At 72.8% G+C, this 56647-nt stretch carries 49 protein-coding genes (1 of these 49 cut by a window edge); 29 read left to right on the plus strand and 20 right to left on the minus strand.

Features of this window, described 5'->3' with window-relative positions; translation table 11 throughout:
- Nucleotides 1-42 precede the first annotated feature (42 nt).
- From ACZ60B_RS29330 to ACZ60B_RS29400, 15 genes are all read left to right on the plus strand, one after another.
- Nucleotides 43-1677 carry an acyl-CoA dehydrogenase family protein gene (locus ACZ60B_RS29330; protein ID WP_469392122.1) on the plus strand — a complete coding sequence of 545 codons (1635 nt, stop codon included), beginning with the start codon at nt 43-45 and terminating at the stop codon, nt 1675-1677.
- Between the two features lie 331 nt (nt 1678-2008).
- A complete protein-coding gene (locus tag ACZ60B_RS29335) occupies nt 2009-3277 on the plus strand; it encodes a GAF domain-containing protein (RefSeq protein WP_469392270.1) in 1269 nt (422 codons plus the stop codon).
- Nucleotides 3278-3485: 208 nt separating this feature from the next.
- Nucleotides 3486-4778: a hypothetical protein gene (locus tag ACZ60B_RS29340; protein ID WP_469392124.1), complete on the plus strand. Its 1293-nt coding sequence runs from the start codon at nt 3486-3488 to the stop codon at nt 4776-4778.
- 17 nt (nt 4779-4795) lie between these two features.
- The gene (locus ACZ60B_RS29345) at nt 4796-5368 is read left to right on the plus strand and encodes a GNAT family N-acetyltransferase (protein ID WP_469392126.1); all 573 of its coding nucleotides are present in this window, start codon (nt 4796-4798) and stop codon (nt 5366-5368) included.
- Nucleotides 5369-5495: 127 nt separating this feature from the next.
- Complete coding sequence (locus tag ACZ60B_RS29350; RefSeq protein WP_309500612.1) at nt 5496-5579, plus strand: putative leader peptide; 84 nt, start codon at nt 5496-5498, stop codon at nt 5577-5579.
- A 125-nt stretch (nt 5580-5704) separates the two neighbouring features.
- The gene (locus ACZ60B_RS29355; RefSeq protein ID WP_469392128.1) at nt 5705-7405 is read left to right on the plus strand and encodes a nitrite/sulfite reductase; all 1701 of its coding nucleotides are present in this window, start codon (nt 5705-5707) and stop codon (nt 7403-7405) included.
- On the plus strand, nt 7402-7584 hold the full coding sequence (locus ACZ60B_RS29360) for a hypothetical protein (RefSeq protein ID WP_469392130.1): 183 nt from the start codon (nt 7402-7404) through the stop codon (nt 7582-7584). The genes ACZ60B_RS29355 and ACZ60B_RS29360 overlap by 4 nt, the downstream gene beginning before the upstream one ends.
- The gene (locus tag ACZ60B_RS29365; protein ID WP_469392132.1) at nt 7581-8291 is read left to right on the plus strand and encodes a phosphoadenylyl-sulfate reductase; all 711 of its coding nucleotides are present in this window, start codon (nt 7581-7583) and stop codon (nt 8289-8291) included. The genes ACZ60B_RS29360 and ACZ60B_RS29365 overlap by 4 nt, the downstream gene beginning before the upstream one ends.
- Nucleotides 8292-8317: 26 nt before the next feature.
- Complete coding sequence (cysC, locus tag ACZ60B_RS29370; protein WP_338017710.1) at nt 8318-8854, plus strand: adenylyl-sulfate kinase; 537 nt, start codon at nt 8318-8320, stop codon at nt 8852-8854.
- Nucleotides 8851-9795, plus strand: coding sequence for a sulfate adenylyltransferase subunit CysD (gene cysD / locus ACZ60B_RS29375; RefSeq protein WP_469392135.1), 945 nt, complete (start codon nt 8851-8853; stop codon nt 9793-9795). Before cysC ends, cysD begins: the two co-directional genes overlap by 4 nt.
- Before the next feature lie 2 nt (nt 9796-9797).
- Complete coding sequence (locus ACZ60B_RS29380) at nt 9798-11132, plus strand: sulfate adenylyltransferase subunit 1 (RefSeq protein ID WP_469392137.1); 1335 nt, start codon at nt 9798-9800, stop codon at nt 11130-11132.
- 234 nt (nt 11133-11366) lie between these two features.
- Nucleotides 11367-12515 carry an aliphatic sulfonate ABC transporter substrate-binding protein gene (locus ACZ60B_RS29385; RefSeq protein WP_469392139.1) on the plus strand — a complete coding sequence of 383 codons (1149 nt, stop codon included), beginning with the start codon at nt 11367-11369 and terminating at the stop codon, nt 12513-12515.
- Nucleotides 12516-12527: 12 nt separating this feature from the next.
- A complete protein-coding gene (locus ACZ60B_RS29390) occupies nt 12528-13331 on the plus strand; it encodes an ABC transporter ATP-binding protein (protein ID WP_469392141.1) in 804 nt (267 codons plus the stop codon).
- A complete protein-coding gene (locus ACZ60B_RS29395) occupies nt 13318-14205 on the plus strand; it encodes an ABC transporter permease (RefSeq protein WP_469392143.1) in 888 nt (295 codons plus the stop codon). Before ACZ60B_RS29390 ends, ACZ60B_RS29395 begins: the two co-directional genes overlap by 14 nt.
- 5 nt (nt 14206-14210) lie before the next feature.
- A complete protein-coding gene (locus ACZ60B_RS29400) occupies nt 14211-14951 on the plus strand; it encodes a sirohydrochlorin chelatase (protein ID WP_469392145.1) in 741 nt (246 codons plus the stop codon).
- A 102-nt stretch (nt 14952-15053) separates the two neighbouring features.
- Here ACZ60B_RS29400 and ACZ60B_RS29405 read toward each other — a convergent pair whose 3' ends face one another.
- Nucleotides 15054-16082, minus strand: a complete 1029-nt coding sequence (locus ACZ60B_RS29405) for an ArsR/SmtB family transcription factor (protein WP_469392147.1) — start codon at nt 16080-16082, stop codon at nt 15054-15056.
- A gap of 56 nt (nt 16083-16138) precedes the next feature.
- On the opposite strand from ACZ60B_RS29405, the gene ACZ60B_RS29410 reads away from it, so the two are divergent.
- Entirely contained in the window at nt 16139-17479 is a 1341-nt protein-coding gene (locus ACZ60B_RS29410; RefSeq protein ID WP_469392149.1) for an MFS transporter, read from the plus strand.
- Nucleotides 17480-17522: 43 nt separating this feature from the next.
- Here ACZ60B_RS29410 and ACZ60B_RS29415 read toward each other — a convergent pair whose 3' ends face one another.
- On the minus strand, nt 17523-18065 hold the full coding sequence (locus ACZ60B_RS29415) for a DUF1697 domain-containing protein (protein ID WP_469392151.1): 543 nt from the start codon (nt 18063-18065) through the stop codon (nt 17523-17525).
- A gap of 304 nt (nt 18066-18369) precedes the next feature.
- Here ACZ60B_RS29415 and ACZ60B_RS29420 point away from each other — a divergent pair, with 304 nt between their 5' ends.
- Entirely contained in the window at nt 18370-20616 is a 2247-nt protein-coding gene (locus tag ACZ60B_RS29420; RefSeq protein WP_469392153.1) for an MMPL family transporter, read from the plus strand.
- A gap of 271 nt (nt 20617-20887) precedes the next feature.
- Nucleotides 20888-21751 carry a phosphotransferase enzyme family protein gene (locus ACZ60B_RS29425; RefSeq protein ID WP_469392155.1) on the plus strand — a complete coding sequence of 288 codons (864 nt, stop codon included), beginning with the start codon at nt 20888-20890 and terminating at the stop codon, nt 21749-21751.
- A gap of 70 nt (nt 21752-21821) precedes the next feature.
- Here the strand turns inward: ACZ60B_RS29425 and ACZ60B_RS29430 are convergent, their stop codons facing one another.
- Entirely contained in the window at nt 21822-22742 is a 921-nt protein-coding gene (locus ACZ60B_RS29430) for a LysR family transcriptional regulator (protein WP_469392157.1), read from the minus strand.
- A 94-nt stretch (nt 22743-22836) separates the two neighbouring features.
- Between ACZ60B_RS29430 and ACZ60B_RS29435 the strand changes: the two genes are divergently transcribed.
- Together ACZ60B_RS29435 and ACZ60B_RS29440 are read left to right on the plus strand one after the other, a co-directional pair.
- Nucleotides 22837-23916: a DMT family transporter gene (locus tag ACZ60B_RS29435; protein WP_469392159.1), complete on the plus strand. Its 1080-nt coding sequence runs from the start codon at nt 22837-22839 to the stop codon at nt 23914-23916.
- A complete protein-coding gene (locus ACZ60B_RS29440; protein WP_469392161.1) occupies nt 23868-24395 on the plus strand; it encodes a YbaK/EbsC family protein in 528 nt (175 codons plus the stop codon). The genes ACZ60B_RS29435 and ACZ60B_RS29440 overlap by 49 nt, the downstream gene beginning before the upstream one ends.
- A gap of 22 nt (nt 24396-24417) precedes the next feature.
- Here ACZ60B_RS29440 and ACZ60B_RS29445 read toward each other — a convergent pair whose 3' ends face one another.
- The 4 genes from ACZ60B_RS29445 to ACZ60B_RS29460 all read right to left on the minus strand — a co-directional run bounded on the left by ACZ60B_RS29445 (nt 24418) and on the right by ACZ60B_RS29460 (nt 28833).
- Nucleotides 24418-25140 (minus strand): exonuclease domain-containing protein, encoded by a 723-nt coding sequence (locus ACZ60B_RS29445; RefSeq protein ID WP_469392163.1) that lies wholly within the window; start codon nt 25138-25140, stop codon nt 24418-24420.
- A gap of 121 nt (nt 25141-25261) precedes the next feature.
- Nucleotides 25262-26530, minus strand: a complete 1269-nt coding sequence (locus ACZ60B_RS29450; RefSeq protein WP_469392272.1) for an SAV2148 family HEPN domain-containing protein — start codon at nt 26528-26530, stop codon at nt 25262-25264.
- Between the two features lie 72 nt (nt 26531-26602).
- Nucleotides 26603-27919 carry a copper amine oxidase gene (locus tag ACZ60B_RS29455; RefSeq protein ID WP_469392165.1) on the minus strand — a complete coding sequence of 439 codons (1317 nt, stop codon included), beginning with the start codon at nt 27917-27919 and terminating at the stop codon, nt 26603-26605.
- A 101-nt stretch (nt 27920-28020) separates the two neighbouring features.
- Nucleotides 28021-28833, minus strand: a complete 813-nt coding sequence (locus ACZ60B_RS29460; protein ID WP_469392167.1) for a Tat pathway signal sequence domain protein — start codon at nt 28831-28833, stop codon at nt 28021-28023.
- 180 nt (nt 28834-29013) lie between these two features.
- Here ACZ60B_RS29460 and glgX point away from each other — a divergent pair, with 180 nt between their 5' ends.
- From glgX to ACZ60B_RS29475, 3 genes are all read left to right on the plus strand, one after another.
- Nucleotides 29014-31149, plus strand: coding sequence for a glycogen debranching protein GlgX (glgX, locus tag ACZ60B_RS29465; RefSeq protein WP_469392170.1), 2136 nt, complete (start codon nt 29014-29016; stop codon nt 31147-31149).
- Between the two features lie 102 nt (nt 31150-31251).
- Nucleotides 31252-33717 carry a malto-oligosyltrehalose synthase gene (gene treY / locus ACZ60B_RS29470; protein ID WP_469392172.1) on the plus strand — a complete coding sequence of 822 codons (2466 nt, stop codon included), beginning with the start codon at nt 31252-31254 and terminating at the stop codon, nt 33715-33717.
- Nucleotides 33718-33944: 227 nt separating this feature from the next.
- A complete protein-coding gene (locus ACZ60B_RS29475; protein ID WP_469392174.1) occupies nt 33945-35195 on the plus strand; it encodes a M14 family zinc carboxypeptidase in 1251 nt (416 codons plus the stop codon).
- 23 nt (nt 35196-35218) lie between these two features.
- On the opposite strand, the gene ACZ60B_RS29480 is transcribed toward ACZ60B_RS29475, so the two are convergent.
- The 3 genes from ACZ60B_RS29480 to ACZ60B_RS29490 form a co-directional block, all read right to left on the minus strand.
- A complete protein-coding gene (locus tag ACZ60B_RS29480) occupies nt 35219-35695 on the minus strand; it encodes an SSI family serine proteinase inhibitor (protein WP_469392176.1) in 477 nt (158 codons plus the stop codon).
- Nucleotides 35692-37014 carry a M14 family zinc carboxypeptidase gene (locus ACZ60B_RS29485; protein ID WP_469392177.1) on the minus strand — a complete coding sequence of 441 codons (1323 nt, stop codon included), beginning with the start codon at nt 37012-37014 and terminating at the stop codon, nt 35692-35694. Before ACZ60B_RS29485 ends, ACZ60B_RS29480 begins: the two co-directional genes overlap by 4 nt.
- Before the next feature lie 162 nt (nt 37015-37176).
- Nucleotides 37177-37728 carry an FHA domain-containing protein gene (locus ACZ60B_RS29490; protein WP_469392178.1) on the minus strand — a complete coding sequence of 184 codons (552 nt, stop codon included), beginning with the start codon at nt 37726-37728 and terminating at the stop codon, nt 37177-37179.
- A gap of 174 nt (nt 37729-37902) precedes the next feature.
- On the opposite strand from ACZ60B_RS29490, the gene treZ reads away from it, so the two are divergent.
- A complete protein-coding gene (gene treZ / locus ACZ60B_RS29495) occupies nt 37903-39648 on the plus strand; it encodes a malto-oligosyltrehalose trehalohydrolase (RefSeq protein ID WP_469392179.1) in 1746 nt (581 codons plus the stop codon).
- A gap of 150 nt (nt 39649-39798) precedes the next feature.
- Here the strand turns inward: treZ and ACZ60B_RS29500 are convergent, their stop codons facing one another.
- The 4 genes from ACZ60B_RS29500 to ACZ60B_RS29515 all read right to left on the minus strand — a co-directional run bounded on the left by ACZ60B_RS29500 (nt 39799) and on the right by ACZ60B_RS29515 (nt 43439).
- Nucleotides 39799-40758: an aminoglycoside phosphotransferase family protein gene (locus tag ACZ60B_RS29500; RefSeq protein ID WP_469392180.1), complete on the minus strand. Its 960-nt coding sequence runs from the start codon at nt 40756-40758 to the stop codon at nt 39799-39801.
- A gap of 64 nt (nt 40759-40822) precedes the next feature.
- Complete coding sequence (locus ACZ60B_RS29505) at nt 40823-41950, minus strand: aminopeptidase P family protein (protein ID WP_469392181.1); 1128 nt, start codon at nt 41948-41950, stop codon at nt 40823-40825.
- 314 nt (nt 41951-42264) lie between these two features.
- Nucleotides 42265-42879: a PDZ domain-containing protein gene (locus ACZ60B_RS29510; RefSeq protein ID WP_469392182.1), complete on the minus strand. Its 615-nt coding sequence runs from the start codon at nt 42877-42879 to the stop codon at nt 42265-42267.
- Nucleotides 42880-43028: 149 nt separating this feature from the next.
- Nucleotides 43029-43439 carry a Fur family transcriptional regulator gene (locus tag ACZ60B_RS29515; RefSeq protein ID WP_469392184.1) on the minus strand — a complete coding sequence of 137 codons (411 nt, stop codon included), beginning with the start codon at nt 43437-43439 and terminating at the stop codon, nt 43029-43031.
- Between the two features lie 287 nt (nt 43440-43726).
- Between ACZ60B_RS29515 and katG the strand changes: the two genes are divergently transcribed.
- Entirely contained in the window at nt 43727-45955 is a 2229-nt protein-coding gene (gene katG, locus ACZ60B_RS29520) for a catalase/peroxidase HPI (protein WP_469392187.1), read from the plus strand.
- Nucleotides 45956-46054: 99 nt separating this feature from the next.
- Here katG and ACZ60B_RS29525 read toward each other — a convergent pair whose 3' ends face one another.
- Nucleotides 46055-46939 carry a LysR family transcriptional regulator gene (locus ACZ60B_RS29525; protein WP_469392189.1) on the minus strand — a complete coding sequence of 295 codons (885 nt, stop codon included), beginning with the start codon at nt 46937-46939 and terminating at the stop codon, nt 46055-46057.
- Nucleotides 46940-47027: 88 nt separating this feature from the next.
- On the opposite strand from ACZ60B_RS29525, the gene ACZ60B_RS29530 reads away from it, so the two are divergent.
- The gene (locus ACZ60B_RS29530; protein WP_469392191.1) at nt 47028-47765 is read left to right on the plus strand and encodes a CTP synthase C-terminal region-related (seleno)protein; all 738 of its coding nucleotides are present in this window, start codon (nt 47028-47030) and stop codon (nt 47763-47765) included.
- On the opposite strand, the gene cyc2 is transcribed toward ACZ60B_RS29530, so the two are convergent.
- The 4 genes from cyc2 to ACZ60B_RS29550 all read right to left on the minus strand — a co-directional run bounded on the left by cyc2 (nt 47746) and on the right by ACZ60B_RS29550 (nt 52836).
- Entirely contained in the window at nt 47746-49905 is a 2160-nt protein-coding gene (cyc2, locus tag ACZ60B_RS29535) for a germacradienol/geosmin synthase Cyc2 (protein WP_469392193.1), read from the minus strand. The genes ACZ60B_RS29530 and cyc2 overlap by 20 nt on opposite strands.
- A 104-nt stretch (nt 49906-50009) precedes the next feature.
- Nucleotides 50010-51188: a damage-control phosphatase ARMT1 family protein gene (locus tag ACZ60B_RS29540; protein WP_469392195.1), complete on the minus strand. Its 1179-nt coding sequence runs from the start codon at nt 51186-51188 to the stop codon at nt 50010-50012.
- A gap of 27 nt (nt 51189-51215) precedes the next feature.
- Nucleotides 51216-51863 (minus strand): ScbR family autoregulator-binding transcription factor, encoded by a 648-nt coding sequence (locus ACZ60B_RS29545; RefSeq protein WP_469392197.1) that lies wholly within the window; start codon nt 51861-51863, stop codon nt 51216-51218.
- A gap of 70 nt (nt 51864-51933) precedes the next feature.
- Entirely contained in the window at nt 51934-52836 is a 903-nt protein-coding gene (locus ACZ60B_RS29550; protein ID WP_469392199.1) for a ScbA/BarX family gamma-butyrolactone biosynthesis protein, read from the minus strand.
- Nucleotides 52837-53019: 183 nt separating this feature from the next.
- On the opposite strand from ACZ60B_RS29550, the gene ACZ60B_RS29555 reads away from it, so the two are divergent.
- Nucleotides 53020-53670: a ScbR family autoregulator-binding transcription factor gene (locus tag ACZ60B_RS29555; RefSeq protein WP_469392201.1), complete on the plus strand. Its 651-nt coding sequence runs from the start codon at nt 53020-53022 to the stop codon at nt 53668-53670.
- 205 nt (nt 53671-53875) lie between these two features.
- The gene (locus ACZ60B_RS29560; protein WP_469392203.1) at nt 53876-54829 is read left to right on the plus strand and encodes a lytic polysaccharide monooxygenase auxiliary activity family 9 protein; all 954 of its coding nucleotides are present in this window, start codon (nt 53876-53878) and stop codon (nt 54827-54829) included.
- 18 nt (nt 54830-54847) lie between these two features.
- Here ACZ60B_RS29560 and ACZ60B_RS29565 read toward each other — a convergent pair whose 3' ends face one another.
- Nucleotides 54848-55492: a Tat pathway signal sequence domain protein gene (locus ACZ60B_RS29565; protein ID WP_469392205.1), complete on the minus strand. Its 645-nt coding sequence runs from the start codon at nt 55490-55492 to the stop codon at nt 54848-54850.
- A 654-nt stretch (nt 55493-56146) separates the two neighbouring features.
- On the opposite strand from ACZ60B_RS29565, the gene ACZ60B_RS29570 reads away from it, so the two are divergent.
- Nucleotides 56147-56647, plus strand: partial view of a DUF6230 family protein gene (locus ACZ60B_RS29570; RefSeq protein ID WP_469392208.1) — the 5' portion only. 192 nt of this gene lie beyond the right edge of the window; the window shows 501 of its 693 coding nt (coding positions 1-501); its start codon is at nt 56147-56149; the stop codon falls past the right edge of the window.

Raw genomic sequence — 56647 nt, forward strand, 5'->3', positions numbered from 1 at the left:
CGGGGTGGCGGGCCCGACGGGACGGGCGGTAGGTTCCGGGGTATGGCAGGCAGGACGCACTCCGTGACCAATCAGCCCCCGCCCCTGACCGGGTACGACGTCTACTCGGCCGACCGGGCACTGGTCGAGGCGGTCGAACGGCATGTCGACCCGGCGGTACTCGACGAGGCACGCGACGAACTCGCGGCGCTGGGCCGGTCCGCCGGGTCGACCCAGCTGCAGGAATGGGGGGTGCAGGCCGACACGAACCCGCCGCGGCTGCGCACCCACGACCGCTACGGCAACCGGATCGACGAGGTCGACTTCCACCCGGCCTGGCACCGGCTGCTCGGCAAGGGCGTCTCGGCGGGCCTCACCGGAGCCTGGACGCGGCCGGGCGGGCATGTGCGGCGGGCCGCCGGATTCATGGTGTGGACCCAGGTCGACGCGGGGACCGGCTGCCCGCTGTCGATGACGCACGCGGCCGTCCCGGCCCTGCGCCACGACCCGGCGCTCGCCGCCGAGTGGGAGCCGCGGCTGACGTCCACGCTGTACGACCGGACACTGCGGCCCGCCGACCAGAAGGCGGGGGCACTGTTCGGGATGGGCATGACCGAGAAGCAGGGCGGCAGTGACGTACGGGCCAACACGACGGCCGCGGTGCCGCTCGCCGAGGCCGGCACCTATGCGCTGACCGGGCACAAGTGGTTCTGCTCGGCGCCGATGTCGGACGGGTTCCTGGTCCTGGCGCAGGCTCCCGAGGGCCTGACCTGCTTTCTCGTGCCGCGGGTGCTGCCGGACGGCACCCGCAACGTGTTCCTGCTCCAGCGGCTCAAGGACAAGCTGGGCAACCGGTCGAACGCCTCGTCGGAGGTCGAGTTCGACGGGACCTGGGCGCGCCGGGTCGGTGCGGAGGGGCAGGGGGTGCGCACCATCATCGAGATGGTCGCGGCCACCCGGCTGGACTGTGTGCTGGGTTCGGCGGGGCTGATGCGGCAGGCCGTGGCGCAGGCGGTGCACCACTGCGCCCACCGGGAGGCGTTCGGCGGGCGGCTTCTGGACAAGCCGCTGATGCGCAACGTTCTGGCCGATCTCGCGCTGGAGTCGGAGGCGGCGACCGCGCTGGGGCTGCGTCTGGCGGCCGCCTGTGACGACGGGGGCGAGCAGGAGCGGGCGCTGTTGCGGATCGCGGTGCCGACGGCGAAGTTCTGGGTGACCAAGCGGTGCGCGCCGGTGGCGGTGGAGGCCGCCGAGTGCCTGGGGGGCAACGGTTACGTCGAGGAGTCGGGCCTGCCCCGGCTGGTGCGCGAGTCGCCGCTGAACTCGGTCTGGGAGGGTGCGGGCAACGTCCAGGCGCTGGACGTGCTGCGGGCACTGCGACGGGAGCCGCAGGCGCTGCACGCCTATCTCCAGGAGGTCGGGCGGGCGCGGGGCGCCGATCACCGGCTGGACCGGGCGATCAAGGACCTCCTGACGGAGCTCGCCGATCTGGAGGGTATCGAGGGCCGGGCCCGGCGGCTCGCCGAACGGCTGGCGCTGGTGCTCCAGGGGGCGCTGCTCGTGCAGTACGCGCCGGCCGAGGTCGCGGACCTGTTCTGTGCCTCCCGGCTGGGCGGCGACTGGGGCGCGGCCTTCGGGACCCTGCCGGCCACCCTGGACCTGGCGGCGGTGGTGGAACGCGCGCGGCCGCTGGGCTGACCTGCGGGTTCGGCCTCGTTTGACCGCGGGGGTGGTGCTGCGCCGACACGGCACCACCCCCGCGAGGTTGGCCCTGCGAGGCCAGGAACGCCGCTCGGGACGGCGTGCGTCAAGTTTCGAACAAAGCATTGAGGTGCACCAGGGTTGCAGGGGGTTGCAACTTACGGGCCGGGGTGTCCGGAGTCAGCCCCTCCGGCGCCGTCGGGGGGCATGATGTGACGCACCGCCCGAACCGGCGGAACAGGACCGGAAACCGTCGGCCGCGGGGCTTGACTTCTCCGGTTGTCGTAGGAGTTTCCCGGGGGGCCCAGTGGCGTACTCGCCGAAGAACATGACGCAACTCGCCTCCGTCGACGCACCGCGGGCCGCGCGGATGCTCAGCGACATCCGCGACGCCACCCTCGCCGGCAAGCGCGCGCCGATCGCTCCCCGTCCGGTGATCGAGCAGTCCTGGCGGCGCATGGCGCGCAGCGGGGTCGACCCCGAGCGCGACTTCAGATCGGGTCTGCTCGCCGAGGAGGAGGTGCGGCGGCGGCGTGAGGAGTCCCCGCTGCGGCACGTTCTGCCGGTGCTGCGCGAGGGGCTGCTGCAGTTCGCGGACGTCACCCGGCACATCATGGTGATCGCCGACGCCGAGGGGCGGGTGCTGTGGCGCGAGGGCTGCTCGCCGGTGCTGCGCAAGGCCGACGAACTCGGGTTCGAGATCGGCGCGGACTGGCGCGAGGACGTGGTCGGCACCAACGGGGTCGGCACGCCCGCGGTGGTACGCCGTCCCGTCCAGGTGTTCGCCGGTGAGCACTTCGTCCGCAGTCAGACGAGCTGGACCTGCACGGGGGCGCCGATCTCCGATCCGCGGGACGGCCGGCTGCTCGGGGTGGTGGACCTCAGCGGCCCGCTGGAGACGATGCATCCGGCCACGCTCTCCTGGGTCGACGCGGTGGCCAAGCTCGCCGAGTCCCGGCTGCGCGAGCTGCACCGGAACTCGCTGGAGCAGTTGCGCGCGGTGGCGGCGCCGGTGCTGGCGCGGCTCGGCGACCGGGCGGTGGTGGTGGACCGGGACGGCTGGACCGCGGCCGTGACGGGGATGCCGTACACGAACCGGATCGCCCTGCCCAAGTCGCTGGCGGCGGGCCGCCGGTGGCTGCCGGCGCTCGGGCTGAGCGCGGTGGAGCCGCTGGCCGGCGGCTGGCTGGTGCGGCCGGCCGCGGAGCCGGGGCCGCGGGCGGCCACCCGGATCGTGCTGGATCTGGGACGGCCGCGCGGCTGGTCGGTGACGGTGTCCGGCAGCGCGGGCTCCTGGACCCACGAACTGAGTCCCCGCCATGCCGAGTTGCTCTATCTGCTGGCCGTGCACCGCTCGGGGCGCAGCGCGGCGGGCCTGGCCGCCGACGTGTTCGGCGACCCGGCCCGCACGGTGACCGTACGGGCCGAGATGTCACGGGTGCGGAGGTACTTCGGGGGGTTTCTGGAGCACCGGCCGTATCGTTTCTGTGAGGACGCGGCCGTGGAGGTCCTGCTGCCCGACGACCCCCGTGACCTGCTGCCGCACTCCACCGCGCCGGCGGTGACGAAGGCCCGGGAGTCGGCCGCCCTGGCCTGACACTCCCGGCGGGTGCGCCCCGGCGTGCGGTCGCGCGTCGACCAGCCATACCGCATATGCCGCATCCGCAGGTGTCTTCCGCATATTTGCGAGGTCTTCGTCCCCGGCAGTGTCCGGCTGTCGTAGCATCCCTTGCAAGGGCCACCCCACCTGCTCCTCGTTCAACGTACTGATCGACAGGCGCAGTTGGTCCGCCTCGGGAGGTCTGATGAAGCAACGTGGCAGGCACCGCCGACGCAGGCGAGGGCGGGCGCTGCGCGCGTTCCTGTCCGGAGCGGCCCTCGCGCTCACCGCCGCGGCCACCATGATCAGCGCATCGCAGGCCACGGTCGCCGACGACCCCGGGGCGCTCAAGCCGCTCACCTCGACCGCCGAGACGGCCCGGCTGCGGCTGACGGAGAACCTGGTGCCGGCCGGCGACCTGAGCCGGCTGGCGGGTGGGATGGGACGGCCGGTCGGTGTCACCACCGTCCTCGCCGGGGCAGACCACACCCTGCGCGGCGCGGCCGACTGCACGTCCGACGAGAAGCAGGCGCTGCCCGTCGCACCCGCGGCCACCCGCGCGTACTGCTGGAACGCGGCGGACACCGACGGCTGGCGGCCCGGTGCGGTCACCACCTCGGGGGACGCCGACGACGACGGCCGCTGGGGTGCGCACCGCGTGATCCTCTCCGGCTGGACGGACCCCGGTGGCGCGGTCGGCGAGCGGGGGCTGGCCCGGGTCGCCTTCGTGGACGCCGACGACCTGGACCAGCTCAGCTACACCTGGGTCCTCCTCGCCGTCCCGGTCGACGGCGGCCGGGACTACCGGGGGCTCGCCTCCCATGTCTCCGGCATGGTCTGGTACGAGGACAAACTGCTGGTCACCGCCGACGACGGCGACCGGGCCGCGCTGTACGTCTACGACATGAACCGCGTCCAGCGCGCCACGGTCGAGACGGAGGCGGTCGGCCGGGTGCCGGGCGGCTGGTCGGCGCACGGCTGCCGGTACGTGCTGCCGGCCGTCGGCTCCTACCGGCTCCGCGGCGCCGACGGCACCCCGCGCCCCGGCGCCGTCTCGCTGGACCGCAGCACGGTGCCGGACAGCCTGGTGGCCGGCGAGTGGACCTCCGGCGACGGCGCCGGACAGGCCCGCCTGTGGCGCTACTCCTTCAGCACGGCCCCCGGGCGCTCGGGGCTGCTCGCCACCGACGCCGCGGGCCGCGTATCCGCGACCGAGGCCTACCGGACGAAGATCTCCGAGGTCCGGGGTGTGCTGTCCCTCGGCGCGCACTGGTACCTCAGCCGCGCGGCCGACGACGGCGACGGACCCGGCGGCCTGTGGCGGCAGGACACCGACGGCGCGCGGGCCACCCGGTGCGGATCCGAGGGCGGCCGCACCTGCTGGAGCCCGCGGACGGAGTCGCTGTCCTACTGGCAGGAGACCGGCGAGGTCTGGTCCCAGTCCGCCCGGATGCTGTTCGCACTGCCTCTGACCTCGATCGACAGATCATTGGACTAGATGATTCCCTGTCCGGTATGACGAACATTCCCGTGACCACCTGGTCCCTGGAGCAGACCGCGCCGACCGACGTCCTGCCGGCCTCCGCACCCGAGGGCGACGTGCGGATCGTGCGCGCGGAGGTTCCCTCGCCGGAGTTCAGCCGCTTCCTGTACGCGTCGGTGGGCGGGGACATCCGCTGGATCGACCGGCTCGGCTGGCCGTACGCGCGCTGGCGCGAGCACCTGGACCGGCCGGGTGTGGAGACCTGGGTCGCCTACGACCACGGCACCCCGGCCGGTTACGTGGAGCTGGAGCCGCAGGACGACGGGGTCGTGGAGATCGTCTACTTCGGGCTGATCCCGGCCTTCCGCGGGCGCCGGATCGGCGGCCACCTGCTGGCGTACGGCGCCGCCCGCGCCTGGGACCTCGCCGAGCGCTGGCCGGGGCTGCCGGAGACCAAGCGGGTCTGGCTGCACACGTGCAGCCTCGACGGCGAACACGCCATGGACAACTACCAGCGCCGGGGCTTCAAGCTGTTCGACACCAAGGTCGAGGAGCAGCCCCGGGTGACCTCGCCGGGCCCCTGGCCGGGCGCCTATCCCGTCTGACCTGCGCTGACAAGACAGCGCGCGCACCATGTGATCGACGACACCCTGATTCCACAATGTGGGACCACGGTGTCCACATGACGGACGAAGCTGGACTCTGTCCAGAACGCCGTGACACGCTTCCGTCATGTCTGGAACTGGAATTGCCTTGGTGAGTCGGCGGCACGTCGACCTCGGCCGCATGTCCAGCGCCATCTGTCCGGCGGGCTGACGAGCCGCAGCGCCGCAGTTCCCCCCTTTGGTCTTTCCCTGCGCAGAGCCGCGCACAGAACGTTTCCGTGCGCCCGTACGCACTGGTCAGAGCCGCTTTCCGCCTGTCTTGAAGGACGTAGAACCATGGCCGCCACCCCGCAGAACCCTGCTGCCGCCGCGCCCCGCCGCAAGGTGAGCCGTCACCGCGGCGAGGGTCAGTGGGCCGCGGGGCACTTCACCCCGCTCAACGGCAACGAGCAGTTCAAGAAGGACGACGACGGTCTCAATGTGCGGACACGCATTGAGACGATCTACTCCAAGCGCGGGTTCGACTCGATCGACCCCAACGACCTGCGCGGCCGGATGCGTTGGTGGGGGCTGTACACCCAGCGCAAGCCCGGGATCGACGGCGGCAAGACCGCGGTCCTGGCGCCGGAGGAGCTGGACGACTCGTACTTCATGCTGCGCGTCCGCGTCGACGGCGGGGCGCTGACCACCCGGCAGCTGCGCGTCGTCGGTGAGATCTCGCAGGAGTTCGCGCGCGGCACCGCCGACATCACCGACCGGCAGAACGTCCAGTACCACTGGATCCGGATCGAGGACGTGCCGACGATCTGGGAGCGGCTGGAGGCCGTCGGCCTGTCGACGGTCACCGCCTGCGGCGACACCCCGCGCGTGATGATCGGCTCGCCCGTCGCGGGCATCGCCGAGGACGAGATCATCGACGCCACCCCGGCGCTGGAGGAGATGAAGCGCCGGGTGCTGAACAACCCGGCGTACTCGAACCTCCCCCGCAAGTTCAAGACGGCCATCTCGGGTTCGCCGCTGCTGGACGTGGTGCACGAGATCAACGACGTGGCGTTCGTCGGCGTGCGCCACCCCGAGCACGGCCCCGGCTTCGACGTGTGGGTCGGCGGCGGCCTGTCCACCAACCCCAAGCTCGGTGTGCGGCTCGGCGCGTGGGTGCCGATCGACGAGGTGCCCGACGTCTACGAGGGCGTCATCTCCATCTTCCGCGACTACGGCTACCGCCGGCTGCGCAACCGCGCCCGCCTGAAGTTCCTCGTCGCCGACTGGGGCGCGGAGAAGTTCCGCCAGGTCCTCGAGGACGAGTACCTCGGCGGACGCAAGCTGGTCGACGGACCCGCCCCCGAGCAGCCGGTGCAGCAGTGGCGCGACCACATCGGCGTGCACCGCCAGCGGGACGGCCTGTTCTACGTCGGCTTCGCCCCGCGCGTGGGCCGCGTCGACGGCGCCACCCTGACGAAGATCGCCGATCTCGCGGAGGCGCACGGCTCGGGCCGGGTGCGCACCACCGTCGAGCAGAAGATGATCGTCCTCGACGTGCCCGAGGACCAGGTCGACTCGCTCGTCGAGGGCCTGGAGGCACTGGACCTGACGGCCCGGCCGTCCTCCTTCCGGCGCGGCACGATGGCCTGCACCGGCATCGAGTTCTGCAAGCTCGCCATCGTCGAGACGAAGCAGCGCGGCTCCCAGCTGATCGACGAACTGGAGCGCCGCCTGCCGGAGTTCGACGAGCCGATCACCATCAACCTGAACGGCTGCCCGAACGCCTGCGCCCGTATCCAGGTGGCGGACATCGGTCTCAAGGGCCAGCTGGTCGTCGACGGCAACGGCGAGCAGGTCGAGGGCTACCAGGTGCACCTCGGCGGCGCGCTCGGCCTGGAGGCCGGGTTCGGCCGCAAGGTGCGCGGCCTGAAGGTCACCTCGGAGGAGCTGCCCGACTACATCGAGCGGGTGCTGAAGCGGTTCCAGGACGAGCGCGCGGACGGCGAGCGGTTCGCCGCCTGGGCCGCGCGCGCCTCGGAGGAGGCCCTCTCGTGAGCGAGCGCGCAGCCCCCTTCTACTGCCCCTACTGCGGCGACGAGGACCTGCGTCCGAACGAGGCCGGTCACGGCGCCTGGGAGTGCGCGGCGTGCAACCGCGCGTTCCAGCTGAAGTTCCTCGGACTGCTGAGCCGGGGCCTTCACGACTCCGACGCCGAAGGGGAGAACCGGACATGACGACCACTCGGCAGGAACGTACGGCGGACGACCTCAAGGCCCTCGCCGAGCAGGCGGGCCGCGATCTGGAGGACGCCTCCGCGCTGGAGATCCTCCGGTGGGCGGCGGACACCTTCGGCGAGCGGTTCTGCGTCACCTCCTCCATGGAGGACGCGGTGGTCGCGCACCTCGCGTCCCGGGTCAGGAAGGGCGTCGACGTCGTCTTCCTCGACACCGGCTACCACTTCCCGGAGACCATCGGCACCCGCGACGCGGTCGAGGCCGTGATGGACGTCAACGTCATCACGCTGACCCCGCGTCAGACGGTCGCCGAGCAGGACGCGCAGTACGGGCCGAAACTGCACGACCGCGACCCCGACCTGTGCTGCAAGCTCCGCAAAGTACAGCCCCTGGAAGAGGGCTTGACGGGTTATCAGGCCTGGGCGACCGGTCTGCGTCGCGACGAGTCCCCGACCCGGGCGAACACCCCGGTCGTCGGCTGGGACGAGAAGCGGCAGAAGGTCAAGATCTCCCCCATCGCCCGCTGGACCCAGGACGACGTCGACGCCTACGTCGCCGAACACGGCGTCCTGACCAACCCCTTGCTGATGGACGGCTACGCCTCCGTCGGCTGCGCCCCCTGCACCCGTCGCGTCCTGGAGGGCGAGGACGCGCGCGCCGGCCGCTGGGCCGGACGCGCCAAGACCGAGTGCGGGCTGCACGGCTGACCATGACACAGATTCAGGAGACACACGTGACGACCGGAGCCACCGTCTGGCTCACGGGTCTGCCGAGCGCCGGCAAGACCACCATCGCGTACGAACTGGCCGGCCTGCTGCGGGCGGAGGGCCACCTCGTCGAGGTGCTCGACGGCGACGAGATCCGCGAGTTCATCTCGGCGGGCCTCGGCTTCAGCCGCGAGGACCGGCACACCAACGTGCAGCGCATCGGCTTCCTCGCCGAACTGCTCGCCCGCAACGGCGTCAAGACGCTGGTCCCGGTGATCGCGCCGTACGCGGACAGCCGGGACGCGGTGCGCAAGCGTCACCAGCAGAGCGGGGCCGCGTACCTGGAGGTGCACGTCGCGACCCCGGTCGAGGTGTGCTCGGTCCGCGACGTGAAGGGCCTGTACGCCAAGCAGGCGGCCGGCGAACTCTCCGGGCTCACCGGCGTCGACGACCCGTACGAGGCGCCCGAGTCGCCCGATCTCCGTATCGAGTCCCAGCACCAGACCGTGCAGGAGTCCGCGGCCTCGGTGTACGCCCTGCTCAACGAGAGGGGACTGGCATGACGACCGCTGCCGAGCTCAAGGGGGGCGAGGAGGGCACCGCGGGCCCGTACGCCCTCAGTCACCTGGACGCGCTGGAGTCCGAGGCGGTGCACATCTTCCGCGAGGTGGCGGGCGAGTTCGAACGGCCGGTGATCCTCTTCTCCGGCGGCAAGGACTCCATCGTCATGCTGCACCTGGCGCTGAAGGCGTTCGCCCCCGCCGCGGTGCCGTTCTCCCTGCTGCACGTCGACACCGGGCACAACTTCCCCGAGGTGCTGGAGTACCGCGACCGCGCGGTGGCCCGGCACGGGCTGCGGCTGCACGTGGCCTCGGTGCAGGACTACATCGACCGCGGAGTGCTCAAGGAGCGTCCCGACGGCACCCGCAACCCCCTCCAGACCCTCCCGCTCACCGAGAAGATCCAGAGCGAACGGTTCGACGCGGTCTTCGGCGGCGGCCGCCGCGACGAGGAGAAGGCCCGCGCCAAGGAGCGCGTGTTCTCCCTGCGCGACGAGTTCTCCCAGTGGGACCCCCGCCGCCAGCGCCCCGAGCTGTGGAACCTCTACAACGGCCGCCACGCACCCGGCGAGCACGTCCGCGTCTTCCCGCTGTCCAACTGGACCGAGCTGGACGTGTGGCAGTACATCGCCCGGGAGGGCATCGAGCTGCCGCAGATCTACTTCGCGCACGAGCGCGAGGTGTTCAGCCGCAGCGGGATGTGGCTGACCGCCGGCGAGTGGGGCGGCCCGAAGGACGGCGAGACCGTGGTGAAGCGCCAGGTGCGCTACCGCACCGTGGGTGACATGTCCTGCACCGGCGCGGTCGACTCCGACGCCGTCACCCTGGACCAGGTCATCACCGAGATCGCCGCGTCCCGGCTCACCGAGCGCGGCGCCACCCGCGCCGACGACAAGCTCTCCGAGGCCGCGATGGAAGACCGCAAGCGCGAGGGGTACTTCTAGACATGAGCACCACCACGACCGAGGAGCTCTCGGCCACCACCCTGCTGCGGTTCGCCACCGCCGGCTCCGTCGACGACGGCAAGTCCACCCTCGTCGGCCGGCTCCTGCACGACTCCAAGTCGGTCCTCACCGACCAGCTGGAGGCCGTGGAGCGCGCCTCGGCCGGGCGCGGCCAGGAGGGCCCGGACCTCGCGCTGCTCACCGACGGTCTGCGCGCCGAACGCGAGCAGGGCATCACGATCGACGTGGCCTACCGCTACTTCGCCACCCCCCGGCGCCGCTTCATCCTCGCCGACACCCCCGGCCATGTGCAGTACACCCGCAACATGGTCACCGGCGCCTCCACCGCCGAGCTGACCGTCATCCTCGTCGACGCCCGCAACGGCGTCGTCGAGCAGACCCGTCGGCACGCCGCGATCGCCGCCCTGCTCCGGGTCCCGCACGCGGTCCTCGCGGTGAACAAGATGGACCTCGTCGGCTACGAGGAGTCCGTGTTCGCCGCGATCGCCGAGGAGTTCACGGCGTACGCGACCGAGCTGGGCGTCCCCGAGGTCACCGCGATCCCGATCTCGGCGCTCGCCGGGGACAACGTGGTCGAGCCGTCCGCGAACATGGACTGGTACGGCGGCCCGACGGTGCTGGAGCACCTGGAGTCGGTGCCGGTCAGCCACGACCTGGCGCACTGCCACGCGCGGCTGCCCGTGCAGTACGTGATCCGGCCGCAGACCGCCGAACACCCGGACTTCCGGGGGTACGCGGGCCAGATCGCGGCCGGTTCGTTCCGCGTCGGCGAGGCGGTGACGGTGCTGCCGTCGGGCCGGTCGACCAGGATCTCCGGCATCGACCTGCTCGGCAGGCCGGTGGACGTGGCCTGGACCACGCAGTCGGTGACCCTTCTGCTGGCGGACGACATCGACATCTCGCGCGGCGACCTGATCGTGCCGAGCAAGGACGCGCCGCCCACCACGCAGGACGTCGAGGCGACCGTCTGCCACGTGGCCGACCAGCCGCTGACCGTCGGGCACCGGGTCCTGCTCAAGCACGGCACCCGCACGGTCAAGGCGATCGTGAAGGACATACCGTCCCGGCTGACGCTCGACGACCTGTCCCTGCACCCCCACCCGGGACAGCTGCTCGCCAACGACATCGGCCGGGTGAAGATCCGCACCGCCGAGCCGCTGCCGGTCGACTCCTACGCCGACTCGCGCCGCACCGGCTCGTTCATCCTGATCGACCCGAGCGACGGCACCACGCTCACCGCGGGCATGGTCGGCGAGTCGTTCGCCGCCCCGGACCCGGTCAAGGACGCGTCGGAAGACGACGGTTGGGATTTCTGAGCATGAACGCACCGGATTACTATTCGACGTTCGCGAAGGAGGGCGGCCGTATCGGCAGCGGCGCCCTCGGCAGCGGCGAGGGCGGAGTCGCTCGATGTGCGCGCTGACGTACGCGCACCGCCTGCGCGCCCAGCCCTCCCCTCTTCCGTCCCGGAAAAGACGGAGACCGTCCGCCGACCTCCCGGCCACGACCTGAGTGACGTGACCGCCGGGCCAACGAGAGGAACTCCTCCCGTGCCTGCCAACCCTCCGCCGTCCCGGCTCCGCCCGCGCAGGGGCGCGCCCGCCGCCGCCCTGCGCCGCGGCACGGCCGTCGTCGCCGCTCTGCCCCTGCTGGCGCTCGCCGCGTGCGGCTACGGTTCGCAGGCCGCCGACACACCCGCCGACCAGCAGATCGCCGCGGGAGCCGAGAAGATCGACGGCCTCGACTCCGTGAAGATCGGTTACTTCGGCAACCTCACCCACGGCACGGCGCTGGTGGGGGTGCGGAAGGGCTACTTCCAGAAGGAACTCGGCGCCACGGCGGCCAAGTACCAGGTCTTCAACGCGGGTCCGTCCGAGATCGAGGCGCTGAACTCGGGCTCGATCGACATCGGTTGGATCGGTCCGTCCCCGGCGATCAACGGCTACACCAGGTCCGCGGGCAAGAGCCTGCGCATCATCGGGGGTTCGGCCTCCGGCGGCGTGAAGCTCGTGGTGAACCCTGACAGGATCAAGTCCCTGAAGGACGTCAAGGGCAGGAAGATCGCGACTCCCCAGCTCGGCAACACCCAGGACGTGGCGTTCCTGAACTGGATCTCCGAACAGGGCTGGAAGGTCGACGCGGAGAGCGGCAAGGGCGACGTCTCGGTGGTCCGCACCGACAACAAGATCACCCCGGACGCCTACAGGTCCGGTTCCGTCGACGGCGCGTGGGTGCCGGAGCCGACCGCGTCCAAGCTGGTCGCCGAGGGCGCGAAGGTACTGCTCGACGAGGCCGACCTGTGGCCGGCCAAGAAGTTCGTGATCACGAACGTCATCGTGCGGCAGGAGTTCCTCGAGCAGCACCCGAAGGCCGTCGAGGCGGTGCTGCGGGCCTCCGTCGAGGCCAACAAGTGGATCAACGCCCACCCGGACGAGGCGAGGGCCGCGGCGAACGAGCAGCTCGAGGCCGACTCCGGCAAGGCGCTGCCGGCCGCGGTGGTCGGCCCCGCGTGGAGGTCGATCCGGTTCACCGACGACCCGCTGGCCGCCACCCTCGACACCGAGGCGCGGCACGCGGTCAAGGCCGGTCTGCTGGAGAAGCCCGACCTGTCCGGCATCTACGACCTCACGCTCCTGAACAAGGTTCTCGAGGCCGAGGGCGCCGCCGCCGTCGACGACGCCGGTCTCGGCGCGAAGTAAGCCCCGTACCCGATGAGTTGCCAGGAGGTGACGACCATGGCCACGACCTTCGCCAAGGCCGACGTATCGGTGGAGTACGCGGCACGCATCGAGCACGTCTCGAAATCCTTCGCCGGTCCCGGCGGACAGCAGCTCGTCCTGGACGACATCAGCCTCGATGTCGCGCCCGGCGAGTTCGTCACGCTCCTGGGGGCCTCCGGCTGCGGCAAGTCCACGCTGCTGAACCTGGTGGCCGGACTCGACCGGCCGACCGTCGGCTCCATCGCGACGGACGGCCGGCCCGCCCTGATGTTCCAGGAACACGCCCTCTTCCCGTGGCTGACCGCGGGCAAGAACATCGAACTCGCCCTGAAACTCAGGGGAGTCGCGAAGAACGAGCGCCGCGGCAAGACCGAGGAGCTGCTCGAACTGGTCCGGCTCAAGGGCGCGTACGGCAAGCGGGTGCACGAGCTGTCCGGTGGTATGCGCCAGCGGGTGGCACTGGCCCGCGCGCTGGCGCAGGAGAGCAATCTGCTGTTGATGGACGAGCCGTTCGCCGCCCTCGACGCCATCACCCGGGACGTGCTGCACGACGAACTGACCCGGATCTGGGCGGAGACCGGGCTGTCCGTCCTGTTCGTCACGCACAACGTGCGCGAGGCGGTCCGGCTCGCCCAGCGTGTGGTGCTGCTGTCCTCCCGTCCGGGGCGCGTGGCCCGGGAGTGGACGGTCGACATCCCGCAGCCGCGCCGGATCGAGGACGCCCCCGTGGCGGAACTGTCCCTTGAGATCACCGAAGTACTGCGTGGGGAGATCCGCCGTCATGGCCAGCACTGACACAAGGACGACGACGGAGGAGTCCGGCAGCGTCGAGGCGGGCCTCGACGCGCTGGAGAGCTCGGTCGCCGGCCGGCCGCCACTGCGGCAGACCCTGCGCCAGAAGGTCCTGCCGCCCGTCGTCGCGATAGCGGTGGTCGTGGTGATCTGGCAGGGCCTGATCACCCTGAAGATCGTCGACGACCCGACGAAGCTGCCCTCCCCGGGTGCCGTCTGGGCCGAGGTCCGGGACGCCTGGCTCAAGGGCACCCTGCTCGGCTACGTCTGGACGAGCGTCTCGCGCGGCCTGCTCGGCTTCGCGCTCGCCCTGCTCATCGGCACCCCGCTCGGCCTGCTCGTGGCGCGGGTGAAGTTCGTGCGCGCGGCGATCGGCCCGACCCTGTCCGGCCTCCAGTCGCTGCCCTCGGTCGCCTGGGTGCCGCCCGCCGTGATCTGGCTGGGCCTCCAGCCGTCGATGATGTACGCGGTGATCCTGCTCGGCGCGGTGCCGTCGATCGCCAACGGCCTGGTGTCCGGCGTCGACCAGGTGCCGCCGCTGTTCCTGCGCGCGGGCCGCACGCTGGGGGCGACCGGCTTGCGCGGCACCTGGCACATCGTCATGCCGGCCGCGCTGCCCGGCTACGTGGCGGGCCTGAAGCAGGGGTGGGCGTTCTCCTGGCGGTCGCTGATGGCCGCCGAGATCATCGTGCAGGCGCCCGACCTGGGCGTGGGCCTCGGTCAGCTGCTGGAGGTGGCCCGCACCAACAGCAGCATGGCGCAGGTGTTCCTCGCCATCCTGCTCATCCTGTTCGTCGGTATCGCGATCGACCTGCTGATCTTCAGTCCGCTGGAGCGGTGGGTACTGCGCAGCCGCGGCCTGCTGGTGAAGGGCTGACGCCCGTGCGCAGCGAGCCGGTCCTCCTCGTCATCGCCCACGGCAGCCGCGACCCGCGGCACGCCGCGACGGTGCACGCCCTCGTACGCCGGGTGCGCTCGCTGCGCCCGGACGTACGGGTGGAGACCGGCTTCCTGGACTTCAACGTGCCGTCCGTGCAGGGCGTGCTGGGGTCCCTGGCGGCGGAGGGGGTGCGTGACGTCGTGGCCCTGCCGCTGTTGTTGACGCGTGCGTTCCACGCGAAGGCGGACATCCCCGCGGTGCTCGCCGCCGCGCCGCCGCGGCTGCGGATCCGGCAGGCGGAGGTGCTCGGCCCGTCGCCGCTGCTGCTGCGCGCGCTGGAGCGGCGGCTGTGCGAGGCGGGGCTGACGCCCGCCGACAGGTCCTCGACCGGGGTCGTGCTGGCCTCGGCGGGGTCCACCGACCCGGAGGCGATCGCGGTGATCGCAGACATCGCGCGGGAGTGGCGGCACACCGGTTGGTGCGCCGTGCGGCCCGCGTTCGCCTCCGCCTCCTTGCCCCGCACCGAGGACGCGGTACGGGAACTGCGCGACCTCGGCTGCGAGCGGGTGGCCGTCGCGCCCTACGTCCTGGCGCCCGGCTTCCTGCCGGATCGCATCGCACGGGGCGCGCAGGATGCGGACGTCCTCGCCGAGGTGCTCGGCCCGGCTCCGGAGGTGGCGCGACTGCTGCTGGAGCGCTACGACGCGGCCCGCAGGCCCGCCCTGGCGGCCCTGGGAGCGTGAGCGCCCTCCCGGGGGCCGGGCACCCGGCTCGTCGTGGCACCCGAGGGAGCTGCTCCTCCAGGTGGCCATGGGCACGGCCCGCCCCCAGGCCGGTGGCGCACCTCATACCGGTGGCCGCAGGGATGATTCCTCGCCGGGTGACGGATCGTGACGGCACAGGTCGTCGCCGAGCCGCGTGCGCGCGTACCGGACGCTGCGACCGCTGCGGGTGCGGCCGAGGAGGCCCGCCGCGTGGAGGACGGCCAGGTGCTGGCTGACCGCTCCCGGAGTGACGTCCAGACGGTGGGCCAGTTCGGTGGTCGAGGCGGGCTCTGTCAGCAGGCCCAGCAGACGGGCACGGGGGCGTCCCAGGAGGCGTGCCAGGGCGTCGTCGGCCACCTGGGGCGGGCCCTCACCGAGGGTGGCACGGCCGCGTGCCGGATACATCAGCAGCGGAGGCCGGGTGGGATCGATCGGCGGCTGGGCACCACGGGCGAACATCGTCGGCGTCAGCACCAGGCCGCGCCCGTCGATGCTGACGTCGACCCAGGGGACCGGCAGCATGAAGTCCCTGGTGGACAGCCGCAGATGGCTGCCCGTCCAGACCAGTCGCGCGTCGAGTCCCGAGAGCATCGCGCCGACGCCCCGCTCCGCCAGTACCCGTCCCCGGTGGGCGAGGTCGGCCTCCAGGATGTTCTGTACGCGCGGCCACCAGTCGGCGGCGAGGCAGGTGTGCCAGTAGGCGTCGAGGGCGTCCGCGAGCCGGGTGAGGAGGGCGTCGGGCTCGGCGAGGCCCCGGGCGAGCACCGGCGGGAGTGCCTCCCGGGTCCGGTAGGTGGCCCGGAAGCCGGCGACGACGGCCTCCACCGGGGTGGCGCGCAGCAGGTCCACCTCGTCGGCGAAGGCCGGGCGGGCCCGGATGGGACGCGGGGTGAGGAAGTCCGGTACCCACAGCCAGGGGGCGACGAGCGCGGTGAGCAGTTCGTGGTCGAGCGTCTTCAGACCCGGGCGGATGCGGCGCAGCCACGGCCGGTGGTGGAGGTAGCGTGCCGGGTCGTGCAGACAGCGCAGCGACAACACCGTCTCCTGGAGCGGTGAGTACGCGAAGGACGTGGTCGCGAGGTCGCCGACGGCGAAGCGTAACTCGATCATTGAGCACCACGCTAAATCATTGTCGGCCCCCGCCCCACGGCCGGTTGGCTGTGTCCATGACCACGACACCCGCCGCCGAACCCGCCTCCGAGCCTTCCGTCGAGCCCGCCTCACGACCTGCCGACGCCGGCTCCGGCGCGCCGCCGCGGCCTGTCACCCGCGCCGCCGGACTGCTGCCGGCCGACCCCGTCCTGCGCCGGGCCACGGTCCTGACCGCGTTCAACTCCCTCGGCAACGGCCTCTACTTCCCGCTCGGCGTGCTGTACTTCACCCGCGTCGTCGGTCTGGACGCGACCGCGGTCGGGCTCGGCATGACGGTCGCGGGGCTGGTCGGCGTGGCGGTCGGGATCCCCGCCGGGCGGGCCGCCGACCGCTGGGGTGCCCGGCACGTGGGCTCACTGCTGTGGGGCGGCACGGGTGTGGCCACGGCCGGCTATGTCCTGGTGCACTCCTACCTCGGCTTCCTCGTCGCGGTGGTCTGCGCGACCGGCCTTCAGATGGCCAGCCGCGGCGTACAGGGCGCGCTGTACGCGGACGTGCTGCCCGCCGCGACCCGGGTGGAGGCGCGGGCGTATCTGCGGATGGTCACCAACGTGGCCATGGGCGTCGGCGGCCTGTTCGGCGCGGTCGCGCTCCAGATCGACACCCGCGGCGCCTATGCGACGGTCATCGTGGTGAACGCGCTGTCCTTCGGGGTGCCCGCGCTCATGGTGCGCCGGCTCCCGCTGGCCGCCCACACGCGCGACCGGACGCCGGTCGCGGCCGACGCTCCGGCCGCCGACCGCTGGCGTGCGGTACGGGACCTGCCGTTCCTGGCGGTGACCGTGCTCAATTCCGTGCTGGTCGTGCAGTACACGCTCTCCGAGGTCGGTCTGCCGCTGTGGATCGTGCAGCGCACCGAGGCACCGCGCTGGACGGCCGCGTTGCTGATGGTCGTGAACTGTGCCCTGGTCGCGCTGCTGCAGGTGCGGATCGCCCGCCGCGTCTCCCGAGTCCCCTCCGCGGTGCGGGCGATGGGCCGGGCCGGACTGCTGCTCGCCGCGTCCTGCGCGGTGTACGCGCTCTCCGCGGGCCTCTCCCCCGTGTGGGCGGTGCTCGCGCTGACCGTCGGCGCGGTGGTCCAGGTCTTCGCCGAGGTGCTGTCCGCGGCGGGCGGCTGGACCCTCGGCTACGAACTCGCCGACGCCCGCGCACACGGCGTGTACCAGGGTGTCTTCGGCGCCGGTGCGTCCGCCGGGATGATGGCGGGACCGGCTCTGGTGACGGTGACCGCGATCCGGCACGGCAGTGCGGGCTGGGCGGTGCTGGGCGCGCTGTTCGCGGTGGTGGGCCTGGCGGTGGCTCCCGCGGTGCGGTGGGCCCGGCGGGACGGGGACTGGCGGGGCGAGAGCGCCTGACCCGGCTTCCCTCGCCGGGGCTCGCCCCGCGCCGCGGCAGCGGTCAGCCGGTCAGCTCGACGAGCTTGAGGACGGTGTTCCAGTTGCGGGTGGTGGCGATCAGGCCCTTGGTGATCCGCGACCTGGCGAGCTGTTCGGCGAGCTTGGAGCGGCCCAGGCCGTCCGGGGCGTACAGGTACAGGGCGCGGTCGCCGAGGCGGAACTCCTCGGGGAGATGGGCGGCCCGGTCGACCGCGGCGAAGCGTCCCTCGTCGACCGGCTCGGAGAAGTACGTGACGTGCAGCTGCTTCGCCTCGAGTTCCGCGGCCGGGAACGGGCAGGCGTCGGCGACGGCCCGCAGATAGGCGTGGTCGCGCACGATGACGTCGACCGGGAAGCCGAACCGCTGCTCGATCGCCTGCGCGAACTCGGCGGCGAGGGACTCCTCGTCGCCGCGGTCGGGGGTGAACACGGCCTGGCCGCTCTGGAGATGGGTGCGGACACCGGCGTACCCGAGGCCCTCCATGAGGACGCGGAGCTCGGCCATCGGGACCTTCCTGTTGCCGCCCACGTTGATTCCGCGCAACAGCGCCGCATAAGTCGTCATCCGGCCAGCCTAGAGCGGTCCCCGTGCCCCGCGGGGGCGGCCGCGAGGACCGCTCGGGCCCACGGATCCACTCGTCGGCGGGAGCACGGCATCACCACACGTCCCCGAGCCGCACCCCCGAGAGACGGGGATGCGTGTAGGGGGCCGTCATCCTCCCCAGTGCGGAGCCGGCGCGGTCCACCGGGATGAGCCGGGAGCGCCCCACCTCACCGGGCAGTACGACGAGACGTCTTTATCGGGCCCATACCGTCGTAGGGAAAGGTGGCGGCAGGGGCTGTCACCGCGACGAGGGGGCAGGCCCGTCATGGGGACTGGAGATGCACGGGTGCGGGGGATCGCCGCACGGGCCGGCGGCTGGAGCGCCCGGCACCGATGGGCGGCCGTCGGGATCTGGGTCCTGTTCGTCGTCCTGGCGATGGGGCTGGGCTCGGCGGCGGGCCGGGTCGACGTCGACCAGAGCGACCAGCTCAAGGGCGAGACCCACACCGCCGCGACGATCGTGAAGGACGCGGGGATCGAGGAGCCGGCCGGGGAGACGGTGCTGATCCAGGGCCGGGGCGCCGGGGTCGAGGCCACCGACGCCGAGTTCCGTGCGACGGTCGCCGATGTCGTCGAGGCGGTGCGGGCCACCGGCCGGGTCACCGACGTGACCTCGCCGTACGACACCCAGACGATCTCGAAGGACGGGCGCAGCGCGCTGGTGCAGTTCGACATGCGCGGCGACGCCGAGACCGCCGGGGACCGGGTGGAGCCCGTCCTGAAGGCCGTCGAGGGCGTCGGCCGCGAGCACACGTCGCTGCGGGTCGAGGAGATCGGCAGCGCCAGCATGAACAAGACGTTCTCCGACGCGTTCGGGGACGACTTCCAGCAGGCCGAGTACTCCGCGGTGCCGGTGGCCCTCGGCATCCTGCTCATCGCCTTCGGCGCGCTGGTGGCCGCGCTGCTGCCGGTGGCCCTGGCGATCACCGCGATCATGGCGACGATGGGCCTGATGGGCGTCGTCAGCCATGTGATGCCGATGAGCGACACCGCCAACTCCGTGATGCTGCTGGTCGGTCTGGCCGTCGGCGTCGACTACTGCCTGTTCTACCTGCGCCGGGAGCGCGAGGAGCGCGAGGCGGGCCGGGACGCGCAGACGGCCCTGCGGATCGCCGCCGCCACCAGCGGCCGGGCGATCGTGGTCTCCGGTGTCACGGTGTGCGTGGCGATGGCGGGCATGCTGTTCACCGGGCTCGCCGAGTTCGAGGCGATGGGCCTGGCCTCGCTGATGGTCGTGGCCGTCGCCATGGTCGGTTCGGTGACCGTGCTGCCCGCGCTGCTGTCCCTGCTGGGCGAGCGGGTCGAGGCCGGCCGGATCCCGTTCCTGAACCGCCGTCGGCGGGCCGGCAACGGGGACAGCCGGTTCTGGAGCGCGGTCCTCAAGGGCGTACTGGCCAAGCCGGTCCTCTCCGTCGTCGTCGCGACCGGTGCGCTGCTGGCGATCGCGGCCCCCGCGGTCGGCATGAAGACCCAGAACCTCACCATGGACCAGGAGTTCGGCGACTCGCTGTCCATCGTGCAGACGTACAACCGCGTCAACGACGCTTTCCCCGGCGGCTCCGAGCCGGCCGAGGTCGTCGTCAGGGCGCGGGACATCAACGCCCCCGACGTGAAGGACGCGCTCGCGCAGTTCAAGGAGCGGGCGATCAGCTCGGGCGCCTCGCGCGGCCCGGTCGAGATCAAGCTGCACGACGCGCAGAACATCGCCTTCGTCTACGTGCCGCTGGTCGGCGGCTCCGACCAGGACAAGGCGAGCGCGAGCCTGGAGAAGCTGCGCGACGAGGTACGGCCCGCCACGCTCGGCAAGGTCGACGGCGTCCAGGCGCCGATCACCGGGAACGTCGCGGGGAACCACGACTTCAACGACCAGCTGCTCGGTTCGGTCGCCCCGGTCTTCGCGTTCGTGGTCGTCTTCGCCTTCCTGCTGATGCTGGTGTCGTTCCGCTCCCTGACCGTCGCGATCACCTCGATCGCGCTGAACCTGCTCTCGGTGGGCGCGGCGTACGGCATCCTCGTGGCCGTCTTCCAGCACGGCTGGGGCGCCTCGCTGGTGGGCGCGGAGGGCGTCGGTGCCATCGTCACCTGGCTGCCGCTGTTCCTCTTCGTGATCCTGTTCGGCCTGTCGATGGACTACCACGTGTTCGTGGTCTCGCGGATCCGCGAGGCGCGGCTGCGCGGCCGCACGACGACGGACGCGATCCGGCACGGTGTGGTCACCACGGCCGGTGTCGTGACCAGTGCCGCCGTCATCATGGTCGCCGTGTTCGCGATCTTCGGAACGCTGTCCATGCAGTCCATGAAGCAGATGGGCGTCGGCCTCGCGGCCGCGGTGCTCATCGACGCCACCGTCATCCGCGGTGTGCTGCTCCCCGCGGTCATGGCGCTGCTGGGTGAGCGCAACTGGTACCTGCCGAAGTGGCTGAACCGGATGCCCGACTTCACGCACGACGAGGCACCCGGGGCCGTGACCGCGTCCACGGTCTCCGACGGGGGTGAGCCGATCCGGGTGTGACGCACGACGGGGCGGGTCCGGGGCCGCTCTGACCGCTCCGGCCGGATCCGCCTGCGTCGAGGGCCCGCCGGTCTCCTCGGGGAGACCGGCGGGCCCGCGGTGCTGTTCGGCCCACGGGCCCGCAGCGCCGGTCCGACCTGTGCGGATGCGAGACTGGCCGGTGATCGACCGGAGCCCTGCGGGGGTCGCGCCGTCGGGCCGGGCGGCCGGTTCCGGCTCGCCCGGACGGCAGGTACGGACACACCGGCGAAGACGAAGGCGGAGGCGGACGATGGACGAGGCACGGGCCCGCGAGGTACTGGCGGCGGCGGGCGTGTCGCCACGACCGGCCGGGGACGCGAAGCTCCTCGCCCTGGGCGAGAACGCGGTGTTCGCCGTCGGCGACCTGGTGGTCAAGGTGGGGCGCGACGCCGAACTCCTCGACCGGGCCCGGCGCGAGCTGGCCGTCGCGGCCTGGCTCGCCGGGGCGGACGTCCCGGCGGTGCGCGCGGCCGAGCCCCGGGCCGAGCTGGTGTCGGGGCACCCGGTGACCGTGTGGCATCGGCTGCCCGACCCGGTACGGCCCGCCGAGCCGCGCGACCTCGCCGGACTCCTCCGGGTGGTCCACGCACTGCCCTCCCCCGGCTTCGACCTGCCCCCGCGCGAGCTGCTGGGCGGGGTGGAGCGCTGGCTGCGGCTGGCCGGTGACGCGATCGACCCGGAGGACGCGGCGTATCTGCGGGCCCGCCGCGACGGCTTCGCGTCCGCCGCCGCGGCCCTCGTCCCGGAGCTGACGCCCGGCCCGATCCACGGCGACGCGCTGCCGCGCAACGTGCACATCGGGCCGGACGGTCCGGTCCTGGTCGACCTGGAGACGTTCTCCGCCGACCTGCGCGAGCACGACCTGGTGGTGATGGCCCTCTCCCGGGACCGCTACGGACTGCCGGCCGAGGCGTACGACGCCTTCACCGAGACCTACGGCTGGGACGTACGGACCTGGGCGGGCTGCTCGGTGCTGCGCGGCGCCCGCGAGACCGCGAGCTGCGCCTGGGTCGCGCAGCACGCGCCGAGCAACCCCAAGGCGCTCGCCGAGTTCCGGCGCCGGGTGGCGTCACTGCGGGACGGGGACGAGTCGGTGCGCTGGTATCCGTTCTGAGGCGTGAGGCGCCGCCGGGGCCGGGCGCCGGTGGTGAGGGCGGCGCGGCGGCCGGGGAGGGGCGGAGACGTCAGCCGTCGGGCGGCTGCGCGTCGCGGGCCTGGATCGTGCGGGCGGCTCGGCGCAGTTCGGTCAGGACCGTGCGGACCGCCGTACGGGCCGTGCGCTCGGGCCGGCACAGGACGTCGATGTGGCGGCTGGCCCGGACACCGCTGAGCGGGCGCAGCACCAGGGCCGGGTGCGGGCGCATGGTCAGGCGGGGCAGCAGCGCGATGCCGCCCCCGGCGGCGACGGCCTCGGCGACCACCGTGAACTCGTTGATGCGGTGCACCAGCCGGAGGCTGCGGCCGGCCGCCGCGGCGATCGCCTCCACGGTCGCCAGGACGGGAAAGCCGTCGTGCGCGGTGATCCACGGTTCGTCGGCCACGTCGAGCGGTGTCACCCGCTGCTTCGCCGCGAGCGGATGACCGACGGGCATCGCCACGTCGAGCGGCTCGCGCAGCAAGGGGGTCACCGTCACCGTGCGCGGCCACGGCGGGGCGTGGTCGAGACGGTGGGCGACGACGAGGTCGTACTCCCGGGTCAGCCGCGGGAAGTCCTCCTGCGGCACGTCCGCGTCCGCGCAGGCGAGTGCGGGTGCGCCGGGCCCGGTGCAGGCCCTCAGCAGCATCGGGAACAAGGCCAGGCCCGCGCTGTGGAACGCCGCCACCGACACCTCGCCGTCCGGTCGGCCGACGAACTCCGCCACCGCGTGCCGGGCGCGGGCCAGCGCGGTCTCCACCTCGACGGCCGCGCCCGCCAGCGCCTGGCCCGCGTCGGTGAGCGCCAGCCGTCGGCCCTGGCGCTCGGTGAGCGGCACCGGGACCGAGCGCTGGAGCAGCCGCAGTTGCTGCGAGATCGCCGAGGGGGTCACCAGCAGCGCCTCGGCGACCGCGGTGACGCTGCCCAGTTCGCCGAGCTCCCGCAGGATCCGCAACTGCCGTTCGTCCATTTTCCCAGTTTAGAGCCATGGTGAAGGACTCCTAAAAGATCATTTTAGAAACTGGTTCTGGGCTTCAGGGTCGTCCGCGGTGCACGGTGGGCGGGTGTCCGACGCCCGACGTACCGATGCGGTACTCCTCCTGGTCGCGCTCGTCTGGGGATCCAGTTATCTGTCCGCTCAGACCGCCGTCTCCGCGCTGCCCGTGCTCACCGTCCTGTTCGCGCGCTACGCGCTGTCCTCCGTGGCCTGTCTGGGGGTGCTGGGGGCGGGCCGTCGCGGACCGCGCGGGTGGACCCGCGACGAGGTCCGGGCGGGGCTGCCGCTGGGGCTGACCCAGGCCACGGTGCTGGTGGTGGAGACGTACGGGGTCGCCCACACCAGCGCCGCCAACGCGGGTCTGATCATCAGCCTGGCCATCGTCCTCACCCCGCTGCTCGACCGGTCGGGTCACCCCGGCGGGCTGCCGCCCTCCTTCTACGCCTCCGCCGGTGTCTGCGTCCTGGCGGTCGGTCTGCTGATGTCGGACAACGGCTTCCAGGCGCCGCGCCTCGGTGATCTGCTGATGCTGGCCGCGGCCGGTCTGCGGGCGGTGCACGTGGCGCTCGTCGGCCGGTTCACCGCGCGCCGGGCCGTGCGGCCCTTGCAGCTGACCACGATCCAGACGCTGGTCGGCACGGCGCTGTTCCTGCCCGCGGCCGCCGTCACCGGGCTGGGCGGTCTGGTCCGGGCCGACGGCGCGACCTGGACGCAGTTGCTGTATCTCGCGCTGTTCTGCAGTGTGTTCGCGTTCCTCGCGCAGACCTGGGCGGTGCAGCGCACCTCCGCCAGCCGGGCCAGCCTGCTGCTGGGGACGGAGCCGGTCTGGGCCGCGCTGGTCGGCGTCGTCCTGGGCGGCGAGCACCTCGGCCCGCTCACCGGGCTGGGCGCGGCCCTGATGGTGGCCGGCACCTACTGGGGACAGTCGGTGGAACGCGCCCACCGCGCGTCGGCCCAGGCGCCGGACACCACGCCAGGCCCCGGCCGCGACCCAGCGCATCTCCCCGACCGCGACCCGGTGCCTCTCCCCGACCTCGTCGCCGCCCCCGCTCCCCTTCCCGCCCACGACGCCTCAGCCCGCCCCCAGGAGGACCCCCCGTGCCGGACCACGACAGCAACGACGGCCACGACACCTACGACCGTCTGATCTCCCTGCTCGACACCGCTCAGGTCGGCTACCGGCTCATCGACCACGAACCCGAGGGCGCCACCGAGGCCGTGTGCGCGCTGCGCGGCCACCCGGCGTCCGAGGCGGCGAAGTGCATCGTCCTGCGGGTGAAGGTGGACCGACGCACCACACGGCACGTCCTGGCGGTGGTCCCGGGGGACCGGCGGGTGGACCTGGACGCCGTGCGGGAGCTGTTCGCGGCGCGCTATGTCGGGTTCAGCGACGCGGAGACCGCCGAGCGGCTGGCCCGCTCCGTGCCGGGCACGGTGCTGCCGTTCGCCTTCGACCCCGGGCTCGAACTCGTCGCCGACCCGGATGTCGTCGCCCAGTCGCGGCTGTACTTCAACGCCGCCCGGCTGGACCGGTCGCTGGTGATGTCCGGCGAGGACTACGAGAGGCTCGCCGGGCCGCGTGTGGAGCGCATCGCCGGCCTCGCCCGACCCGAGCGGACCGGGTGATCGCCGGACGGGCCCCGGCCGCTCAGACCCGGTGGTCCGCCGGTTCCCGCAGCGGCCAGGTGCCGTCCACCACCGCCTCCGGGTCGCCCTTGCGGCGCAGGAAGCTCTGGAAGTCGGCCGCCCAGTCGGCGTACCACTCGATCTGGCGGCGGTGCAGCTCCGCCGGACCGAGCGCCGCCACCTTGGGGTGCCGCTCGGCTATCGCGCAGGCCAGCCGGGCCGCGGCCAGGGCGTCGGCGGCGGCGTCGTGCGCGGCGTCGAGGACGACGCCGTACTCCGCGCAGACCGCTTCCAGGTTGCGCTTGCCGCGGCGGTAGCGGTCGGCCCAGCGGTCGATGGTGTACGGGTCGACGACCGGGGCGGGGTCGAGGCCGCCCAGCCGGTCGCGCAGGGACGGCAGCCCGTGCCGGCGCAGTTCGGCGGAGAGCAGGCTCAGGTCGAAGGCCGCGTTGTACGCGACGACCGGGACGCCGGTCCTCCAGTAGGTCGTCAGGACGTCCGCGATCGCGTCGGCGACCTGGTCGGCCGGCCGGCCCTCGGCGGTCGCGCGCTCGTTGCTGATGCCGTGCACGGCGACCGCGTCCGCCGGGATCTCCACCCCCGGGTCCGCCAGCCACTCACGGCGGCCCTGTGGCCGTCCGCCCCTGACCTCGATCACGGCCCCCGTGACGATACGCGCCTCGTGGGGATCCGTCCCCGTGGTCTCCAGGTCGAAGCCGATCAACAGCTCGCGGTGCCAGGCCATGATGGCCCCCCTTCTCGGTGGTGCTTTCCCCCTGTGCTCCACACGATCGCACGCGCCACTGACAATCCGAGGAGCGCGTTCCGCCTGCCGACCCCGACCACCCGCCCTCATGGCGGACATTTTAGGACACAGGCCTCGAATCAGCCCAAGCGAGCTCGAACTCCTCGCGGTACGCCGAGAAGAGACCGCCTTCGTCCACTTCGCCCGCCTTGACCACCCGGCTGCCGTTGCGCAGTACCAGCACCGGCGCCTCCATGCCCCGGGTGCGCCGCAGATAGGACTGCACGACGGCGACGCCGTCCGAGCCGTCGCCGTCGACGAGGTAGGCGGTGAAGCGCGGGGTCTCGTCGTAGACCTGGATCTGGAAGGCGTCCGGGTCGCGCAGCAGGGAGCGGACCCGGCGCATGTGCAGGATGTTCATCTCCACGGCCCGGCTGAGCTCGCCGCGCTTCAGGCCGAGCTCGCGCTCCCGGCGCTTGACCGCGCTGGAGGCCGGGTTCAGGAACAGCAGCCGCACCCGCGCGCCCGCCTCGGCCAGCCGCACCAGGCGCCGCCCGGAGAAGTTCTGCACGAGCAGGTTGAGGCCGATGCCGATGGCGTCGAGCCTGCGGGCGCCGCCGAAGATGTCCTCGGCCGGGAACCGGCGCAGCAGCCGCACCCGGTCGGAGTGGACGGCGACCACGTCCGCGTAGCGGTCGCCGACCAGGTCCTCGACCGCGTCGACGGGCAGCCGCCGGGCGGAGGGCACGTCGCCGCCGGGGGCGAGCATCTCCAGGAGCCGGGCGGAGGCCCGCTCGGCCTGGTTCAGGACGGCCTCGGACAGGGCCCGGTTGCGGGAGACGACGTTGCGGGTGACTTCCAGTTCGTCCAGGGCGAGTTCGACGTCCCGGCGGTCGTCGAAGTAGGGCTCGAAGCACGGCCAGTGCTGCACCATCAGCTCGCGCAGCTGGGGCAGCGTGAGGAAGCTGACCACGTTGTCGTCGGCCGGGTCGAGGAGATAGCCCTTGCGGCGGCTGACCTCGCGTACGGCGACGGCGCGCTGCACCCATTCCTGGCCGGCGGGCCCGGCCGCGGCGACCACCCACTCGTCGCCGTGGACGGGTTCGTAGACGGGGCGCAGGACGGCGGCCACGACCGCGCGCAGCCGCTGTTCGACGAGGTTCAGCCAGATGTAGGCCCGGCCGGCTCGCTGGGCGCGCGTACGCACCTCACGCCAGGCGTCGGCGTCCCAGTCCAGCTCCGGCCCGATGGAACCGGTGCCCATCGGCCGCGCCAGCGACACCGTGCCGGGCGGGACTTCTGCCGAGTTCCCCTCGTGACCCTCGTCACCAGGGGGCAACTCAAGCCCTCCCGAGCCCACCCGCGCACCGCCTTCCGCTCCCCCGAGCATCCCCGTCCCAACGATCAAGGAAGGGTACTCCGGGAGCGGTCGGCGGTGCAGCCGGATGGCCATGGTCGTTTCTCAACTACGAGGTTCCACATGACCGTTCTGCCCCGCGAGGGCGGCCGGCGTGAGCGGATTCATAGCGGTTACGTCCCTGGGTGCGATGGAGAAGCCCTGCCAGTGGACGGGCATGGGCTGCTGGTCCTCGTCCCGGGCTATGTGGTGGAAGCCCACGTTCACCCACACGACAGGGTGGGTGAGGGTCTGTCCGTTGACCCAGGAGTCGACCGACTTCCCGTGTCCTGCACCGCAGTTGAGCGGATTGTTGCTGGCGTACTGCTCGCACTTGTCGTACTCGGTGAAGTACACGTCGTGCTTGGTGAAGGCGCGGCCCGGGTACTTGGCGGTGGGCCCGGGGACGAGCTCGTAGGAACGCGCGTGGCCGTCCTTGTTCTTGCCGGTCGCGCTGACGACCCGCCACCAGCGCATGTCCTTGGCGTCGCCCGCGAGTTCCTTGGTGACGTTGGTGCGGGTGGTCTTGTTGGTCGGGCCCTGTCCGCCCGCGGCGGGCGGGCTGACGACCGAGTCGTACTGCTCGACGCGGCCCTTGGAGGAACCGTCGAGGCCGAAGTCGAGCCGCCAGAACACATTGTGGCTGTGGCTGGTGGCGTAGGCCTTGGCGCCCTTGCCGAGCGGCCAGCCGCGGCCGTCGCCGGCGTCGTAGTCGTACGGCGAGAGGCTGCCGGTGGCGCCGACGTTCATGTTGACGGTGCCGTCGTCCTGGAACCGCCACTCCGTCATGTACTCGTACCAGCCGACCTTGTTGACCGTGTAGACGAGCAGGTCCTTGCCCTGGGCCTGGTACACCTTGTTCCCGGTGTCGGCCTGCATGCGGTACGCGTGGCCGCGCGAACGGGTCGTGGTGCACAGGCCCTTGACGTCGGGGTGCGCGGGGTCCCCGTCGGGGACCTTGACGGACCGGATGGTGCCGCCGGGGCACTCGCCGGCGGCCAGGTCCACCAGGCCCGAGCCGAAGTTGTAGTCGGTGACGTCGTTGAACTCGTTCTTGCCGTCGTCGTAGGGCACATGGATCTGGGCGAGCTTGGCGCTGTTGAGGACCTTGATCGGAGCGGCCTCGCCGGGCGGCTGGTAGGTGACGTCCTCCAGGACCAGCCCGGACCTGCTCTCGAAGCGCCAGCACATGCGCCAGGTCGTGCCGCTGGCGAGCTTCTGTTCGATCCGGTAGGCGGTGCTGCACGACGGCGCCGCCGCCGCGGGGGCCGCCTCGGGCCGGGCGGCCGCCGGTCCCGCGGCGGTCGTCGCTCCGGCGGTCAGCGCCACCAGGGACAGTCCCACCGCAGCGGTGCGGGCACGGCCGATTCTGTTCACACGCATGAGGAAATGACTCCCTAACAGGAGGTGGGTTTGCGGGCTGGACGCGACGCGCCCCAGCGGGCCGGACACGGCACGCCCCAGCGGGCCGGACGCGGCGCGCCTCAGTGGGCCAGCGAGGCGACCTTGCGGGCGCTCAGGTCGATGACGAGCGACCGGGCGTCGATCCACGGCCCGTTCCTGACCTTCGGGAACAGCCGCACACAGCGGTGCTCGCCGCACTTGTCGAGAACGGCGGGCTGCGCACCCGGCGTGGCCCGGTAGACCATGCCGGTGATCAGCAGCTGGTCCGGAGAGGTCAGCTCCTCGCCCGTGGCGTCCTTGTAGTCCGCCTTCAGGCCCGCGCCCGCCGGATCGGCGATCAGCAGCCGGGCGGCCTCGGTCTGCTCGTCCCGGCTCAGCGGCGGCTGGACACCGTGCTGACGGCCGGTCCCCTCCACCTTCCCGGTGTCCAGGTTCACGGTCCGGGTGACGAGCGTGTCGTCGCGGTAGTCGTAGAACGTGACGTCCGCGCGGCGCGGCGCGTCCGGGTCGTCGAGTTCCGCGGCGTCCGGCTCGGCGAGGTCGACGCCGATGCGCTGCGGTCCGCGTCCGCCCGTCACGTTCTCCCCCGCGACGAGCTGCTGCCCGCTCAGCGCGATCCGCTCGACCCGCCGGGTCTCGTCGTCGGTCAGCGGGTCCCGGCCCGTGCCCTTCGCGCCCTCGGCCGGCGCCGGTGCGACGACGCCCGGCGCGACCGTGCCGCCGCCCTGGCCCGCGGCATCGTGCGTGGCCGACTGCCCGCCCTTGCTCCCTCCCGTCTCGTCCGCCCCCGCCGTGCCCGGCAGGGTGACCGCGGCCATGACGGCGGTCCCCACCACCGCCATGGCCGCACCGGCCACCACCTTTCCCAGATGGCGGTGCACTATTTCGCGCACTTGTTCCCCCTACTCCCCCGACATCCTGGGAGTAACTGTTTGCCCCGATTGTTCGGCATACGTCGTATGCACTGGTCGGACGGTAAGAGGGGCGTAAGTCACAGGTGGTTCCATCACTTTCGGGGACACTCGGGGCCAAGGCGCCCCCAGCGCCGCCGTCCACCTGAAAGAGTCGTGTCCATGCAGGTCTGGCCTGGAGAGGCATATCCACTCGGTGCCACGTACGACGGCGCCGGCACCAATTTCGCGGTCTTCACGGAGGCCGCCGACCGAGTCGAGCTGTGTCTGCTGCACGACGACGGCTCGGAGACGGCGGTCGAGCTGCGCGAGAGCGACGCTTTCGTGCGGCACGCGTACGTGCCCGGCGTCATGCCGGGCCAGCGGTACGGCTTCCGGGCGCACGGCCCGCACGCCCCCGAGCGCGGACTGCGCTGCAACTCGGCGAAGCTGCTGCTCGACCCCTACGCGAAGGCGGTCAGCGGCTCGGTCCGCTGGGGGGAGGAGGTGTACGGCTACCACTTCGGCAGCCCCGACCGGCGCAACGACCTGGACTCCGCGCCGCACACGATGACCTCGGTCGTGGTCAACCCCTACTTCGACTGGGGCGACGACCGGCGGCCGCGCACCGAGTACCACCGCACGGTGATCTACGAGGCCCATGTCAAGGGCCTCACGATGCGTCACCCGGCGCTGCCCGAGGAACTGCGCGGCACCTACGCGGCGCTCGCCCATCCCGCCGTCATCGACCACCTCACCTCGCTCGGGGTCACCGCGCTGGAGCTGATGCCGGTCCATCAGTTCGTCAACGACCACCGCCTGGTGGACATGGGCCTGAACAACTACTGGGGCTACAACACCATCGGCTTCTTCGCCCCGCACAACGCCTACGCCTCCTGGGGCGACCGCGGACAGCAGGTCCTGGAGTTCAAGTCGGCGGTACGGGCGCTGCACGAGGCCGGCATCGAGGTGATCCTCGACGTGGTCTACAACCACACCGCCGAGGGCAACCACCTGGGCCCGACGCTGTCCTTCCGGGGCCTGGACAACCCGTCGTACTACCGGCTGGCCGACGATCCCCGCTACTACATGGACACCACGGGCACCGGGAACTCGCTGCTGATGCGGTCCCCGCACGTGCTCCAGCTGATCATGGACTCGCTGCGCTACTGGGTCACCGAGATGCACGTCGACGGGTTCCGCTTCGACCTGGCGGCGACGCTGGCGCGGCAGTTCCACGAGGTGGACCGGCTGTCGTCGTTCTTCGACCTGGTGCAGCAGGACCCGGTGGTCTCCCAGGTCAAGCTGATCGCCGAGCCGTGGGACGTCGGCGAGGGCGGCTACCAGGTGGGCAACTTCCCGCCGCTGTGGACCGAGTGGAACGGCAAGTACCGCGACACCGTGCGGGACCTGTGGCGCGGCGAGCCCCGGGCGCTCGCGGAGTTCGCGTCGCGGCTGACCGGCTCGTCCGATCTGTACCAGGACGACGGACGGCGCCCGCTGGCCTCGATCAACTTCGTCACCTGCCACGACGGCTTCACCCTGCACGACCTGGTGTCGTACGACGACAAGCACAACCACGCCAACGGCGAGGACAACCGGGACGGCGAGAGCCACAACCGGTCCTGGAACTGCGGGGCGGAGGGCGAGACGGACGACCCCGCGGTGCTGGCCCTGCGGGAGCGCCAGATGCGCAACTTCGTCGCCACGCTGATGCTCTCCCAGGGCGTGCCGATGATCAGTCACGGCGACGAGGTCGCGCGCACCCAGCGCGGCAACAACAACGCCTACTGCCAGGACAGCGAGCTGGCCTGGGTGAAGTGGCCCGGGACCGACGCCGACGGCGACGACGACACCGTGGGCGGCGGACTGCTGGAGTTCACCCGGGCGCTGGTGCGGCTACGCAAGGACCATCCGGTCTTCCGCAGGCGGCGCTTCTTCCACGGCCGGCCGGTGGAAGGCACCCACGACGAGCTGTCGGACATCGCCTGGTTCACCCCGGAGGGCAAGGAGATGACCCAGCGGGACTGGGACTCGGCGCAGGCGTCCGCGCTCGCCGTGTTCCTCAACGGCAACGCGATCTCCGAGCCCGGCCCGCGCGGGGAGCGCATCTCCGACGACTCCTTCCTGCTGATGTTCAATGCCTCGGCGAAGCGGCTGGAGTTCGTGGTTCCGGTCGATCACGGGCAGCAGTGGCAGGTCGTGGTGGACACGGCCCTCCCGGAGGGGGTGGCGCCGCCGACGGGCGACAAGGTGCGGGCCGGGGACCGGCTGACCCTGCTCGACCGGAGCCTGACGGTCCTGCGCCGGCCCACCTAGGCGGACCGGCGGTGGGGCTCCGGCGGCGCTCCGGTGGGGGCGTACGGGCGGAGCCGGGTGCGGCGATGACACGAAACGCGACGGGGCGGGTACGTAGGTGCCATGACACCTGAGCGACCCGACCCGACGGTGCCCATCGCCACCTACCGGTTGCAGCTACAGCCCGAGTTCCCGTTCGGGGCCGCGGCGGAGATCGTGCCGTACCTGGCCTCGCTCGGCGTCTCGCATCTGCACCTGTCCCCCGTCCTGGAGGCCGTGCCGGGCTCGGCGCACGGCTACGACGTCGTCGACCACGCGCGCGTACGGGCCGAACTGGGCGGCGAGGACGGGCTGCGCGCGCTGTCGCGCACCGCGCGCGAGCACGGTCTCGGCCTGGTGGTGGACATCGTGCCCAACCACATGGCCATGGCGCCCCGGCACAACCGGGCCCTGTGGGAGGTGCTGCGGGAGGGGCCGAAGTCGCCGTACGCGCGCTGGTTCGACATCGACTGGGAGGCGCAGGGCGGGCAGGTGCTGCTGCCCGTGCTCGGCGGCCCGCTCGGCGCGGAGATCGGGCACCTGGAGGTCGACGGCGACGTCCTGCGTTACCACGACCAGGTGCTGCCGCTGCGGGAGGGTACCGAGGAGCTGCCGCTGCCGCAGCTCCTGGACGCCCAGTGGTACCGCCCCGCGTGGTGGCGGCTGGCCCGTACCGAGCTCAACTACCGGCGTTTCTTCAGCATCTCCGAGCTCGTCGGGGTGCGGGTCGAGGACCCCGAGGTCTTCGAGGCCACCCACGCCAAGATCCTCCAGCTCCTCCACGAAGGGGTGGTCGACGGTCTGCGCGTGGACCACCCCGACGGGCTCGCCGACCCCGACGGCTATCTGGAGCGGCTGCACGGGGCGACCGGCGGCCGCTGGACGGTCGTGGAGAAGATCCTGGCGGACGGGGAACACCTGCCCACCTCCTGGCCCGTGGCCGGCACCACCGGCTACGACGCCCTGCGGCACGTCGACGGCCTCTTCACGGATCCGGCGGGCGCCGATGAACTCCTCGCCCGGTACCGGCGGTTCGCGGCCCCGCAGACCGACCGGGGCGGTGACTGGGCGGCGACGGTACGACGGGCCGCCTACCGGGTGCTCTCGCACGAACTGGCCGCCGAGGTCGACCGGCTGACCCGGGTCGCGGTCCGGCTGTGCGCCACGGCGCCGGAGCCCGCGCTGCGCGACCGGGCGCCCTGGGCGCTGCGGACCGCGCTGCGGGAACTGCTGGTCCGGCTGGAGGTCTACCGGCCCTACGCCTCGGGCGACGCGGCCGAGGTCGTCACCGCGGAGGCCGCGGCCGAGGCCCGGCGTGCCTTCGTCGTGCCCGAGGAGGCCGGCGCGGTCGATGTCGTACGGGATCTCGTACTCGGGCGGCACGGGGACGGGCCGGGTCATGCCGAGTTCCGTACGCGTTTCGCGCAGACGGCGTCCGCGCTGCGCGCCAAGTCCGTCGAGGACACCGCGTTCTACCGCTATGTGCCGCTGCTGTCGGGGAGCGAGGTCGGCGGGAACCCCGGGCGTCCGGCCGTGTCCCCGGCGGACTTCCACGCCCACTGCGCCCGCGTGCAGCGCGACTGGCCGGTCGGCGGGAGCGTGGTGACGACCCATGACACCAAGCGGAGCGCCGATGTCCGGGCCGCCCTCGCGGTACTGACCGAGTGCCCCGGGCCGTGGTCCGACGTGCTGGCCGAGGTGACCCCCGACGGCGACGGCGGGCCGGACGCGCAGCTGGCGTGGGCGGCCTGGCAGACGGTGTTCGGGCTCGGTCCGGCGTCCCCGGAACGGGTCGACCAGGCGTTGCTGAAGCAGGTGCGGGAGGCCGGCCTGTACACGAGCTGGACCGAGCAGGACCCCTCGTACGAGGAGCGGGTGGCGCGGTTCGTCGCCGTGGGGCCCTGTGGCGCGCCGGGTGAGCGGATGGCCGCCTTCCGGGACGCCCTGGAGCCGCATCTGCGCGCGAACGTGCTGGGCACGGCCCTGGTCCATCTGACGATGCCCGGCGTCCCCGATCTGTACCAGGGCACGGAGGCGGAGTACCGGGCGCTGGTCGACCCGGACAACCGGCGGCCGGTGCGGTTCCCGCCCGCGGATCCCGGGGAGAAGGGTGCGCTGACCGTGGCCGCGCTGCGGCTGCGCGGGCGGCGGCCCGAGGCGTTCGGGGACGCGGCGACGTACGCGCCCCTGCCCGCGGAGGGCGCGGCGGCGGCGCACTGTCTGGCGTTCGTCCGCTCGGCGACGGTCGTGACGGCGGTGACCCGGCTGTCGCTGCGGCTCGCGGAGGCGGGCGGCTGGCGGGACACCCGGCTGTCCCTGCCGCCGGGGCGGTGGGCCGATCTGCTGGCGCCCGGCCGGGAGTTCGAGGGGCACACGCGCGTGGCGGACCTCTTCGGCGAGCGGCCGGTGGCACTGCTGGAGCGCATCGACGGGGAACGACCGGCCGGGACGGCAGAGACGGCAGAGACGGCAGAGACGGCCGGAACGGTGCGGGCGGCTGGGACGACCGGGACGGCGGGCACGACCGAGGGCGCCGCGGGCGAGGTGTGACAGGCGGCGCGGACGGGCCGCGGGGCCGGCCGGCTGCAGGGTCCGGGGCAGGCCGTCCGGCGGCAAGGGCCGGGGCGGGCCCCTGCCGCCGGACGGCGGGAGTCCGGCGGAGATGCAGGAGATCCGGCGGGGAAGGGGGCGATCCGGCGGGGGCACGCCTCGCGTCCTTGACAGTCCACAGAGTCCATGGGGTACTGCGGATGCGAAGCAGGGCGGACCTATCGGGGGTGAGTCTCCTGCCGGAGCAGCGTTACCCCAGCGTTCCCGAACTGGTCGAGTCCGCGAAAGCGTTGGCCGCCCATCGGCCTGACCTGTGCACCCTGCGGCAGGTGGGCGTCTCGCGCGCCGGCCGACCGCTGCATCTGCTGTCCGTGGGCCACGCCCGGCGCGCCGTCCTCGTCGTCGCGGGGGCCCACGCGAACGAACCGGTCGGCGGCTCCACGCTGCTGGCCCTCGCCGCACGGGTGCTGCGCGAGCGGGAACTGCGGGCCGACACCTCCTGGCACTTCCTGCTGTGCGCGGACCCCGACGGGGCGAGTCTGCACGTGACGCCGTCGCCCCGCAGTCTGTTCGACTATCACCTCGGCTTCTTCCGGCCCGCCGGACCGGAACAGCCGGAGTGGTCGCCGTCCGTGCTGCCGCCCGACCGGCTGCCGCCCGAGACCCGCACCCTGACCGGGGTCATCGACGAGCTGCGGCCCTACCTCCAGATCTCCCTGCACGGCACCGACCTGGGCGGCAGCTGGATACAGCTCACGAAGGACATCCCCGGCCTGGCGGAGCCGTTCGCCAAGTCCGCGGCCGAGTTGCACATCCCGGTGGAGACGGGCGCCGCCGACGCGGCGGGCTGGCCGGCGAGCGGGCCCGGGGTGCATGTGATGCCCGCGCCCGGCGCGGGCGCCGCCTACCCGAGCATGCCGGACGACGCTCGGCACAGCACCTGGTACCACGCCCACCGGTACGGCGGTCTGACCGCCGTCGTCGAGGTCCCGATGTGGGCGAGCGACCTGGTGGACGACCGCGCGCCGCACCCGGCCCCCGCCGCCGCGATCCGGCGCCTCGCGCACCGGCTGCGGCGCGACGCCGTGGAGGTGGAGCAGGTGCTCGCCGAGGCCCTGCCGCGCCTGGCCGGCGTGGACGGGCCGCTGCTGCGGGCCGCGCGCTGGGTGCTGGAGCTGGTGCCGGGTCTGGTCGAGGACTGGATCCACATGCCGCCGGCCGACACCACGATGGCGTACGTCGGCAGCGTCGACGCGTTCGCCCGCCGGCTGCCGATGCGTTCGGCGGCGATGCTGCTGCGGGTCCTCCAGGAGCACGACGACCGTGCGGCACCGCGTCTCGAACAGCTCGTGGCGGCCTGGAGCGACGCCTTCGCGGTACGGTTCCGCGCCCGCTGGGTGCCCCTGGAGCACCAGGTCGAGCACCAGTCCCGTACCGTCGTCGCGGCCGCGCTGCACGCGCGCGACCGCGACGGCTGAGACGGCCTGCGCCCCGCGCTCCGTCACTCGTCCAGCGCGAACACCGGCCCGGTCCACGTCGTCAGCGCGCAACGGTTGGCGAAGGTCCGCGCGAACGCGACCGGCCGCCCGCCCCACTCGCCGCGCGCGTGGGCGGTCACCGGGGCGTACACCATCGTGCAGAAGCCGTCCGCCGGCGTGAGGGCGCCGATGTCACCCTTCACCGCGGCGAGCCGCTCGCAGGCCTGTGCGGCGTGCGCGTGCCCCCGGGGCGGGTCGCACCGCAGCAGGGCGTCGCGGGTGTCACCCGGGCGGGCGCCGTCGCCCCGGGTGACGGTGAGGCGGAGCCAGTCGCCCGAAAGGACGTCCCGGGCGGCCGCCGGGGCCGACGCGCCGACGGTGAGCAGAGCCGTCGCCGTCAGCAGGGCGCCGCGTGCCAGGTACGCCGTACCCGCCCTGTTGCCCGGGCGTGTGCGGTGCCGGTCGTGCCTCGTGTGTGTCGCGTACTTCGGGTGCGTCATTCAAGAGGCATCGGCACGGCCGTCTCCGGACACCAGTCCCGCTCACCCGAACGGGACTCCTCGCGCGCGTGCGCCGCGGCCAGCCCGAACGTGGCCAGCACCACGCGCGACTGGTACTCCACCTGGCGGGCGACCGGGATCCAGCGGGCCCCGCAGCCGTCGCGGTAGTCGGCGCACCACTCGTCGATGACCCGGTCCAGGTCCGGCAGCGCGTCGTCCGGATCGCCGCCGGCGCCCCGCACCAACTGGTGCAGCAGCCCCGCCGTGCGCAGGGCGAGCCGCCGTCCGGCGATGCGCAGGGCGGCGAGATGGGCGGTGCGCAGGGCCGGCAGGGGGCGCCCCCGGTCACGGACGTCGGGGTCCCAGGCGTCGGCCAGGCCGGGGCAGACCAGTAAATAGTCGTCGACCGGTGCGAGCAGGCGCGCCGCGTCCGGTGAGCCCGCGAGACGGGGCCGGATCCGGGCGAGGATCAGCTCCAGGAGCCCGGCGTCGTGCCGCAGCGTGCGGCTCACCGTGCGCAGGGCCTCGTCCGGGTCGGCGGGCCGGGAGCCGTCCTCGACACCGGCCACACCCCACATGGGGGCCTCGATCACGGCGGTGACCGTGCCGTGCCGGTGCGGGTGGAACCAGGTGGACTCGACGGCGGCCTCGGTGATGGCCGCGGCCAGGTCGCCCCGGCTCGGGGGCGGGATCCGGTAGACGGCGGGGCCGAGGCCGGGCCAGTACAGGGTGTCGTAGGGACCGAGTTCGCGCGGGATGCCGAGCCGGGTCGCGGTGTGGGCGACGCGCTGGGCCAGGCCCGGCAGGTCACGGGTCAGTTCGACGAAGCCGCCGCCGACGTCGACACCGTGCAGCGAGCACTGGAAGAAAGGTTTCAGTTCGTCCTGGACGCGGAGCAGGGCACGCGTCTCGGGGAGCGTGGCGGCCTCCGCGCCGTCGGGCAGCCACTCGGGCTGTTCGAGGAAGCCGGGGCGGAAGAAGTTCCGGAAGTAGTGGCCGAGGGTGTACGGGCCGGACAGCCAGCCCTCGTTGCGGCGCAGACCGTCGGGGTCCAGGCACAGCAGCAGGTTCCAGGTGGTGTCCGCGCCGTCGGCGAGGCGGGGTTCGGCCAGGACGCGTTCGGCCAGGCGCAGCGCGGTCGCGCCGCCCACCGGCTCGTTGGCGTGCGGTCCGGCGACCACCAGGGCCTGCCGGGTGCCGTGCCCGACGGACAGCAGCCACAGGGGCGTTCCCGCGCGGGACGTCCCGATCCGGCGCAGCCGGGCGTCCCGGGGGCGTCGGGCGACGAGTGCGGCGGCCCGGGTGCCCAGTTCGTCCACGCTCGGGTAGCGGAGGAGTGGCGGCAGGGCACACCTCCACAATGTGGTGCCGTCGGTTCACCTGGTGTACATGGTGTAAGCACAGTCAGTCATGGCTCGCCGGGTACGTCAACACCGCGGTACGCAAGGGAGTTCGAGGACCGGTGGCGGTCCGGGGCCGGTTCAGTCCGCCGCGAGCCGGAACGCGATGCTCCCGAAGCCGATCTGGTCGCCCTCGCGGACGACGGCCGCGCCGATCACCCGGCGCCCGTTCACCGTCGTGCCGTTGGTCGAGCCGAGGTCGCGCAGGACCCACATGCCGCCCTGCCGGCTGAGTTCGGCGTGCACGCGCGAGACCGTCTCGTGGGTGAGCCGCAGTCCGCTGGCGGGGTCCCGGCCTATCCGCAGCGCGTGCGCGGCGCCCGGGTGCGGCAGCAGCAGCTTGGGCAGCTTCTCGGCCTGCCAGGCCCGGCGCAGCCGTACGGTGAAGCCCGAGACCGCCTCGACGGTGCCGAACACCACGCGCGCGAAGCGGCTCTCCGTGGGCAGGTCGGCGGTGAGCGCGGCGAGTTCGTCGGAGCGGCGCGCGGACAGCGCCAGTTCCATGCGCCGGACGAACGTGTCGTGCGACAGCCGCCCCTTGGCGGCGCCGTCGCGCAGCACCTCCAGGGCCCGGTCGCGCTCCGCGTCGGACAGCCGCGCGGGGTACGTGTGGAACTCGAAGGACGACGTCACGCTCGTGATTGTCGGTCAGTGAACCCCGAGTGTCCAGAAAACACAGAAACGGCGCGCCCGTGCCTGTACCTGGACGACACCCCCCGCAAAAGGGAGCATTCAAAGGCGGATTGATCGCGTTTGAAGGACCATGGACGGGCTACATCACGGTGAGCAGACGAAGGGGAACCGTCCGTGCAGTTCGAGGTGTGGGCACCGCAGGCCGACCGGGTGACGCTCCATTGCGGCGGAGCCACGCGCGCGTTGGAGCGCGATCCGGCGCGCGAGGGCTGGTGGAGCGGCGAGGCGAAGGCGGCCGACGGCACGCGGTACGGGTTCGCGCTGGACGACGGCCCCGTGCTGCCCGATCCGCGCTCCCGCCGACAGCCGGACGGCCCGGACGGCCTGAGCGCCGTCGTCGATCACGGGCGGTACGCCTGGCAGACCGAGTGGGCGGGCCGGCCGCTGCCGGGGGCCGTGCTGTACGAGCTGCACGTGGGTACGTACACGCCGGAGGGAACCCTCGACGCGGCCGCCGAGCGGCTCGTCCATCTGGCGGAACTGGGGATCACCCACGTCGAGTTGATGCCCCTGTGCCCCTTCCCCGGCCGGCACGGCTGGGGGTACGAGGGGGTGTCGCTGTGGGCGGTGCACGAGCCGTACGGCGGCCCCGAGGCGCTGCGCAGGTTCGTGGACCGGGCCCATGGGCTCAATCTCGGGGTGGTCCTGGACGTGGTCCACAACCATCTGGGCCCGTCGGGCAATCACCTGCCCGCGTTCGGCCCGTACTTCACCGACCGGCACCACACCCCCTGGGGCGCCGCGGTCAACCTCGACGGGCCCGGCTCGGACGAGGTGCGCGCCTTCCTGCTCGGCAGCGCGCTGGCGTGGCTGCGGGACTACCGGATCGACGGGCTGCGGCTGGACGCGGTGCACGCGCTGGCGGACACGCGCGCGTGCCACTTCCTGGAGGAGCTGTCGCGGGCGGTGGACCATCTCGGCGCCGACACGGGCCGGCCGCTGTTCCTGGTCGCCGAGTCGGACCTGAACGACCCGCGCGTGGTCACCGCGCGCGCGGAGGGCGGCCTCGGCCTGCACGCGCAGTGGAGCGACGACTTCCACCACTCCCTGCACGCCGCGCTGACCGGCGAGTCCCAGGGCTACTACGCGGACTTCGCGCGCGCCCCCCTCGCGGCCCTGGCCAAGACGCTCACGGGCGGTTTCTTCCACGACGGCACGTACTCCAGCTTCCGGGGCCGGCACCACGGCCGCGCCCTGGACCGCGGCCGGGTGGCCGCGCACCGGCTCGTCGGCTACAGCCAGACCCACGACCAGGTCGGCAACCGCGCCCAGGGCGACCGGCTGGCGGCCGTCCTCTCCCCCGGGCTGCTGGCGTGCGCGGCGGCGCTGACGCTGACGGCGCCCTTCACGCCGATGCTGTTCATGGGCGAGGAGTGGGCGGCGGGCACGCCCTGGCAGTTCTTCACCGACCACACCGATCCCGAGCTCGCCGAGGCCGTACGCCGCGGCAGGCGGCGGGAGTTCACGGCGCACGGCTGGGCCGAGGAGGACGTGCCCGATCCGCAGGACCCGGCGACCCGCGACCGCTCCTGTCTGGACTGGTCCGAGCCGGAACGCCCGCCGCACGCGCGCGTGCTGGACTGGTACCGCCGCCTGATCGCGCTGCGGCACAGCCATCCGGACCTCACCGACCCCGATCTCGCGGACACGAAGGTGGCGTACGACGAGGAGGCCCGCTGGCTGGCCTTCCGCCGCGGTGACGTACGCGTGGCGGTGAACCTCGGCAAGGAGCAGGCGGCGATCCCGCTGGGCACCCGCCCGGCCCGGGTGCTCGCCGCGTGGGAGCCGGTGGAGCGGCCGGGGACGGACGGGGTCCTGCTGGTGCCCGGGGAGTCGTGCGTGGTGCTGGAACAGAGCTGACGGGACGGGCGGGGCGGGAGCCGGGGGCGCGGATCCGGAGGGCCGGTCGCCCGGAAGTCCGGAGGCCCGGTCGCCCGAGGGCCCGGTCGCCCGGAAGTCCGGTGATCCGGAGGTCCGGTGGCCCGTGGCTCCGGGGTTCGGTGCGGCTCGTCAGGGCTGATCCGCGCCGTCCGGTCCCTCCTCGCGGAACTCCGTCACGCGCTCCAGCAGGATCGCCTCCCAGGCGCGGCGCAGCTGTGTGCGCAGCAGCGGCGGCGGGCTGCCGCCACGGCCGTCCAGACGCTCGGCGAGCGCGAGGACCGTGTCGCAGCGGGCCAGCCACAGGCCGCGCAGGCAGCTGCGGGCGCCGTAGCCGGCGAGGGTCGCGGCGCGTACGGCGGCGGGCGAGCCGACGGCGAGGGCGAGTCCGGCGATGTCCTCCGCGGGGTCGCCGACGACCGCGTGGGTCCAGTCCAGCACCCCGCGCACCCGGCCGTCGGCGCTGACCACGAGGTGCTCGCCCCGCAGACCGTGGTGGACGAGGACGGCCGCGCCGGGCCGGGCGGCGAGCTGGGCCGCCCCCTGCGGGGTGAGCTGGTGCAGCAGCGCGGCGTCGAACTCGTCTGCTGCGCGCAGGAGTTCCGCGGCCGGTACGGCCATCCGGCGCAGCGCCTCCAGGGAGCGGGCCGGGGCGTGCGGTACGCCGAGGACCTCGATCTGCCGGGCGGGCACCTCGCGCATCCCGGTGAGCAGTCCGGCCAGGTCGGCCTCGCCGACGGCCGACACCTCGTGCTGCTCCGCGGTGCCGCCGGGCACCTTGGTGTCCAGCGTGTAGGCGAGTCCGGGCGCCCAGTCGCCGTGCGCCACGCTGACCGGTACGGCGACCGGGACATGGGGGCGGACGAGATCGCGCAGGCGCAGTTCACGGCGGCGCCGGGCGGTCGCCTCGCGGTCGGTGGCGAGGCGCAGCACATGGCGGGTGCCGACCCACCACGTGGTGGACCCGCCGCCCTCGGCGACGGGCCGGACATCGGGTCCGGCGGCGCCCGCCGCACCCTCCTCGCCTTCCTTCGTCAGGGAACGGACCAGTCGGCGGACGGTGTCCGCGGTCGGTGTCGGTGCCTGGGTCATGGGTCGCGCCGTCGCTCGGGGGTGTCGTCTCACGGGTTTCCTGGAGGTCCTTCGGACCGGGCCGTCAGTCCACGAGGACCATCTCCCGGGTCGTGTCGTTGAGGCGGCGGCCGCCGTCCTCGGTCACGGTCACGATGTCCTCGATGCGCACCCCGAAGCGGCCGGGCAGGTAGACGCCGGGTTCGACGGAGAAGCACATGCCGGGGACCAGGGGCTGTTCCTCGCCCTCGATCATGTACGGCGGCTCATGGGTGGTGACGCCGATGCCGTGGCCGGTGCGGTGGATGAAGTACTGGCCGTATCCGGCGTCCTCGATGACCCCGCGGGCGGCCCGGTCGACCTCCTGGCAGGCGACGCCCGGCCGCACGGCCCGGAAGCCCGCCTCCTGGGCCGCGCGCACGAGGTCGTGGACCGTCCGCTCCTCGTCCGTGGGCTCGCCCACGTGGACCGTGCGGCTGGTGTCCGAGCCGTAGCCGTCCTTGAGGCCGCCGAAGTCGAGGACGACCATGTCGCCGCGTTCGATGACCCGGTCGCCCACCTCGTGGTGCGGGTTGGCGCCGTTCGGTCCCGAGGCGACGATGGTGAAGTCGACCTGGGAGTGTCCGTGGCGGCGCAGCAGACCCGCGAGGTCGGCGGCGACGTCGGACTCCCGGCGTCCGGCGAAGCGCACGTCGCGGATCTCCTCGAACGTCGCGTCCGCGGCCGCGCCCGCGGCCGCCAGCAGCTCCAGCTCGGCCGGGTCCTTCACGGCGCGCAGCATGGGCAGGGCGTCGGTGAGGGAGGCGTACGAGGCGCCGGGCAGCGCCCGCTGCAGGGCGAGCAGATGCAGCGCCCAGGCGTTGTCGCTGATCCCGAAGGAGCCCGAGGCGTCGAGGAGGCCCGCGGTGAGCGCGTAGGGGTCCTTGCCGTCGGTCCAGTCGCGCAGCGTCAGGGCGGTCGCCCCGGTGGCCTTGGCGGCGTCGGGGGCCTCCAGGGCGGGGACGACGAGGACGGGGTCCTGCCCGGCGGCGAGGAGCAGCAGGGTGAGCCGCTCGGTGACCGCGGTGGGCGCGTAGCCGGTGAGCCAGACGAGGTCGGGGCCCGGCGCCACCAGGAGCCCGGCCAGCCCGGCGTCCGCCGCGGCACGGGCGGCCCGGTCCATCCGGGCCCGGTAGTCGTCTGCGGTGAAGCGCGCGGCCGTGCTGCCGGTCATCCGGGCCTCCCTGGGCGGACGAAGAGGGGCTACGGGCAGCATCCTGCCCGGCCGGAGGGGCCCGCGCGAGCCGGTCGCCCCACACTCACCCGCCGCGCACGCCAAGAGCCACCGCTCGCCTTCCCCCACCCGCCCCCGCCCCGGCCTCGCGCCCGACTGCGCCCGGCCCCGACCGGCCCCGGCCGCCGACCCCGACCGGCCCCCGGCCCCCGGCCCGGATCCGCCGACCCACGACAGCCGTCCCGCGTCCGGCGGTCGGCAGCAGCCGGCCCGTGTCCGCCCGTCGCCCCACGGCAGGGCAATGCCCCGCGTCGTCAGGTGACGACGCCCGGGACGGCCCTCAGTCGTTGGTGGGCTCCGCCGTGGTGCCGGACGGTCAGGACGACCTCCTTGCCGGGGCGGGCGCGGGCGACGGCGTGCGCGAGGTCGGCCGCCGAGCCGATCCTGGTCCTGCCGAAGGCGAGCAGCACGTCTCCGCGGACCAGCCCCGCCGAGTACCCGGGGCCGGGGACGTGGACGCCGACGACCAGCGCCCCGGGCCGCGCGGCGTCGACCGCCTCGACGCCGAGCGTCGCCGTGGGGGCGGCGGGCGACAGGGACGACACCGGGGGCACGGCGGCACCGGAGCGGTCGGCGGCGGACTCGGGGCCGGCGGCCGCCGGGCCGTGGGAGGCCGCCGCCCGGCGCTGGAGCTCGGCGAGCTTGCCCATGCTGACCACCGTCGCCCCCACCGTCCCGAGGCCCACCCCGGACAGCACCAGCGCCGCCCCCAGGAGCAGGCCGGACAGCAGGGTCGTGAGCCGTCGACCGCGGCGGCGCGCGGCGTGCGGGCGCCGGATACGGCCCTCGGGCCCGGCAGTGCCCGGCGGCTGCTGTCCGGGCATCGGTCGGGGACGCAACGCGGTCTGTTCCGACGCGGTCTGTTCCATGAATCGCCTCCGCCCGGTGCTCTACCCGGAGCACCGGCGTGGGACGAGACACGAACGAGTGAGACTGACCCGGGGTCGGGGACGGGCATCATCCGGTCGACGTGCCCCGCACCCCGTCACCGCGCTCGTAGCCCGTCACCGCGTTCGCGCTACGCGCAGGAGGGGCACAGCCCTCGGTAGGTGACCTCGACCTCGGAGATCGTGAAGCCGAACCGTTCCACCGCCGGAAGGTCGGCCAACGGATCGCCGGTGGGGTGGACGTCGCGGATCAGACCGCAGTTGGAGCACACGAGGTGCTGGTGCGGTCGGTGCGCGTTGGGGTCGTAGCGCTTGGCGCGGCCGTCGGTGGCGACCTCTATGACCTCGCCGAGGGTGACCATCTCGCCGAGCGTGTTGTAGACGGTCGCCCGGGAGATCTCGGGCAGCCGCTGGGCAGCACGGGCGTGCACCTCGTCGGCGGTGAGGTGCACGTGGTCGCCGTCGAGGACCTCCGCAACGACACGCCGCTGGGAGGTCATCCGCCAGCCGCGGCCTCGCAGTCGCTCCAGCAGGTCACTCATATCGGTTCACCTATTCACGTTCGGTGGGACACCCGGGATTTTACCAGTGGACATCCGGGTTCCTATCGGATATGGGTTTAGTGTGCTTCTTGACTAAGACTCTGTCCATTGTAGGATCGGATCAGGCGCTGGCCAAGGGACAAAAAGACACCAGTACGACAGGAGCGGACGGAGTGACCGCGAGGCTTTTCTCGCGCTCACCGCAGCTCTACGGGAGTCGGTGTCCCGTCCGTCCCTCCTCCCGCGGCCCCTGAGCACAGTGATCCGCCCCATCCGGAAGGATTCCCATGTCCGAGAACCACGACGCCATCGTCACCGACGCGAAGTCCGGAGGCGCAGGTGGTTGCCCGGTCGCGCACGAGCGCGCCGCGCACCCGACGCAGGGCGGCGGAAACCGCCAGTGGTGGCCGGAACGGCTCAATCTGAAGATCCTTGCCAAGAACCCCGCAGTGGCGAACCCGCTGGGCGAGGACTTCGACTACGCCAAGGCGTTCGAGAGCCTCGACCTCGCCGCCGTGAAGCGGGACATCGCCGAGGTGCTCACGGACTCGCAGGACTGGTGGCCGGCCGACTTCGGCAACTACGGCCCGCTCATGATCCGGATGGCCTGGCACAGCGCGGGCACCTACCGGATCAGCGACGGCCGTGGCGGCGCGGGCGCCGGGCAGCAGCGCTTCGCCCCGCTCAACAGCTGGCCGGACAACGGCAACCTCGACAAGGCCCGCCGTCTGCTGTGGCCGGTCAAGAAGAAGTACGGCCAGAGCATCTCGTGGGCCGACCTCATGATCCTCACCGGCAACGTCGCCCTGGAGACGATGGGCTTCAAGACCTTCGGCTTCGCCGGCGGCCGCCCGGACGTCTGGGAGGCGGACGAGGACGTCTACTGGGGCCCCGAGACCACCTGGCTCGACGACCAGCGCTACACCGGTGACCGCGAGCTGGAGAACCCGCTCGGCGCGGTCCAGATGGGCCTCATCTACGTCAACCCCGAGGGCCCGAACGGCAACCCGGACCCGCTGGCCGCGGCCCGCGACATCCGTGAGACGTTCCGCCGGATGGCGATGAACGACGAGGAGACGGTCGCCCTGATCGCGGGCGGTCACACCTTCGGCAAGACCCACGGCGCGGGCCCGGCGGACAACGTCGGCGCCGACCCCGAGGCCGCCTCGATCGAGGAGCAGGGCCTGGGCTGGAAGAACTCCTTCGGCACCGGCAAGGGCGCCGACGCGATCACCAGCGGCCTGGAGGTCACCTGGACCGCCACGCCGACGCAGTGGGGCAACGGCTTCTTCGACAACCTCTTCGGCTACGAGTGGGAGCTGACCCGGAGCCCCGCCGGCGCCCACCAGTGGGTGGCGAAGGACGGTGCCGGCGCCGGCACCATCCCGCACGCCCACGACGCGTCGAAGAGCCTGGCCCCGACCATGCTGACGACCGACCTCGCGCTGCGCCTCGACCCGGCCTACGAGCAGATCTCGCGCCGCTTCCACGAGAACCCCGAGGAGTTCGCGGACGCGTTCGCCCGCGCCTGGTTCAAGCTGACCCACCGCGACATGGGCCCGCTCGCGCGCTACCTCGGCCCGGAGGTCCCCTCCGAGGTGCTGATCTGGCAGGACCCGATCCCCGCCGTCACGCACGAGCTCGTCGACGCCGACGACGTGGCCGCCCTCAAGGCCCAGGTCCTCGCCTCGGGTCTGTCGGTGTCGCAGCTCGTGTCCGCCGCGTGGGCGTCCGCCTCGTCCTTCCGCGGCAGCGACAAGCGCGGCGGCGCCAACGGCGCGCGCGTGCGTCTTCAGCCGCAGAGCGGCTGGGAGGTCAACGACCCCGACCAGCTCGCCCAGGTGCTGCGCACCCTGGAGGGCATCCAGGAGTCCTTCAACGCCGCCCAGTCCGGCGGCAAGGAGATCTCCCTCGCCGACCTGATCGTGCTCGCCGGCTCCGCGGCCGTCGAGAAGGCCGCCCGGGACGCCGGTGTCGACGTCGAGGTGGCCTTCACGCCGGGCCGTGCGGACGCCTCGCAGGACCAGACCGACGTGGAGTCGTTCGCCGCGCTGGAGCCGGCCGCCGACGGGTTCCGCAACTACCTCGGCAAGGGCAACCGCCTGCCGGCCGAGTACCTGCTGCTGGACCGGGCGAACCTGCTGACCCTGAGCGCGCCGGAGATGACGGTCCTCGTCGGCGGTCTGCGCGTGCTGGGCGCGAACCACAAGCAGTCGTCGCTCGGTGTCCTCACCGCCACCCCCGGGGTGCTGACGAACGACTACTTCACCAACCTGCTCGACCTGGGCACGACGTGGAAGGCGACCTCCGAGGACGCGACCACGTTCGAGGGCCGCGACGCCTCCGGCCAGGTCAAGTGGACCGGCAGCCGCGCCGACCTGGTCTTCGGCTCCAACTCCGAGCTGCGCGCGCTCGCCGAGGTCTACGCGAGCGACGACGCGAAGGAGAAGTTCGTGAAGGACTTCGCCGCCGCGTGGACCAAGGTCATGGACCTGGACCGGTTCGACCTCGTCTGACCGTCCGTCCCACCTCCCGCGCCCGACAGACGTCCGGGCCGGCCCGTACGGGCCGGCCCGGACGTCTTCGCGTACCGGCGGCCGGGCCGTCCACCGCCCTCACCGCACCGGCGTCCCGGCCCCGCCGTCGAGCAGCGCCTCCGCCAGCCGGGCCGCCGGGCCGCCCGGCGTGCCCAGGCAGATCAGTTCGGTGCGGTGGACGACACGCGGCTGCGCGAGCGGCACGGCGACGGCCCCCGGCACCCCGGTGGCGGCCGACCGGGGCAGCAGGGTCAGCCCGTGACCCGCGGCCGCCAGGGCGGTGAGGACACGGACGTCGGTCCCGTCGTACCGCAGCGCCGGGCGGAAGCCGGACCCGTCGGCGGCGGCCCGGAGCCGGTCCAGCGGCAGTCCCGCGTCGGGCGCGTCCAGCCAGCGGGCGTGGGCGAGGTCGCCGAGGCGCAGCCCAGGTCGGCCGGCCAGCGGATGGGTGTCGGGCAGCAGGACGCAGACGGACTCCTCGCCGACGCCGTACGTCGTCAGGGGTGCCACGTCGGGCAGCCGCAGCGGATCGCTGGGGGCGGCCAGTCCGTCCACCAGTCCGAGGTCCGCGCGCCCGGCCGCGACGGCCTCGGGCACCTCGTCGCGGGCCAGCACCCGCAGGGTCACCCCGGCCCGCGGGAGCGCCGCCACGGTACGGGGCCCGAGCGCGGTCGCGGTGGTCGCGAGCGTCAGCCCCTGCTCGGGTGCGGCCGCCCTGCGTACGACGTCCGCGCGGGCCGCCTCCAGGCGCAGCAGCAGCGGGCCCGCGTGCTCCAGGAGCCGCTCGCCCGCCGGGGTGGGGACGACCGGGCGCCGGGTGAGCAGGTCGGTGCCGAGGTCCTGTTCCAGCGCCGCGATGTGCTGGGAGACCGCGGACTGGGTGTAGCCCAGCTCGCGGGCGGCCGCCGAGAAGGAGGCGAGGCGGGCCACGGTGACGTAGGTGCGCAGGAGATGCGGGTCCATGCCGCCCCAGCATGCCATCAGCGACGCTTATCGAGCGTGCAGGAATCATCGTTGGACGTGAACCGCGGACGCGCCCAGGATGAGGTGCATGACGCACTCCCACACGGCGAGGATCGCCCTGGTCGGCGACCGTTCCCCCGAGGTCGCCTCGCACGCCCGTATCCCCCTGCTGCTGGACGCCCTGGCCGAACGCGACGGGCTCGTCCTCGACGCCTACTGGATCCCCTCCGAGGACGCCACCGCCGAGGGCGCGGTACGCGGTTTCGACGCGGTCTGGGTGGTGCCGGGCAGCCCGTACCGCAGCGAGGCGGGCGTCCTGTCCGCGATCCGGACCGCACGCGAGGAGGGCATCCCGTTCCTCGGCACCTGCGGCGGGTTCCAGCACGCGCTGCTGGAGTTCGCCCGTGACGTCTGCGGACTGACCCGGGTGGCGCACGCCGAGAACGAGCCGGACGCCGACGACTTCCTGATCGAGCCGCTGGTCTGCTCGCTGGTCGGCCACGAGGCGGCGGTGATGGTCGAGCCCGGCTCGCTGGCGCAGTCCGTGATCGGCGCGGCGCACACCGTGGAGCGCTACTTCTGCATGTACGGCCCCTCCCGTCACCTCGACACGCTGCGCGCCCACGGGCTGCGCTTCTCCGGCCACGACGCGGACGGTCAGGTCCGGATCGCGGAACTGCCCGGCCACCCCTTCTACCTGATGTCCCTCTTCCAGCCGGAGCTGTCCGGCGACGGCTCGCGCCCGCACCCGATGGTCCGGGCGCTGGCGCGGGCGGCCGTGGAACACGCGGCACGGGAAGGCCGGTTCAGCCTGCCGCGGGGGTGAGCGCGGGCGGGCGGGTCGGCAGGAAGCCGTGCGAACGGCGGGCCAGGTAGGCGGACTTGTAGCGGTCGACCGCTCGGTGCCAGTTCAGGATGCCCGCCATCCAGTTCTCCAGATCGGACACATGGCCCCGCATCACCTCACGCGCCTCCTCCGACAGGCCGAAGTCGTCGTAGAGGACGGGCAGTTCGTGCGCGACGACGTGTTCGAACTGGCGCATGCGCTGGTTCATCAGGTCGGCTACCACGCGCAGGGCGGCCGGATAGTCGCAGCCGAAGAAGTTCTGCACGACGAGGACGGCGTTGTGGATCTCGCCCTCGTACTCGATCTCCTTCTGGTACGAGAAGACGTCGTTGAGCAGACAGGCGTAGTCGACGGCCGCGTTCTCCAGGGAGCGGACGGGCCCGCTGCGGTACACCTCCGGCGGGACGGCGGGACCGTGGCCGAGCCGGCACAGGCTCAGGGTGAGGTCGGAGCCGAAGGTGGCGCGCCGCATCTCCAGGTAGTCGACGGGGTCGGGGATCCGGTTCTGGAGCTGGTTGGCCAGCTCCCACAGCCAGCTCTCGGTCATCTTGTCCACGGACTCCTTGAGCGTGCCGCGGGCCTCGGCGGTCATCCCCGCCGTGGTGCGCGCCCACAGGTCGGTCAGCCCGCGCTCCATCGCGCTCGCGGGGACCGGGACCGCCTCCCCGGCGACGGGCATGCAGTCGGACAGCCGCCGGGCGGCCAGCCGGGCCCCGGCGAGGTCGCCGCGGTGCCCGAAGGCGAGGGGGAACCAGTCGTCGCCGTAGGTCCCCCAGGCCAGCCATCGCGAGCTGAGGTCGAGTGCCTCGGGAGACGCGTCCGGGTCGAGGCCGGCCGCGCACAGCGGGAGGTCGGCCGCGGCGAGCCGGTCCTCGTCCCACACGCCCTCCTCCAGCATGCCGACGCGGTGCATCCAACCGGTCAGCCGGTGGCGGGCGCCGTCGAGGTGCGGGCTGAGCCCCACCTCGAACGGCATCCGGAAGTCGGGCAGCAGGCTCGGGCCGACCTTCTGGCGCGGCACGTGCGCGTGGGCGCGCAGGCGTTCCGCGGCGGCGGCGGCGAGCAGCGCGCCGATGTCCGAGGCGGAGGTGCCGGGCCCGGTCGGACCGTGCCAGAACGGCACGGCCCGGGCGCCCTCGTTCATGTACCGGCTGGACCGCAGGTGCCACTCGTGGCCGCCGGACTGCCAGTCCTGGAGCCCCTTCGTGTACGCCGTCACCGCCGCGACCTCGACGGGGGTCAGCGCCCGGTCCACGGCCAGGGCGGGCACCTCGGTCAAGGCGGTGTGCTCGAACTGGTGCAGCCGTGAGGTGAGGACGTCGTTGACGATGTCGGCGGCCTGCTGGGTGGTGCAGCCGAAGAAGGTCTCCAGGACCAGCACGCCGTTGCTGTTCTCGCCCTCGTCCTGCACCTCCCGCTGGTAGGAGAACAGGTCGTTGCGCAGGTGCACGGCGTCGGAGAAGGTCTCCATCAGCACCCGCAGCGGCCTCGATCCGGCGACGGACCCGGGCACTTCGGCGGTGGCGTACTCCACGAGACCCGCCGACCAGGGCGCGCCGCCCACCTTGCGGCGCATCTCGATGTACTCGACGGGGTTGGCGATCCGTCCCTCGTCGATGTTGGACAGCTCCCACATCGACTCGTTCAGCAGGTGCTCGGTGGCGACCGCGAAACGGCGGCGCCAGGCGACGGACATCGACGGCACGGTGCGCGCCCACAGGTCGGCGAGCCCGGCCTCGACCGGGTTCCGCGGCTGCGGCACGGGGGTTGCCGGGTCCAGCGGCATGAACAGCGGCAGCCGGTCCAGGTGGGCCTTGCCCGCGGCGCGGTCCGGGGTGCGCTTGAACATGTCGAGGAAGTGGTCGTCGAAGAAGAACACCCACACGTACCAGTCGGTGATCAGCGACAGCGCGGGGCCGTCGCAGTCGGGGTGGGTGTAGGCGCAGAGCAGGCCGTAGTCGTGCGCGTCGAGATCGGCCTGCTCCCAGATCCCCGAGCCCTCCAGCATGCCCATCTCGCGCGCCCACCGCGACGAGTGGGTCCGCGCCTCGTCGAGGTGGGGGTTCAACCGCGCGGGGTACGGCATGTAGAAGTGCGGGAGTTCGAACGGCTGCGTCATGGCCGGGCCCTACCCGGGCCCTCCGAGCCGCATCCACCCGGCCGGACATGATCACACCATCGCGTGAATCGAGGCCGAACGCCCCCTTTCGCGGTGTTGTTCCGTCAGCCCTTCACCTGGATCAGCGCGTGCCTGCCGCTCGTCCGCCAGCGCTGCCCCTCGGCGGCGTCGAGTGCGTCGCGGGTGGCGGCGTCGAGTCCGGTGACCACATCGGACTTGAGGGTGCGCAGGGCGGCGACCGGCCCGGGGAAGTAGGCGGTGACCTCGGCGAACGGGGTGGTCGGCGGCCACCGGCGATCGCCCACCAGTCGCCGGTAGTTGAGGTCGCCCTTGACGACGGTCAGGTCGGCGGCGCCGAACTCCCGGTACAGCTCGGCGGGCATCTCCTCGTACCCGAGCGGGGCGCAGGCGAAGGGGTGGGCGCGCAGCCGGATGCGGCCGTCGGTCAGCGCGTCCCGGACGCGTCGCCCGTACCCGGCGGCCGCGCCCGGCGCCTCGGTGAGCCGGCGGACCGCGTCGAGCACGTCGGCGGTGGTGGCGTCGGAGACGTAGTACGGGTACGGCTTGATGTGCAGCACCGCCCGCTCCACCCGCCCCTCCTCGAGCAGACGGGCCACGAGGAGCAGGTCGGGGACGAGTTCGCGGCCCGCGTTGTCGGCGACCAGACAGAGCGTGCCGGTACCGCCGGGCGGGAGCAGCGACCACAGGGCCGCGCCGGCGTCGGCGACCAGCGCCGGGGTGGTCCCGGCGCTGGGGCCGCCGGGGTCGGACAGCCGGAACCCGAGGTCGGCGCGGTTGCCCCAGAGGGATCCGTGCAGCAGTGCCTCGGCCTGCTCGTCGGCCGTACGGTCCGCCAGACCGTCGAGGGCGGCCAGCTCGGCGTCCGTCTCCGGGGCGGCCAGCTCGGCGAGTTTGGAGGGCCGGAAGGGATCGATGCCCTGCCAGGGCCCGGCCGCGAAGTACCCGACGGCTTCCAGGAGTTGCCGGTAGAAGTAGCTCTCCGACCACAGCCACGGCACCTCGAACCAGGACCGGCCCGCGTACGCGTCCAGGCCCCAGGTCCGCCACCGGTCCAGGTCGTGCGCGCCGCCGGGAAGCGGTTCGAGCACGCCCTCGGTGCAGTTCTCCAGGAGCGCGTCCAGTGCGCCGCGCACGTCGGGGCCGTAGGGAAGGGCGTCGCGTACCTGGCGGATGATCGCGGGGTGCCGCTCGGCGAGCACGCCGTGGGGGAAGGAGCCGGGTTCGTCGCCCAGGATCACGGGCGGGACGGGGGTGTCGGGCATACGGCTCACCGTATCGGCCGGCCCAGGTCACACCGCGCCGATCTCCCGTTCCAGCCGGGTGACGAGGGTCAGGTACCTCGGCCGTCGCGGCACCGGCACCAGGCCCCGGATCAGCACCCGCCACATCTCCGCGACACGGCGCGGGAGCCGGGCCACGGGCTCCAGGGAGCGGCCCACGACCCGGGTGCCGACGAAGAACGAGACGAGGGAGTGGGCGACGGCGTTGACGTCCACGTCCGGGTGGACGTCGGACTCGCGGACCGCGCCGAGCAGTCGGCGGGTGACCAGGTCGAGCCACTCGGTGAACGGGTGCGACAGCGGTGGACGCACCTCGACGGCGCCGGTGGCGAGCCGGAGTCCGGCCCGGGTGATCGGTCCTTCGACGGACAGGCGGGCCATGCCGAAGGTGATCCGCATCAGGGCCTCCAGGGACGGGTATCCCCGGCCGTCGATCTGGCCGGCCACCTGTCGCGAGGCCTGCGACTGGAGTTCCAGGATGGCGTGGGCCAGGTCCTCCTTGGCCGCGAAGTGGAAGTACAGGGCGCCCTTGGTGACCTGTGCGTGCTCGACGATGTCGCTCAGGCTGGTCGACTCGTAGCCGCGTCGGTCGAACAGGTCCGCGGCGGCCGTGATGATCGTCGCGCGGGTCTGTTCGGCGCGTAACTGCCTCGCCATCGGATGGACACTCCCAGGGGCCGTAAAGAACGGGTCATGCCGTTTGTTTTGACTCCCCGCACACGATAACTCAATGCCCAGCCGTACCCACCAGGCACTCAAAGATCCTCGACTCCCCCTGTTCGCCCACGACTTGCAGCGTCCCGTCGTCCTGGCAGGTCAGCCCTATCCAGACCGGACCGTCGAGTTCGGCGTAACGGTGGAAAAGCGCATGGTAGGACACCGGGTCCCGTTTCCCCTCGGACCACCACACGGCCGCCTGCCGGGCCGCCTCCAGGAGCAGCATCCCCGGCACATGGTCGAGCGGGTGGTCGAAGAAAACGGGGTGGGCGGTATCCACCCGCAGCTCCCAGCGGTCCGGTTCGTCCGTCGGGGACAGCACGACGTCGGCCGACCGGACCCGGCCCACACCGGCCGGCGGCAGTCCGGCCCGCGGGGTCCGGGCCGGGACGGGGCCGCTCGTACGGCCGGCCCGCAGCCGTTCGTAGACGGCCGCGCTCAGGCAGGTGAAACCGACGTCCGCGTACGCCACTTGCTCCCCCGCGCACCGGACCTCCGCCGTGTAGCGGGCGGCGGTCACGCGCGTGCCCCGGTGGCGGACGTCGGTGAAGGCGATGTCGAGGATCGGTTCGGCGGGCAGCATCCCGACGGCCAGGTGCCGGGCGGACGTCTCCACCCGGAACTCGTCGAGCACGAACCGGTGGCCCAGGGGCACGTCGTACTCGGTGTGCGCGATCAGCGTCCCGCTCTGCCGCACGGTCTCCACGACCAGGAGCGGGTCGTACGCGGTACGGTCGCAGGAGACGTGCAACTCATGGGCTCGCGGCCACTGCGCCGACACCTGGAAACGGTCGGGTCCGGTCCGCTCCCAGTCGGTGAGGAGGGTCTCCGCGACCGCCGCGCGGTGGACGAGTTCACGGGCCACGGTCGCCGTCATGGACGGGGTCTCGACTTTCCGGCGAGGTCTCGGCATGTCCCTCTCCCTACGGTCTCCCCCGAAGGCCATGGCGGACGGCCAAGTGCCCGATCGAATAAGCGTTAGAGTACGAGGCGACCGGTTTGTTTTCAATGAGATCAGTGGACGACGCCCGATGATCGGGCCGATCCGGCACTCGATCACGGGAGTCGGCCGACTCGGCGGTGCGGAGGGGCTGTTATGGCAAGACAGGAGCGCGCCATCAGGACGCGCCGGGCGATCCTGGAAGCCGCCGGCGCGGTCTTCGACGAGCACGGCTACACCACCACCACCATCGCCATGGTGCTGGAGCGGGCCGAAGTCACCAAGGGCGCCCTGTACTTCCACTTCTCCTCCAAGGAGTCCCTCGCCCAGGCGGTGCTCGACGAGCAGGTGCCGTTCGGCGCCGTGCCGTCCCAGCCCTGCAAGTTGCAGGAGATCATCGACATGACCTTCGTCGTGGGCATGCGACTGCTGAGCAACTCCCTGCTGCGGGGCAGCGTCCGGCTCGCGGTCGACCAGGCGGTCCCGTCCGGCATCGACTTCGCGGAACCGTTCCGGCAGTGGGCCGGACGGCTGACGGAACTGATGGAGGAGGCGCGCGCCCAGGGCGAGTTGCTGCCCACCGTGCGACCGCGGGACACGGTGGAACTGCTGGTCGGCGCGTTCACCGGCATCCAGTTGATGTCGCGGGCGCTGACCGGCCGCGCGGACCTGGCCGAGCGGTTGTCGGTGCTGTGGACGCACATGCTGCCCAGCATCGCGGTGCCGGGCCTGCTGCCCGCGCTCGACAGCGGCGCCGACCGGGGCGCCCGGGTCCTGGCAGGCGCGGACACCCCGGTCGCGACGTAGCGGGCGGCGCCCGGCGTTCCGGACGTTCGGCGTTCGGCGTTCGGCGTTCCAGTGCGGCGTTCAGCGCTGGGCGTTCGGCGTTCCAGTGCGGCGATCGGCACTCCGGGTGCCGGGCGGCGCTTCGCCGTCGGCTGAACGCGCAGGCCCCGGGGGCCGTACTGGACACAACAGAACCGTTCCCGCGCCCGCCGAGGAGACGTTCCGGATGTCCCGGATGACCGCACACCACCGCACCGCCCTGGCGGCCGCCACCGTGACCCCGCTCCTGCTGAGCCTGTGGACCGCGGCACCCGCGCTGGCGCACGGCGCGCCCACCGGTCCGGCCAGCCGGGCGTTCGCCTGCTCGGCCGAGGGGGGCTCGGCCGGGACCGCGGCCTGCCGGGCGGCCGCGGCCGCGAGCGGACAGAACTTCGCCGCCTGGGACGACATCCGGGTCGCGAACGTGGGCGGCCGGGACCGTCAGACGATTCCCGACGGGAAGCTGTGCAGCGGCGGCCTCTCCTCCTACAAGGGCCTCGACCTCGCCCGCGCGGACTTCCCGGCCACGCGCGTGTCCCCGGGCGGGACGCTGACGATGACGTACACCGCGACGATCGCGCACGCCGGTACGTTCAAGCTGTTCCTGACGAAGCCGGGTTACGACCCGGCGAAGTCGCTGACCTGGTCCGATCTGCCCACGCAGCCGTTCGCCCAGATCAAGGACCCGAAGCTGTCGAACGGCGCCTACCACTTCTCGGCCCGGCTCCCCTCGGACCGGACGGGACACCAGGTGCTGTACACGATCTGGCAGACCAGCAGCACCCCGGACACCTACTACTCGTGCTCGGACGTGGTGTTCCCGAAGGCCGCGACGTCCTCGAAGGACACCTCGGCCGCCAGGACCACCGCGCCCGCGCGCACACCGGCGCACGCGAGTGCCGGTCCGTCGCCCTCCGCGTCGGCGCACCGGAGCGCGACCCCGTCCGCGGGCGTGTCGACGCCGGCCGCGGCGCGGACCTCGGAGCCGGCCGCCGTGGCCGCGGCGGCCGACAGCACGCCGGTCGCGGCCGGCACCGACGCCGGGTCCGGGCCCTCCGCGCCGCTCCTGGCGGGCGGCGCCGCCGCGGTGCTGGTGCTCACCGGGGGCGCCGCCCTCTTCACCCGTCTACGGCGACGCTGAACCTCCCTGTAAGGAAGGTCAGTTGACGGTTACCGTGACGCCCGCGTCCGTCACCGGGGCGTACTTCGCGGTGAAGTAGCCGTTGGCGAAGCACAGGGACGAGCCGGACACCTTGGTGAACTGCTGGTTCACGAAGGAGATGCTGCTGTCGGCGTTGCTCGCCGTGCCGGAGAGCGACGCCGCCTGGTAGACGCAGGTGATCGAGCCGAGCAGGGTGCGCAGTTTGGCCGTGGTCTGGATGGTGGAACCGGCCGCCGGGGTCACGGTGACGGTGCCGTCGGAGGACACGGCGGTCGTGTACGGCAGGTTGTCGACCGTGATGCTGGTGACGCCGAGCACCCCGATGACGTTGCTGGAACAGCTCGCGGAGTCGAAGGTGTGCGACGCCAGGGACTCGGTGGCGGTGCCCGGCGCGGTCGGGTTGTCGCCGACCGTGGCGGTGAACTGCGACGAGGTGCAGGAGATGCCGCTCGTTCCGGTCGCGCTCGAGTAGAGGGTGGCCTTGGTGCCGCTCGCCAGGTTCGCGACCAGGGTGTCGCCGCTCGCGACGGCGTTGCCGCCGGCGGTCAGGACCGCGACGTCGTCCGCCGAGGCGGTTCCGGCCATCGGCAGCGTCAGGGCCGCGACGGTGCCGACGAGCGTGAGGAGGGTGCGTGTGCGCATGCGGGTGCCTCTTCTCCGAAGTGGGGGGTATTGCGGGGGGTTGCGGGTCGAGCAGCGTGGGGGGTGGGTCGACGAGGACGCGCTCGGGCGTCCGCCATTGCCGACCCGTGACGCCTTCTCCGTACGTGACGGGCCGGCAACAGCAGCCGCCGGCCTGGGCCGACGACCGTGGGGGAGCCGGCGGCCGGGCCTGGCGGAAAGGGCGACCGGTCACGGTGCGCCGGAAGGCGACCGTGGCGGCGCCGAGAGGAAACGCGGACTCGTGGGTCACTGGGGACGGAGGCCGGGAACGCGGGCAGTCGCCGCGTCAAGGATCCGGCGCCACGGATCCGGGCTGAGCCAACGAGAGTTGTAGACCTGATGCTCAGTCAACGTCAAGCAGAGAAAGGGAAGTTGGCGCAAACCGTCGGGTCCCTTAACGCCTTCCGAATTCCTTGATCCATAGGTGAAGCACAATCGACACCCTTTTTCCACATCTCTCTTGACCCTTGACTGTAACCATCGGTAACTTCCTCGGCGGCTACTGCTGCGTAACCGTGAAAGCCCTTGTGGGAGCCGGGAGTCACAAGGGGGCGTGCGCCGCAGCCGCTGTCCGCGCCAGGACAACGCGCCACTGGAGCCCAACCCGCACTGACTATGCCCACGGGAGCAGACATGGCCTCGTCCCCGGACGTCACGCCGTCCGAAGACAACACCCCAGAGAACCCGGAAAGCGGTTCCTCGGCCGCGACCGCGGCGGTGGCCGCCGGATCCGGCCGACGCGGACGCGTCCGTATGCGCCGGGCCGCGGTGATGGCGGTACCCGCCACCCTGGTCGCCGCCGGCCTGGCGGTCCTGACCGCGCAGGGGGCGCTCGGCGTGCAGTTCTCGATCTCCGGCATGCCCTTCACCGTCACCGCGACGGAGCTCGACGGCACCGGGTTCGAGCAGTTCGGCGCCCTCGACAACATGGCGAAGGACAGCCCCAACGCGGGCGACACCGGCGGGCAGGTGCTGGTCGTCACCTCGGCCATCAAGGACGCCCACCTCACCAAGCTGTGCCAGAGCGTCGACCTCGGCGGCATCAACCTGCACATCACCGCGGGCGACGGCAAGGAACGGGTGCACGCCACCGACCTGACCACCGACTCCACACTGCTGTCCGGCAACGCCGAG

This window comes from Streptomyces sp. NPDC104096, from assembly GCF_055584385.1.

Excerpts from the sequence above, each read along its gene's own strand:
- ACZ60B_RS29330 (WP_469392122.1), top strand. The coding sequence starts at position 43 with ATGGCAGGCAGGACGCACTCCGTGACCAATCAGCCCCCGCCCCTGACC.
- ACZ60B_RS29335 (WP_469392270.1), top strand. The coding sequence starts at position 2,009 with ATGACGCAACTCGCCTCCGTCGACGCACCGCGGGCCGCGCGGATGCTC.
- ACZ60B_RS29340 (WP_469392124.1), top strand. The coding sequence starts at position 3,486 with ATGAAGCAACGTGGCAGGCACCGCCGACGCAGGCGAGGGCGGGCGCTG.
- ACZ60B_RS29345 (WP_469392126.1), top strand. The coding sequence starts at position 4,796 with ATGACGAACATTCCCGTGACCACCTGGTCCCTGGAGCAGACCGCGCCG.
- ACZ60B_RS29350 (WP_309500612.1), top strand. The coding sequence starts at position 5,496 with ATGTCTGGAACTGGAATTGCCTTGGTGAGTCGGCGGCACGTCGACCTC.
- ACZ60B_RS29355 (WP_469392128.1), top strand. The coding sequence starts at position 5,705 with ATGGCCGCCACCCCGCAGAACCCTGCTGCCGCCGCGCCCCGCCGCAAG.
- ACZ60B_RS29365 (WP_469392132.1), top strand. The coding sequence starts at position 7,581 with ATGACGACCACTCGGCAGGAACGTACGGCGGACGACCTCAAGGCCCTC.
- cysD (WP_469392135.1), top strand. The coding sequence starts at position 8,851 with ATGACGACCGCTGCCGAGCTCAAGGGGGGCGAGGAGGGCACCGCGGGC.
- ACZ60B_RS29380 (WP_469392137.1), top strand. The coding sequence starts at position 9,798 with ATGAGCACCACCACGACCGAGGAGCTCTCGGCCACCACCCTGCTGCGG.
- ACZ60B_RS29390 (WP_469392141.1), top strand. The coding sequence starts at position 12,528 with ATGAGTTGCCAGGAGGTGACGACCATGGCCACGACCTTCGCCAAGGCC.
- ACZ60B_RS29395 (WP_469392143.1), top strand. The coding sequence starts at position 13,318 with ATGGCCAGCACTGACACAAGGACGACGACGGAGGAGTCCGGCAGCGTC.
- ACZ60B_RS29405 (WP_469392147.1), bottom strand. The coding sequence starts at position 16,082 with ATGATCGAGTTACGCTTCGCCGTCGGCGACCTCGCGACCACGTCCTTC.
- ACZ60B_RS29410 (WP_469392149.1), top strand. The coding sequence starts at position 16,139 with ATGACCACGACACCCGCCGCCGAACCCGCCTCCGAGCCTTCCGTCGAG.
- ACZ60B_RS29415 (WP_469392151.1), bottom strand. The coding sequence starts at position 18,065 with ATGACGACTTATGCGGCGCTGTTGCGCGGAATCAACGTGGGCGGCAAC.
- ACZ60B_RS29420 (WP_469392153.1), top strand. The coding sequence starts at position 18,370 with ATGGGGACTGGAGATGCACGGGTGCGGGGGATCGCCGCACGGGCCGGC.
- ACZ60B_RS29425 (WP_469392155.1), top strand. The coding sequence starts at position 20,888 with ATGGACGAGGCACGGGCCCGCGAGGTACTGGCGGCGGCGGGCGTGTCG.
- ACZ60B_RS29430 (WP_469392157.1), bottom strand. The coding sequence starts at position 22,742 with ATGGACGAACGGCAGTTGCGGATCCTGCGGGAGCTCGGCGAACTGGGC.
- ACZ60B_RS29445 (WP_469392163.1), bottom strand. The coding sequence starts at position 25,140 with ATGGCCTGGCACCGCGAGCTGTTGATCGGCTTCGACCTGGAGACCACG.
- ACZ60B_RS29450 (WP_469392272.1), bottom strand. The coding sequence starts at position 26,530 with ATGCTCGGGGGAGCGGAAGGCGGTGCGCGGGTGGGCTCGGGAGGGCTT.
- ACZ60B_RS29455 (WP_469392165.1), bottom strand. The coding sequence starts at position 27,919 with ATGCGTGTGAACAGAATCGGCCGTGCCCGCACCGCTGCGGTGGGACTG.
- glgX (WP_469392170.1), top strand. The coding sequence starts at position 29,014 with ATGCAGGTCTGGCCTGGAGAGGCATATCCACTCGGTGCCACGTACGAC.
- treY (WP_469392172.1), top strand. The coding sequence starts at position 31,252 with ATGACACCTGAGCGACCCGACCCGACGGTGCCCATCGCCACCTACCGG.
- ACZ60B_RS29480 (WP_469392176.1), bottom strand. The coding sequence starts at position 35,695 with ATGACGCACCCGAAGTACGCGACACACACGAGGCACGACCGGCACCGC.
- ACZ60B_RS29500 (WP_469392180.1), bottom strand. The coding sequence starts at position 40,758 with ATGACCCAGGCACCGACACCGACCGCGGACACCGTCCGCCGACTGGTC.
- ACZ60B_RS29505 (WP_469392181.1), bottom strand. The coding sequence starts at position 41,950 with ATGACCGGCAGCACGGCCGCGCGCTTCACCGCAGACGACTACCGGGCC.
- ACZ60B_RS29510 (WP_469392182.1), bottom strand. The coding sequence starts at position 42,879 with ATGGAACAGACCGCGTCGGAACAGACCGCGTTGCGTCCCCGACCGATG.
- ACZ60B_RS29515 (WP_469392184.1), bottom strand. The coding sequence starts at position 43,439 with ATGAGTGACCTGCTGGAGCGACTGCGAGGCCGCGGCTGGCGGATGACC.
- katG (WP_469392187.1), top strand. The coding sequence starts at position 43,727 with ATGTCCGAGAACCACGACGCCATCGTCACCGACGCGAAGTCCGGAGGC.
- ACZ60B_RS29525 (WP_469392189.1), bottom strand. The coding sequence starts at position 46,939 with ATGGACCCGCATCTCCTGCGCACCTACGTCACCGTGGCCCGCCTCGCC.
- ACZ60B_RS29530 (WP_469392191.1), top strand. The coding sequence starts at position 47,028 with ATGACGCACTCCCACACGGCGAGGATCGCCCTGGTCGGCGACCGTTCC.
- cyc2 (WP_469392193.1), bottom strand. The coding sequence starts at position 49,905 with ATGACGCAGCCGTTCGAACTCCCGCACTTCTACATGCCGTACCCCGCG.
- ACZ60B_RS29540 (WP_469392195.1), bottom strand. The coding sequence starts at position 51,188 with ATGCCCGACACCCCCGTCCCGCCCGTGATCCTGGGCGACGAACCCGGC.
- ACZ60B_RS29545 (WP_469392197.1), bottom strand. The coding sequence starts at position 51,863 with ATGGCGAGGCAGTTACGCGCCGAACAGACCCGCGCGACGATCATCACG.
- ACZ60B_RS29550 (WP_469392199.1), bottom strand. The coding sequence starts at position 52,836 with ATGCCGAGACCTCGCCGGAAAGTCGAGACCCCGTCCATGACGGCGACC.
- ACZ60B_RS29555 (WP_469392201.1), top strand. The coding sequence starts at position 53,020 with ATGGCAAGACAGGAGCGCGCCATCAGGACGCGCCGGGCGATCCTGGAA.
- ACZ60B_RS29560 (WP_469392203.1), top strand. The coding sequence starts at position 53,876 with ATGTCCCGGATGACCGCACACCACCGCACCGCCCTGGCGGCCGCCACC.
- ACZ60B_RS29565 (WP_469392205.1), bottom strand. The coding sequence starts at position 55,492 with ATGCGCACACGCACCCTCCTCACGCTCGTCGGCACCGTCGCGGCCCTG.